We start from the raw sequence: 46,638 nt of genomic DNA on the forward strand, positions 1-46,638 counted from the left end.
ATGCAGAATAAACCCATAGGTTGTCTGGGGTTTCGTTACGGGCGCAGAATGGCGGATCGACCTTAGAGTCCGAACCAAGGGAACCGTATGAGCCTGTCCTTGCTAAGCCGTTACGCCTTCTTTGCCGTGTGCGTCATTTTCACCCTCGCCAGCCTCCCGTTTATCCAGCATGAATGGCTGTGGCCCATCACCGTGGTCACCGGCGTCCTCAGCCTGATCGGCATTTTCGACCTGCTGCAAAGCCCCCACGCGGTGCGCCGCAATTATCCGATCCTGGGCAATATCCGTTATCTGGTCGAAGCCATCCGCCCGGAAATCCGCCAATACCTGCTCGAATCCGACAGCGACGCCCTGCCCTTCTCCCGGGCCCAGCGTTCACTGGTGTACTCGCGCGCCAAGAACGAAACCGCTGACAAACCCTTCGGCACCCTGATCGACGTGTACCAGTCGGGCTTCGAATTTATCGGCCACTCCATGCGCCCTGCGCCGCTGAGCGACCCCAGCGCGTTTCGCGTGATGGTCGGGGGGCCGCAATGCACGCAGCCGTATTCGGCGTCGGTGTTCAATATCTCGGCGATGAGTTTTGGTTCGTTGAGCGCCAACGCAATCCGCGCGTTGAATCAAGGCGCCAAGCTCGGCAACTTTGCCCACGACACCGGCGAAGGCAGCATCAGCCCCTATCACCGCGAAAACGGCGGCGACCTGACCTGGGAACTGGGCAGCGGCTACTTCGGCTGCCGCACCAGCGATGGCCGCTTCGACCCGGAACGCTTCGCCGTGCAGGCGCAGAACCCGCAAGTGCGCATGATCGAAATCAAGATGAGCCAGGGTGCCAAACCCGGCCACGGCGGCATCCTGCCCAAGCACAAGGTCACCCAGGAAATCGCCGAGACCCGCGGCATCCAGATGGGCGAAGACTGCATCTCGCCGTCGCGCCACAGTGCGTTTTCCACGCCTATCGAATTGATGCAGTTCATCGCCCAACTGCGTGAACTGTCGGGCGGCAAGCCGGTGGGCTTCAAGTTCTGCCTGGGCCACCCGTGGGAATTCATGGGCATTGCCAAGGCCATGCTCGAAACCGGCATCCTCCCGGACTTTATCGTGGTCGACGGCAAGGAAGGCGGCACCGGCGCCGCGCCGGTGGAGTTCACCGACCACATCGGCGTGCCGCTGCGTGAAGGCCTGCTGTTTGTGCATAACACCCTGGTGGGCCTGAACCTGCGCGACAAGATCAAGCTCGGCGCCAGCGGCAAGATCGTCAGCGCGTTCGACATCGCCAGCGTCCTGGCCATCGGCGCCGACTGGGCCAACTCGGCACGCGGTTTTATGTTTGCCATCGGCTGCATCCAGTCGCAGTCGTGCCACACCAACAAATGCCCGACCGGTGTCGCCACGCAAGACCCGCTGCGCCAACGCGCACTGGTAGTGCCGGACAAGGCCCAGCGCGTGTTCAACTTCCACCGCAACACCCTCAAGGCGCTGGCCGAAATGCTCGCCGCCGCGGGCCTCGATCACCCCTCGCAACTGTCGGCCAAGCACCTCGTGCGACGCATGTCGGCGACCGAGATCAAGCTGTTCTCGCAACTGCATGTGTTCCTCAAGCCCGGCGAACTGCTCACTGGCGAAGTGAACGGCGAGTTCTATTCGCGCATGTGGCAGATGGCGCGGGCGGACAGTTTTGAACCCCATGAAGTGGTTGCCGCCTGAGGACGCACATTGTGTTGAAAGTCATCGCCGAAGATTTCATCAAACCCGAACACGTGGAAACAGTCCGTGGGTGGTACGCCGAACTGGTGGAAAAAACCCGTCAGGAACCGCTGTGCATCGCCTACGATCTGTTCATCGATCAAAAGGACCCCGGGCACTTTGTCTTTATCGAGCAATGGCCTGACCAGGCCGCGCTCGACATCCATTGCCAGACCGAACACTTCACCCGGCTGGTGCCACAGATCAATGCGTATCAGGCCAAGCCGTGCCGAGTGTTGTTGATGGACGCGTTTTAAACCCACACCTGCCCCCTGCTGAACCGGACCACCGACGGCATCGTTGAAACAAGGAGATTCACATGCCGTTACTGGACTTTTCTGCCATCGCGGAACAACTGCCCGCCCCTTGGAAATCCACGCGCCTGGGCCAGGTCGGCCCGGCGCGGATCAAGGTCTTGCGCATGGATCAGCAGGCGTATGAGCAAGAGACTCACGACTACAACGAAGGGTTGCTGGTGATCGATGGCTGCTTGCGACTGGCGATTACCGGCGAGGAAGTCGAGGTCGGGCCAGGCCAGATGTACCTGGTGGACGCCTATGTCGCTCATGGGGTACTGGAAGGAAGCCACGGTACGCTGGTGATTATTGACCTGTAGCTCAGTCCCTATGTCCAATCACCTCTGGCGGCGTTTGAAGCTCCCCATCAACAGGCGCCACCGGCGTACTCAAGCCCGCGACGTACGGCAATATTGAGACATTCAGTAATACCCGACCTTTGCAATTGCTTACAAATACCGCCAACCTGCCCGCCCGACGTGCGGCGCATGACGTTGCCCACGTCCACCTGTCCTTATTAAACCTATTGTTCAAGAGCCCGTAGCCATGCCTAACGGACGCGACCCGCGCATCGATTTCTTTCGGGGCCTGGCGTTGATCTTCATTTTCTGGGATCACGTCCCCCACAATCCTCTCGGCCAGATCACCCTGCGCAACTTCGGCTTCAGCGATGCCGCAGAAGTGTTTGTATTCCTCGCCGGTTTTGCCGCCGTGCTCGCCTACGGCAAGATCATGCAGCGCGACGGCTACTGGATGGCTTGCCTGAAGATCCTGCGCCGGGCGTGGGTGCTGTACGTGGTGCATATCTTCCTGCTGGCCCTGTTGATGGGCATCGTGTTCTTCGCCAACAGCCATGTGGAAACCCGCGACCTGGTCTCGGAGATGGGCCTGACGCACTTCGTCACGCACCCGCAACAAGCCCTCACCGATGAACTGCTGCTGCGCTTCAAGCCCAATCTGATGGACCCGTTGCCGTTGTACATCGTGCTGCTGGCCGGCCTGCCGCTGGTGTTGCCGATGCTGGTGCGCAAGCCCTCCGTGGTGGTCGCCGTATCGCTGACGATCTACCTGCTGGCACCGTGGATGGGCTGGAACCTGCGGGCGATTGCCGATGGCGTGTGGTACTTCAACCCGGTCACCTGGCAACTGTTGTTTGTGCTCGGTGGCGCGGCGGCGATACACAGCCAGCGACCAAGACCCGTCGAGACGCGCCCACTGTTGCGTCAGCCGCTGTTCGTCAGCGCGGCGCTCTACGTATTGCTCGCGGGGATACTCACCCTGTCGTGGCGCTGGCCCGAGGTGCACGATGCGTGGATGCCGTCGCGCCTGAGTGACCTGCTCTACCCCATCAGCAAGACCGATCTGTCGCCGCTGCGCCTGGTGCACTTCCTGGCGTTGGCCTACGTCACGGCCAAGCTGCTGCCCGGCGCAGGCTGGACGCAAAACCGCCTGGCGGGCGAGGTCTGCCGCATGGGCCGCTACTCCCTGGAAGTGTTTTGCCTGGGGGTGGTGCTGGCGCCCTTGGCGGACATGGTCAACGCCATGGCCAACGATGCGCTGGCCGTGCAACTGGCCACGGCCATCGTCGGCGCGTTGCTGATGGCGGGGCTGGCCGCGTGGTTGGAATTCAACAAGCGCCTGGATCAACGCAAAGTCGCGCTACATAGCTAGCGCCCGGCACCCATAGGTGGGTGCTTCCATTTGCCTTCCACTCAACCCGTGAAAGGAAATGGCCCATGCCTACCCACCAACTGCTCAACGGCTTGTCGGGCAACCTGCAATCCAGCGAATCCTGGGCTCGCCAACAAGCTCTGGAGCTGATCCGCGAAACCCTGGCGCGAACGATGGGCAGCCTGACGCTGGCGCAACAGCGCGACTACGTCAGGCTGCAACGCGAAGCCCACCAGGCCCTGAAAGCGGTGGACCGCGAAAACACCGCGATCATCCAGGCCTTCAAGACCCAAGGGCTGGCCCAACTGAGCAGCAGGCTAGGCGGCCTGGACCCGCAAGCCATCCACCTGCACACCCGCTACCTGCAAGAGCTGCAACCACCGCTGCCGTGGGAACCCAGGTCCAGCCAGCCGCTGTCACGCCAGCGTCGCTTTCGCCGCGCCTACGATGAATGGAAATACCGCGCCCACGTCTCCACGCTGTCGCTCTGGGATGCGGCCTGCCTCAATTTTGACTTCGCCACCGCTGAGCGTCAGGCATCAGGGCACAGTTTTGTCGACGCGTCCTACCTCAGCGGCGCCGAAGGCCTGAAGCTGAGCGTCAGCGAGTTCATCACGATTGCCCGTGAGCTGGACTTCGGCGGCCAGTTGGCGCAGCGCCTGCAACGGGCACTGGGCCCCGGCGGCGATCTGTACGCCACGCTGCAGGCCAGCGCCAAGGCCTGCCTGCGTTTCGAAGCCCTGGAGGCCTATCGCAATCGCGCCATCACCGGCGTGACCCGCGAGCACTATGACAGCCTGAGCGCCGCCATCGACGGTAGCGGCCCGGCATTGAAATTCGACACCCTGGGCATGAGCACCGGCATCACCGTGTTGCCCGCCGTCCCCTTCGTACCGTCAGGGCAAACCGTCCCGGTGCCCCTGCTGGTGATTCATGTGGGCAGTCGCGCGGTGCTGTCGTATTTCCCGTTCCGCCCCGGCGGTGCCCTGCGCTACCACACCGATACCCGTCAGGCGGCGGATGACTTCCTGCAACAGCTCAAGGACAGCCACGCCCAGGGCGACCTGGGCTGGTTCGCCCGGCAACTGCCGATGACCGAAATGCACGGGTTCAAGCGATTGCTCAAGGAGGCATCACGCCCCGTGGGCCTGAGCCCGACCGCCGGGTTCCTGTACGACACGTTTCACTGTCTGTTCCCACCGCACACCCTCGATAGCCTGCGCTTTACACCAGACCCCAAACATGGCCGCGAAGAAACCCTGGTACAGGCCTGCACATACCGCGAAGTGCAACGCTATCAAGCCAACCTGTCGACCCTCGCCACCCGTCGCTCGGAACGCGACCTGCAGGCCTTGATCGACGGCGCGGCCGCCATCGCCCAGGAAGTCCTCGAACTGTTGCTCACCCCCGTGCCCGGCGGTGTAACGGGCCTGAACCGGGTCATGCAGGTGGCAGTGTTCGGCAGCCTGGCCTACAGCATGATCGTGGGGATCAACGAAGCCGCGAGGGGGGAAGCCAATGAATTCGCGTCGGCCCTGGCCGACACCGCCGACCTGGCCATCAATGGCCTGTTGATCACCACCGCCGGCCGCGTGCATCGCCAGCGTATCGAGAGTTTGCTGCACCGGCTGGGCAACCCGCGAAAAATGCTCAAGGCCGACGGTACGCATGTGCTCTGGAAGCCGGACATCGGCCCCTACGCAATTCTCGACCAGCACCTGCTCGACGGCCAGGTCGCCAACCCCCAAGGCGTCTTCCCGGTCCACGGCAAGCAGTACGCCTGGCTGCAACAAAACGGCCAGCGCCGTGTGGTGGAGGTCAGTTACGACGCCAAGCTGATGCGCTTCGTGCTCAAGCAGGAAAACGACAGGCAGTTTGCCCCACCGATTCTGTTCAACCCCGCGCAACAGGCCTGGACCCTGGACCTGCACAACGCCCATACCCTCTCGGACATCCAACTGGCCGAGCGCATGCTGCCCAACGGCTCCACCGCCGTACCCCGGGTCGACATGGAAACAATGCTGCGCAGCACCGCCACCGACCGCGCAACCCTCGATAGTGTATGGAGTGGCCAGCCCGCACCGATCAACCTCACCGAAGGCGTAAGGCGCCTGCAGGCCGACCAGATCATCGAGCAGTTGATCAAGGACTTCCACCTTCGCGGCCACATGCCGCCCCACGCCGACGCTGCCGTATTGAGCCTGTTGACCCAGGTGCCCGGCTGGCCTGCCGACGTCAGCATCAACGTGCACGACCGGCAAGGCACCCTGCTCGAAAGCTATGCCGCCAACGACAACGGGCTTTCCCACACCATCGACCTGATGCGCCGCGATGATGGCACCTACGGCCTGCTGGCGGACCCCGCGACCAGCGTGCCCACCCGCGAGCAACTGTTCGAACTGATCCTCACCCAACAACCAGCCCATTCACGCTTGGGCAAGGAAGGCAGCCCGCACCTGACGCTGGCCCAGCGCATTGCCCGGGTGCGCCTGCAAATCAGCCAGCTGGCACAGGCACACCGCATGACGCTTTTCGAGGCCATGACGCGCTATGACGGCTATGCCCGCGCTGAGTTGGCCGCCGATGAAAGCGCCCGGCAATTCTTGCCGATCAAGGTCGCTCCGCCCTTGGTGGAAGTGACCCCCGTGCTGAAAAAACTGCGCCGACTCTACCCACCCCTGACCTCGGCCAACCTGCAACAGTTACTGCTGATCACGCCCTTGAGCAGCCGCGAGCAAGCGCAATTCCTGCACGATGCAAGCCTGCCCGCCTCGGTGCGGGAACACCTTGAACACCATCGCACCGCCCTGCGTATCGACGCCGTGATAGACGGCCTCTACCATCGCCGCGCCTTCAACCCCGACACCGACCAATGGGCCCGCGAGTTCACCGCGAGCCTGTTGCTCAATACCTTCGAGCGCCACTTCGTGGTCACCGACATGAGCCGCGGCACACCGTCCAATCGCTACGTTTCAAGCGGGCCCGACGACACCACTGTCGAGCTGTTGCACTACGGCCAGGGCCGCTACGAGGCCTACGACATGCGCAACGCCGGGCCGATTCCGGTGACACCCGGGGTCGACAGTTTCTACCTGGCCGTCGCCTCGGTGATGCAACCGGGTGAACGCCTGCAACTGGGGATGAAGAGCGCCAGTGATGCCCAGGGCCTGCGCAAAACCCTCGGTGATCTCATGAGCGCCCAGCGCAGCCCTGGAGGCCAGGTCAGCCTGCTGGATCAGTCCCTGGGCCAATACGAACAACGCGTCGTGCTGCCCCATGACCTCAAGCCCGACGCTGAAGGCATCTACGAATGGAACGGCCAGCAACTGCTGCCGCTCTATGGCTCGCTGTACCCGATTTTTTTCGACAAACGCCTGCGCAAATGGCGGCTCAGGCATCCGGAAAAAGTCGGGGTCGATACCCCCCGCCTGGAGCACAACCGCCGGGGCGCCTGGCGATTGTCGAATGAAAACCCGATGACATGGGATGACCACCGTCTGTTCTACCGCCTGGGGGCGAGCAACTTTCATGTCGACCAGGCCACCGCTGCGCGGATCATGCGCGTCACCGACACCCCAGCGCGGGCCTTGCGCGAAGTGCACAGCGCCGGCCTGCCGCCGCCACCGTTGCTGCAAGACACCAGCAAGCGGTTTCGCATCGAGCGGGAAATCCTGCAGTTCATCAATGCCATGACCGTCTACTCGGCCACCCGCAATGCGCGGCCGTCCCTGCAATTGCTGCTGGTCACCAGCTTACCGGCGTGGCCCGCCAGCCATGCGCTGCAGATCGTGGATGAGCAGGGTCAGGTAATCCGTCGCTATCCGGCCAGAAGCTCACCCGAAGCCAAGGCCATCCGCCTCACCGAAGCCGAAAGCCGTGGTCTGGAACCGCTGAATAACATTGCGCTGAACGATGACGTCAGCCGTGCGCTGCTGGGTACCTTGCCCGCCACCCAGGAGGAGCGTCTGTTCAAGCTGTCCAAACGCATCGCCGACCACGCGTGGCGCGAACGCGCGCAATTGTTCGACATCCTCTACGCCCAGAGCGAGCATGCCACGACACTGATCGAACGGCGCCTGCACGCCCACTTCCCGCACCTGCCTACCAGCGCGATCACCGCGATACTTGAACAAGCCACGCCCAAGGAACTCAAGCACTTGCAACAGCAGGACCAGGTCGGCCTGCGCCTGGCGGAACAGGCGCGGCTCACCGCCGACGATATGCGCCTTAACCGGGCGTACGAAGGCCTGTTCCTGGACACCCTGGCCAACCCCGACAGTGACAGAATCATCCTGCACGTGCTCAAGGATTTGCCCGGCTGGCCCCTGAGCCTGCGCGTGGACGTACGCCAAGCCAGCCTCTCCGGCCCGTTGCTAGGCAGTGGCGGGCATGCCAGCGCTGTCGACCGCCGCACGCTGGTCAAGATCGATGGCACCTACCAGGCCTATGGCCGCGAGGGACAACTGCTCAACGACCCCAGCGACAGCAGTGGCCTGATCAATAGCGTGGCCTCGCTGCTGACCGACACCGAACGCAGCAACCTGGGCCTGGACGACAGCGGTGACACAGCGCCGCTGCGCGAACGCATCGCCGACTTGGCCCTGGGCCAGCGCGTGGCAATCAAATCGCTGCTGGGCCTGGCGCATATCCCGCCGTGGTTGCAACCGCCGATGCCGGTGCACAGCACATTCCTGGCCTACCCGTTTTCCCTGCGCAGCCTCTGGCCTTTCAGCGGCCGCCAGCCAGTGGACCTGGTCAGCAAGGTCAAGGAACTCTACCCCAGCTTCAGCACGGCGGCGGCCAACGAATTGATTGACGGCCTGGGCATCAGCGAACCGGCGGCGCTGATTGAGCTGGAGCGGCGCAAAGCCGAGTACCAGACCCTGGAGTTCGAGCTCAACCGCTGGATCGAAACGCCCCAGGCCATCGACGACCCCGAGACCGACCCGCTGGGTTGGAACTATGGCCTACGCCGCAGCCTGGCCGAACGGATATTGCGCGCCTGGCGCCGGGAAACCCGCTCGGCCTATGACAATGAATCGGGCCTTTTCGACAAACACCAACTGGTGTTGCGCCTCGACGGCAACGACCTGCCCGACCCGGCCTTCATCCTGAGCAACCGCGCATTCGAACACATTGAATACCTCAGGATCGACGGTGACATGCTCCCCACCATCGGGAACGCATTCCTCAGCAAGTTCACCGGCCTTACCCACCTGAAACTCGATTGCCTGCTCGGTGAACTTCCCCCCGCACTCGCCCAGATGACCCAACTGCAACAGTTGGATCTGAGCGACAACATGATTGCACTGACGGTTGAGTCCCGCCAGCACCTGGCCGGGCTCACACGCCTGGACGGGCTGTTCCTGGATGGCAACCCCCTGGGCCTGACGCCCGATGTCAGCCGGATGACCCGCCTGCGGGTGCTGTCTCTGCGCCAGACCAACATCGACCAGTGGCCCATCGGGGCCGAGAGCCGCAGCAGCCTGCGTAGCCTGCTGCTTCAGGAAAACCGCATCACCACTATTCCCGACGCGGTGTTTTCCGATGTGCGCATGGGCCCCACCAACCGCAACACCATCCTGCATGACAATCCATTGAGCGATGCCACGCTCGACAGGCTACGCAGCTACCGCAACCGAACCGGCATCGTGCTGGGCGGCGCGCTGCCGGGCGTCCTGCATCAACAGGCGCAGGCCATTGACGTCAACCGATGGCTGACCGGCGTGCCCAGCGCCCAACACGCGCAACGTCAAACCCTGTGGCAACAGTTGCGCCAGCATGAAGATGCCAACCCGGACGACACCTTCCGGGTCCTGCGGGACCTCACGCAGTCGTATGCTTATCGGCGCAACCAGGCCACCCAGCAAGCACTCACCCGCCGTGTGTGGAACCTGCTCGACGCCATGGGCCAATCCACCGACCTGCGCAACCGGGTATTTCTCAATACCTACGTGGCCGGCACCTGCGGCGACGGCGCCATACTGGCGTTTATCAATATGGAAATTGAGCACCTGGTGCACCAGGCACGCAACCAGGCCGGCAGTGAGCAGGCCGACCGCCAATTGCTGGGCCTGGCCAGGAGCCTGTTCTACCTGCGTCGGGTGGACCAGTTGGCCGAGGCGCATATCGAGCGCCTGCGTGCAGCGGGGGTGGACCCGGACGATGCCGAGATCAAGCTCTACTACCGGCTCAAGTTGCGCGATGCGTTCGACCTGCCGATCAGACGTGAAGAGATGCTCTACGCGGTCGAAGAATGGGTGAGCGAAGACGACGTGATCCAGGCCCGGCAAACCCTGGAGGCACTCGGTCGGACCCAGGCGGCGCAGGAGTCGTTATTGATGGAGGACTTCTGGATCGAGTACCTGGCCCGCAGCTACCCGGAGCCCTTCTCGACCATCGACAATGTGGTGCGCCACCAGCTCAATGCGCTGAACCAGGAGATCAGCGACCGGCGTTCGGACGCGTACCTGGACCGACGCCAATCCCTGGTGGAGCTGGAAATTGCCGAGCGCAATCGCCTGGTGCGCCAGTTGACCGAAGCGGCGCAACTGGCACAAAAGGCGCACTGAAGCTTACGCCGAGCGCGGGGCGGCTTGGACGTTGGCGACCGGCTGCAACTTGAACACGTAGAACAGCACGGTCAGCAACACCAGAAACGCCGGCCCCACGTACAGCGCCACGCGGGTATCCGGGAAGTACGCCATCAGGCCCACCACCAGTACCAGGAAAGCCAGGGCCAGGTACGAACTGACCGGGTACAGCCACATGCGGTACTTGAGCCCTGCCTGCTCGGCCGGGCTCAGGCCTTTGCGGAACTTGAGCTGGGCCAGCAGGATCATCAGCCAGGTCCAGATCGCGCCGAAGGTGGCGATGGAGGTCACCCACACGAACACCTGGTCCGGCACCAGGTAGTTGAGCAACACGCCCAGCAGCAAGGCAAAGATCGACAACAGCAAGGCCTTGCGCGGCACACCGTTGCTGGAAGTCGTGCCGAACGTGGCCGGTGCCTGGCCGTTCTGCGCCAGGCTGTAGAGCATGCGCCCGGTACTGAAGATGCCGCCGTTGCAGGAGGACAGCGCGGCGGTGATCACCACAAAGTTGATGATGCCCGCCGCGGTCTTGATGCCCAACCGCTCGAACGTCATCACGAACGGGCTGCCCTGGGTACCGATTTCATTCCACGGGTAGATCGACAGGATCACGAACAATGCACCGACGTAGAACAGCAGGATGCGCCAGAACACCGAGCCGATGGCGCTGGGAATCGTCTTCTGCGGGTTGCGGGCTTCGCCGGCGGTGAGGCCGATCATCTCTACGCCCAGGTAGGCGAACATCACCATTTGCAGGGACATCAGTACGCCCTGCACGCCGTTGGGCATGAAGCCGCCGTGGGCCCACAGGTTGGAAATGCCCAGCGCCACGCCGTCGTTGCCAAAGCCGAAGGCGATGATGCCAACACCGCCGATCACCATGGCGATGATCGTGACGATCTTGATCAGGGCGAACCAGAACTCGAATTCACCGAACGCCTTCACGGCGATCAGGTTGATCGTGCCCATGCTGATCAAGGCGGCCAGGGCCCAGATCCAGCGTGGCGTGTCAGGAAACCACACGCCCATGTACACCGCCACGGCGGTGATCTCGGCAACGCACGTCACCAGCCACAGGAACCAGTAGTTCCAACCTGTGAGAAAGCCCGCCAGCGGACCGAGATAATCTTGCGCGTAACGGCTGAACGAGCCGGCGACGGGGTTGTGCACGGCCATCTCGCCGAGGGCGCGCATGATCACCAGGATCGCCAGGCCGCCGATGATGTACGACAGCATGATCGCCGGGCCGGCCATTTCAATGGCCTTGGCCGAGCCTAGGAACAGGCCGACGCCGATGCAGGCACCGAGGGCCATCAGGCGAATGTGTCGTTCACCGAGTTCGCGTTTGAGCGGGCCGCCTTGAGCGGTCTCGCCATGGGGCAGTGGGTTGCCGACGGGCATAGGGGTACAACCTCATCTTGTTATTGGAGTGCCCGCCGTGGAGCGATCGCAGCGGGGCGTGCAGTATAAAAAGCCAGGGTTAGGGTCTTTCACTATAAAAACCGCTCAATTTAGTTAAAGAACCCGCAAAAATGTAACTTTACAGGAGCATCTAACCTACCCGCAGCGACCAAACGTCGCAGCGCTCGCACAGAAACTTCCGACAAACAAAGCACAATTCCCTCACAACAAGCCCCCAGCGACTAAGCTTCCAGCAAGTCCGATCAATCTGCGTGCAGGATCAATCGACTATGGGCGCACTGTGGCAAACCGACTCGACCAAGGCTGCGAAAGTACACGGCAGTTCGGACCCAGCGCCTTCATCAAAAACCAGACCCAGGCCGCGCTACGCTTGGCGTTTGTTCTGGCTGATCGTACTGATGGGCTTGATTGCCCTGGGCGTGGCCGCCACCAAGGAGATGCGTACCTCGCGCCTGCAAGCCCAGGAACTCAGCCGCCTGGCGCGCAACCTCACCTATCAGGTCGAGCCCGGCGCCAGCGATGCCATCGACTACCCGGGTGCCGGGCCATTCGACCGGCGCCTGGGCTACAGTGACCTCGACACCTTCCTGCCGCGCCTGCTCAAGCGCGGCTACGTGATCCAGGCGCAGTCGCGTTTTTCCCCGGCGTTGATGGACTACAGCGCCAAGGGCCTGTTCGTGCCCTACGCGGAAAAAATCCAGGCAGGGCTGTCGATCACCGACTGTCGCGGCGCGCCGCTGTACACCTACAACTACCCGCAGCAGCTCTACGCCAGTTTCGCCGCGATCCCTGCGCTGGTGACCAACAGCCTGCTGTTTATCGAAAACCGTGACCTGCTCGACCCCGCCCAACCCCTGGCCAACCCCGCCGTGGACTGGCCGCGTTTCGCCAAGGCCGCGTGGTCGCAGGTCGCCAAGCTGCTGCACCTGCCAGGCCAAAGTGCCGGCGGCAGTACATTGGCGACCCAGCTGGAAAAATACCGCCACTCGCCGGATGGCCTGACGGTATCCGGCGGCGAAAAACTGCGGCAGATGTTTTCCGCCGCCGTACGCGCCTACCACGATGGGCCCGAGACCCTGGCGGCGCGGCAGAACATCCTGCGCGACTACCTCAACAGCGTGCCGCTGTCGGCGGTGCCGGGACACGGTGAAGTGCACGGCATGGCCGAGGGTTTGCGGGTGTGGTACGGCGCCGACTTCAACCAGGTCAACCAGGCGCTGTGGGGCCCGGTGAATGCCGAGCAAGGCCTGGCGCTGCGCGAGGTGCTGTCATTGATCATCGCCCAGCGTCGGCCATCTCATTACTTGACCAAGGGCCGTGACGAACTGGCGCAACTCACCGATAGCCACCTGCGCCTGCTGGCCCAGAGTGGCGTGATCGAACCGGCGCTGCTCAAAGCGGCACTGGCAAGCAAGGTCAGCTACCGCGACTGGGTGCAACAACCCACGGTACAACCGATCGAAACAGACAAGGGCATCAGCGTGGCGCGCAGCCGCCTCGCCGCCCTGCTCGACCGGCCGCTGTACGACCTGGACCGCCTGGACCTCTCGGCCACCAGCACCCTGCAAGCGCAATTGCAGGGCCAGGTCAGCGGCTACCTCAAGCACCTCGCCGACCCCGAGTTCGCACGCCAGATCGGTCTGCTCGGCGAGCGCTTGCTGACCGCCACCAGCACCGCCCAGGTGCGCTACAGCTTCACCCTGTTCGAACTGACCCCGGACGGCTCGCGGGTGCGCGTACAAACCGACAACACCGACCAACCCTTCGACATCAACGAAGGCAGCAAGCTGGAGCTGGGTTCCACCGCCAAGCTGCGGGTGCTCACCACCTACCTGCAAATCATCAGCGAGTTGCACGCCAAATACGCGGCCCAGGCCCCGGCCGAACTGAAAAAAGCCAATGTGGATGAACAGGACCGCCTGAGCCGCTGGGCCGTCGACTACCTGATCCAGGCGCCGGACAAATCCCTCGCCCGGATGCTCGACGCCGCCCTCGACCGCACCTACTCGGCCAACCCCGGCGAGCGCTTCTTCACCGGCGGCGGCCTGCACACCTTCCATAACTTCCGCAGCCAGGACAACGGCCGCACCCCGACCCTGCGCGACGCCCTGCGCGAGTCGATCAACCTGCCGTTCATTCGCCTGATGCGCGATGTGGTGCGCTACGTCACCTATTCCGGCGAGAACAACAGCGCCGAGTTGCTCAAGGACGACAACGACCCGCGCCGCCAGGAATACCTCGCCGGTTTCGCCGACCGCGAAGGCACCACCTTCCTGCTCAAGTTCTGGAAGAAGTATCAGAAGAAGGACACCCAGGCACGCCTCGACACCTTCCTCGACAGCCTGCACCCCACGCCGATCCGCCTGGCTGCCGTGCATCGCTACCTGCTGCCCAACGCCAGCCAGGAGAGCTTCAACCTGTTCGTGCGCTCACATATGTCGGGCGTCCAGAGCCCGCTCAAACTCACCGACGAACGCCTGGAAAAGCTCTACCAAGACTACGGCCCCGGCGCCTACGACCTGCCCGACCAAGGCTATATCGCCAAGGTCCATCCGCTGGACCTGTGGCTGCTGGGCTACCTGCTCAACCATCCCGACGCGACCTTCAGCGACGCCGTCAAGGCCAGCCAGTTCGAACGCCAGGAGGTCTACAGTTGGCTGTTCAAGAGCCGCCACCAAAGCGCGCGGGATAGCCGCATCCGCACCATGCTGGAGATCGAGGCGTTCCTGGATATTCATCAGCGCTGGAAAGCCGTGGGGTATCCCTTCGACCACCTGGTGCCGTCGCTGGCCACCGCCATCGGCAGCTCCGGCGACCGCCCGGCGGCGTTGGCGGAACTGATGGGCATCATCCTCAATGACGGCGTGCGCCCCAGAGTGCTACGCATCGACACCCTGCACTTCGCCGCCGGGACACCGTACGAAACCCAGGTGGTCAACGACCCGGCGCCCGGCAGGCAGGTGATCCCGGTGGAAGTGGCCAGGGCGTTGCGCGGCGCCTTGTCCCAGGTGGTGGACGCCGGCACCGCCAAGCGTGTCGCCGGCAGTTTCAAGCTGGCCGACGGCACGCCGCTGGCCATGGGCGGCAAGACCGGCACCGGCGACAACCGTATCGAGGCGATTGGTGCCGGTGGGCGCATCCTCAGTTCCAAATCCATCAACCGCACCGCGACCTTTGTGTTCTACCTGGGCGAGCACCACTTCGGCACGCTGACCGCGTTTGTGCCCGGCCAGTCCGCCGAGCACTTCACCTTCACGTCGGCGTTGCCGGTGCAGGTACTCAAGGGCATGGCGCCGATCCTGTTGCCGTATCTGCAACCTGACGGCCATACCCAGTGCGTGCCCTCAGTCGACGCTGAAAAACAACTGGCGAGCCAAGGCTAGCCCGATCTGCGCACGCCGGATCTCGAGGGTTTGCTGCACTCGCCCGGTCTGCCCGGTGCGCATGCGCGCGAAGGCCTCGGCTTCGACTGCGGCCTGTGCCTGGCGGCCCAGGCGTTCCTGTTCCGGACTCTTGAGGTGAGCAGCGGTGAAGTGATCATCCGGGCCTTCACTGCGCCCGTAGTGAAAGTGCGCGAAGCACAACGGCTTGCCGGTGTGGACATCATTCACGGCATACACCTGCAAAAAATCATCGCCCTTGAGCTTTACCCGGGCGCCTTGGCGATGAACGCGCACTTCGTTGTGGCTATGCAAAAAAGCCACGTCGGTTTGGGTCAGCGTTTTATTGCGCGTGGCGCGCAAGCGTGCGCTCAGCCCTGCCGCTTCGAGCTTTGCCACCGCTGCCCGCAAGCTCGCCTCGGCCGTCCGCGCATTGGCCTGCTGCACCGCCGCCAGCCGCGCGTTGTCCAGGCCGCGCAGTTTTCGGCCAATGGCCTCGGCCGCCCATGAACGGCTGCGGGCCTGAGCGTCCAGTAGTTCTTGCAGGGATGCCGCGTCATTGGCCTTGTCGACCATCGCTTCAACATGGGCGATGGCTTTATCGGTTTCTCCCAGCAACAGGTTGGCCTTTTTCAACAGGCTATTGAGTTCGGGATCGGGCCGCGCGGGTGGTGTGACGTTTTCCAGGTCCCAGACGCCGTCCTCGGCCTCGGTGAATGAACCGATGACGCTGCCGGCCGCATCCAGCATCTGAGCGGTATCTACGCCTGTGGGTTCTGGGCTCATACGCGCTACATACAGGTCGTGATTGCGGGTGCGGATGATCTTGTTGCGCCGTTTGCCCGAGGTTTCAGGTGGGGCTTTGAACACCTCTTGCGCCTGCGGCTGCAGCAACCCCGCCAGTTGTTGTTCCACGTTACGGTGCAGGGTGGCCAACAACTCTTGAAGCTGCTGCAGGTACGCGAGGTTGAACCTGTCCGGCTCCATGGCACGCCAGAATTCAATGCGATCATCGGTCTGCGCAAACACATGGTCGATGCTGTCGAGCAATTCAACGCGTTCAGCCTCGCTGCTGTGCACCTGCGACAACTCGGCCAGGGAGCGGCTGGCCCAGCGGGCACGGTCGACTGTGGTGCTCATGTTCTCGAAAAGATCATCTTCGAAGGGCAGGCCCGGCACGTCGATGGCCAGGCCCCATAACGTGGTGAGCTGCAAGGACTGCAGGTCGAGGACCGACGGGCGCACCGGCATCAATGCTGCCAGCGCCCGGGCCTTGTCGCGGCCGAGTCGGGGCACTTGGCGAAGCTCGTCGAGGTAGCGCTGTTCCAGGATGCGCCAACGAATCACCTTGTCGTGGATGACTGCCAGCTCACGCAGGCCCTGGTTCAGTTCGGCATGGGTCTGTTCGTCGCCGGCCTCCAGCAATGGTCGCAATTGCAGGTTGCGCAGATGCATGCGTGTGCGGCTGTCGGCATCCAACAACTGTATCGTCAGAATGATCGACTCCAGTATCTGACTCAGTTCCTCTTCGTAGCGCGGCCGCGGCCCGTGGTCGCGCAGGCGCCTGAGCAGCTGCAACTCGTCCTGGCAAAGCTCCAGTTTTTCTTCCAAGGCCTTGAAGTAGCGGGCCTGGGCCTGAGTGCGCTGTTGCTCGGTGACTTCATCGGCGGGCTTGTTGGCCAACGTGCGGGCGAGTTCCATGGCGCCCTGGGCGCGAGCGCGTTTCTGTGTGGCCTGACGGTATTGGTTTTCAAGAACCTGGCGGTTGTCGACAGGCTCGATAGCGCCATCTCCGGCGCCACCGAGCAGGCGCAATTGCAGGTCAACCTCCCAGCGCCCTTGCCCCACGGCTTTGAGCCACGGCCCCCGGTGCATGCCATCCGCACTGATCACCCGCACGCGTCCATGTTCCATGCGCACGCGGAATTTATGCCCTTGCACCAGTGCATGCCAACGCGGTGGAGTGCGGTGTGTGTCGCGCACCAGTCCTTGCCAGGGCCCGCTGGTTTCAGCGCCTTCCAAGGCCACGGGCCAGGGCGCTGGAAAGCTGTGCAGGCTGAACCGTTGCAGGCGTGCCCACATCTCTGGCGTGAGGGTGTCGCGGGCATTGGCCCAGCCCGACGGCGTGAGGAACTGCGCAGGGGGCGCGATCCGTACAGGCGGCAGGGGCGTCGGTTCCGCAAGGGCCAACGGCGCAAATACCGGGTGCTCTACCTCCAGGTGGCGCCGCGCGTCATGGGGTGTGGCCTGGTGCGCCACGACCACCATCAGGTTGGCCAGCAGATCGATCAGTGCGGCATTTTTGGCCTGCTCGTCGGTGCCCTGCAAGGCGACGATGTCCTGCCGGGCGCTGTCGACCAACTGCACCAGCCACCCCACCAGCATCAGCGGCCCGGTGAGCAGGGGTTGCAGGGTGCCGAACAACAACCAGCCGACCTGCTTGAGGCTGGCCCAGCGCTGTTCGGCGTTCGACACCGTCTGACGCTCAGCCAGGCTTGCCAAGGCTTGAGCCATGGCCGTGAACAGGTGATCAGTGGGGTCGCCGACAAGCACTGACTTGCTCAGCTGTGCCGGTGCCGGTTGTTCATAACGCGTGAACTCATCGCCCTGCAGAAAATGCTGAGTGCGCGGCTCGTCAAACCCACCATTGGCGTAGACCGCCTGACGCAGGGGCGCCAGCCAGGTCAGCACGCTGTCTTGCAGCGCACCGGGTTGCCGGATCGCCTCGAACAAGGCATTCAGCGATGGGAACTCCTGTAGCGGCGGCTCGAACAAAGGCCGATAGAGCAAGTGGGGGCCGGCCTCGCCTTGCCGAGGGCCAATGATGAACATATTGGCCACTTCATCCGCCGTCGCCCCGGCGACGGCCTTGAACGCCAAGGGCCAGAATGCGTCGGACGTCGCACTGGGTTGCAGCGCAGCCCGCAAGCGGCGAAAACCTGCCTGGGTCAGCCCATGCTCACCCTTGATTTGCCATTCCAGGGCCTGCATCGGCAGCTGCACGCGCAATTGCAGGCTGAACAATTGACGTCGATTGGGGTTACCAATCAATTGCTGTTTGAGCAATGCCGGATACCGCTGTCCGATGTCGGCCTCGGTCACGCAACGCTGGAGCAGCTCATAGCTCAACCAGGCGGGCGCAGGCTCGCCCTTGAGGCGAATCGCTTTGACGGTGTGGGCAAAGCCCACCAGGTTCTCGAGGGCCCACTCCGTCAGGCTGACGTGGAAGCGCTCCACCTGCCCGGCGATAAAACCTCCCGGCACCGGCACTGCGGCGGCAATCACCCGCTCAAAGGTCAAGCGAATATCGGCGGGGCTCAGCGCCGTGGCGCGTGCGTCCTTTCGCAAACAGGCTTGCAAGCGCTCGTTGGCATAGCCCTGCAACGAGGGGATACCGTTGAGAAAATGCCGCGCACCGCTGTGCTGGCGGGCGAGCACCAACGCTTGCAGCAATTGCGCGTAGGCGATGCACTGATCGGGCGTGGCATGGACCAGCCATAACGGCAGTTGCTCGCGCAACGTCTGCTGACGCGGACTGAGGGCCGCTACAAACCAGCGGCGGCTGTCGGTGATCATGCCCAGTAGCGCCTGATAATCCTCGACGGAGCGCGGCACCCGCGGGTCAAGCAACGCAATCTCTTGCAACTGCAACGCCAGGTAACTGGCCGCCAGCGCGTCGAAGGGATCGCCCTGCACCTCGACGGCGAACCATTGCCCGCCCGCGCCTGCAAGCAACGGGCTGGCGTAGGCCGGCAACAGCGCTGGCAGGCTGTCCGGAGTGTCCAGGCGCTGCACACCGCAGGCCGGGCTGAACAAGAACGTCTGCGTGGCAGTTTGCAGCAGGAGCAGCGCCAGCATCTGCACCGACGCCCCGCGGCGCAGGTGCAGCGTTTGTACCCTCAGTGCCGGGCCATGGGCCGACCACTCCCGATTGGGACGGCGGCCATGCAACGCCGACCTGGGAAAGACCCGGGCGAAGCACTCCGCGCTCATGCCCGGCGGCGGGGGCGAGTCGTAGAGCAACGCCAGCAACTCATCGGCCAGGTGGCCCCAACGCGTCATGTGCAACGGCAGCGGCTCGTTCCACCACGCTTGCAGACGCCGTGAAAAAAACCCCAGCAGGCGCGCCCCGCAGCGGTTGATCAGGCCTTCCAGCTCCGCCAGGCTTGGGCCGCCCGGCGCATAGGTTTCCCGGACTCGCTGCACCACATGCTGGTAGCCCTCGGCCAACAACGTGGGCCGCGCGGCTGCCAGACGCGCCATCACCAAGTCGGGCAAGGAACGATACGGGCCGTCGGGTGTGGCCAGGTAAATCAAACGCGCAGAATAATTGCGTCCCGCACAGTACTGGTCCAGGTAGGCCTGGGCACAGTCTGCGGCGACGGTTGTCAACGAGGGAGGGTCGTCGAACAGGTTCAGCACCTGTTCGATATGCACCTGGCGCATGGCCGCCGGGGGTGTCGAAGTGAGAGTCATCGGGGTTTCTCTATCGAGGGTAAACGCCAGACCCTACTCGCGCGCGCACTGCGACTCGCACTACACAAATACCGCCCCGTCGCCTGTCGCTCAAGCCGTTAATACCCAAACAACGACTTGCTCTCCAGGTATTCTTCAAACCCCCACTCACCCCATTCCCGGCCATTACCCGACTGCTTGTAGCCGCCAAACGGCGCGGCCTGGTCGGCCCGGGCACCATTGAGATGGACCATGCCGGTGCGCAGTTGCCGCGCAACCCTGCGGCTGCGTTCGAGGCTGGTCGAAGTGACGTAACCTGACAAGCCATAAGGGCTGTCGTTCGCGATGGCTATCGCCTCGGCTTCGCTGTCGTACGGCATGATCGCCAGGACCGGGCCGAAGATTTCTTCACGCGCCACGAGCATGTCCGGGGTGACGTCGGCAAATACCGTAGGTTGCACGTAGTACCCGCGCTCAATCCCCCGTGGTCGTCCCAGCCCTCCGGCGATCAATCGCGAACCCTCGGCGATGGCCTGAACGATCATGGCCTGAACCCGCTCAAACTGCAGGGCGTTCGCCACAGGGCCGATGGCGCAGGTCGGCTGGCTGTCGTCGAAACACACCTGCGCCAGCACTTCCTGGACGATATCAATCACGGCCTGTTGCTGCGCGCGCGGTACTAGCAGGCGCGTCGGCGCATTGCACGACTGGCCACTGTTACGGATGCACGCCTGTAACCCGTGACGCACCGCGCTAGGCAGATAGGCGTCGTCGAGCAGAATATTCGCGGATTTGCCGCCCAGCTCCTGGGACACACGCTTGACTGTATCGGCCGCCGCCTTTGCCACTGCGATGCCGGCGCGGGTCGAGCCGGTAAACGACACCATATCCACCTCGGCATGGCTGGCCAGCGCAGCGCCAACCACCGGCCCATTACCGTTGACCAGGTTGAACACCCCCTTCGGCACCCCGGCCTCATGCAGGATTTGCGCGACGATATGGGCCGACAACGGCGCACACTCACTTGGCTTGAGTACGACGGTGCAGCCCACCGCCAGGGCGGGTGCGAGCTTGCAGGTGAGTTGATTGAGTGGCCAGTTCCAGGGGGTGATCAGGGCGCACACGCCGATAGGCTCACGCACCACTAGCGTCTGGCCCACGCGGCGTTCGAAGCGATAATCGCGTAGCACTTCCAGCGCCTGCACCAGATGGCCCAGGCCTGCCGGCACATGCGCACTGCGGGCCAGGGACAGCGGCGCTCCCATTTCCAGGTGAACCGCTTCGACCAGCGCTTCGCTGTGGAGTTTGTAGGCCTGGATAATGCGTTGCAGCAGGTCGACACGCGCCTCAAGCGAACTTGCTGCGAACCCGGCAAACGCTTGCCTGGCCGCGCCGACTGCGCGGTCCACATCGTGGCTGTCGCCAAGGCTGATGCGCGCAACCACCTGCTCGGTGGACGGATTTACCACGGGCTCAATGGCCGTACCGTGAGGCTTGACCCAGGCACCGTCAATGTAGAACTCAAACAGATCCGACATACCTTGGACTCCCTTCAGGCGACGTGTTTAAGGGCACTGGCCAGGGTGTCGAACACCTGGGCGATCTCCTGCGGGCTGATCACCAGCGGCGGCGAAATCACAATGGTGTCGCCCGAGCCGCGTACCAGCACGCCGTTGTCGAAGCACCACTGCGCAACCTCGCTGCCACGCGCACCGGGGAAACCAGGGCGCGGCTCGAGTTCGACCGCGCAGAGCAAACCGATCGCGCGTACGTCCAGCACCGGGCCGATGCCCTGCAGCGCGAGTGCGGTCGACTGCCACAGCCCACTCACCGCGCTGACGTGCTGGTTGATGCCCAGTTCACGATGCACCTCGAGGGTGGCCAACCCGGCCGCACACGCCAGTGGATGGGCTGAATAGGTGTAGCCGTGCATCAGTTCGATGACATTCTGCGGCCCGGCCATGAACGCTTCATACACCGCTCCACTGACCAGCACGCCGCCCATGGGCACGGCGCCGTTGGTCAGGCCCTTGGCGGTGGTGATCAGGTCCGGCAGTACGCCGAAGGCTTGCGCGGCAAAGGGAGCGCCGACGCGGCCAAAGCCCGTGATGACCTCGTCGAAAATCAACAGCACGCCGTGCCGTGTGCAAATCTCGCGCAAGCGTTGCAGGTAGCCTTGGGGCGGCGGATAAACCCCACCGGAGCCGGTCACCGGCTCGACAATCACCGCGGCCACGGTGCTCGGGTCCTGGATGTCCAGCAGTTGTGTCAGCGCATCAGCGTAACTGGCGCCCTGCTGCGGCTGCCCGACGCTGAAACGCATGCCCGCGTCATACGGCAATGGCAGGTGCGAGACCTCCCCCAGCAGTGGGCCAAAGTCACGTTTCTGGCGGCCGATACCGGATACCGACAGCCCACCGAAACCCATGCCATGGTAGCCCTTGGCACGCCCGATAAACTTGGTACGGCGGCAATCACCACGCGCTTGGTGATACGCCCGCGCGATCTTCAGCGCGGTATCCACCGCTTCAGAGCCGGAGTTGGTGAAGAACACCTGCTCCATACCAGCGGGGCTGACGTCGATCAAGCGCTCGGCCATTTCCAGGGCCTGGGGGTGGCTCATCTTGAACGACGAGACAAAGTCCAGGCGCCCCGCCGCTTCGCGAATGGCTTCGACGATTTTCGGCTGGCCATGCCCGGCATTCACGCACCATAGCCCCGCCATTGCGTCGAGTACGCGGCGCCCATCGGTGGTGGTGTAGTGCATACCCTCGGCGCTGGCGAACATCATCGGTTGTTGCTGGAACTGGCGCATCGGCGTAAATGGCGCCCAGAACGCGCCCCGCGCGGAAACTGAAGGGTTGGAAAGATCGGTCATGGCGACTCCTGCAAAGCGATGGTTGGATGGCCGGTCAGCGTCGGGCGCTGCAATGGGCCTGCGTTTACGTTGACGCTGCGGTCCACGTACAAGGTGCCGTGTTCGAGACGGCAGGTGACCCGATCACAAAACGCCGTCTCGACAAACTGCCAGGTCATGCTCAACACCCCGTCTTCGGTCCAGCGCGCCTGCGCCACCACCGGGGTGAGTTGCGGCTGGTATTGGTGATGCAGATAGTGGCCGGTCATGCTGGTCTGGGTTTCGATGCCGGCGCTCAGCCCGGCACGGATGCAATGGGTGCCACGGGGGTCGGTGAGGTAAAAGTCACAATGCTCGGGCCCGAACTCCAGGCGCACTTGGCTGACCTGGTCTTCGTTGGCCTGCATGACAAACGTACCGCTGAATTGAGCCTGGCGCGGCGAGCTCGCGGCGCCAGACATGACCGGCCGCTGTTGACGCGCCAGCAGCGCCGCCAGCCCGGCATCCAACGAGCCTTCGCTGGGTACGTCCAGCGCGGGCAAAAGATGCTCCCAGAGCAAGCTGTGCAAGCGCCGCTCGCCCAGGGCAAGCCCCGCGGTAAACGCAATCACCGTGTTATGGCGAGGTAACACAATGCACTGCTGGCCAAACACGCCGGAGGCGTAATACCCACCGTGCAGGGTCATCCACCACTGGAAGCCGTAGCCTTCGCGGCGCGTGACAGAGGCGTCGCTGGACTCGTCGCGGCTCAGGTAGCGCTTGCCATCGAAGGCGCCCATCCATACATCATCGACGTGCCCACGGGTCGCTTGGGCCACCCATTCCCGGGACAACAATTGCTGCCCCTGCCAATGGCCGTGTTGCAAGTGCAATACGCCGAACTTGAGCAAGTCTTCGGTGCGGCAACTGAGGCCATTGCCACCGGTGTTGAAACCGTCAGGTGCCAGGTCCCACTCGATGGGGCCCATGCCCATGGGTTGGAAAATACGTGCGTTGCACAGCTCGAACGCCGTCTGACCACTGACCACGCTGACAATCGCCGAGAGCATGAAGCTCGACGCACTGCTATAGATAAACCGGTGCCCTGGCGGGTCTTCGACCGGCTCGTTGAGGAACAACCGCACCCAACTGTCACTGCGCCCACGCCAGGCGCCACCCGAGATGCCCTGGCGATGGCCGGTGCGCATTGTCAGCAAATCCCGCACGGTCATGGCCGCCAGGTTGGCGCTGATGGATGCCGGGCAATCGGCGGCAAAAAAATCCACCACCTTGGCATCCAACGACAGCGCGCCGTCATCCACCAGCAGCCCGACGGCCATGGACACCCAGCTTTTGGTCGCCGAATGCTGGACGTGCAGGCGTGCGGCGCAATAAGGCGCCCAAAACGCTTCAGCTACCACCGCGCCATCGCGGTACAGCATGAAGCTGTGCAACTCCAGGTCCGCAGCGTTCACCGCTTCGATGAAATCACTTACGCCACGCGCCGATACGCGTTGTTGACTGGGCGATGCCCGCCGCAACGGCAAACTCGTCATCTGATCTATCCCCTCATTTCCACTGCTTGTGCGTGCAACAGGCTGTGCCTGTTGCACGCCATTCCCGCTACCAGAGCGCCACGGTGTAGCCCAGGATCACTCTGTTTTCGTTGGTGTCACGGGCGAAGTTGCTCGTGGCGCTGGCGTTCTGCCAACGCAGCGAGACATCCTTGAACGTGCCGCTCTGCACCACATAGCCGAGGCTCACGTCCCTCTCCCATTCGCGTCCTTCGCCGTTAAAGCCAATGACCTTGGCGTTGTCGCCCTTGGCATACCGCGTCGAGAACAGCAGGCCCGGAATGCCCAGCGAGGCGAAGTCATAGTCATAGCGGGCATGCCACACGCGCTCGCCGGTCTGGGAGAAGTTGGCCAGTTGATACTCGGTGAACAGGTAGGTGTTGGTGCCGTCCACATAGGTGAACGGCGTCGAACCGTACTGTTCCTGGTAACCGCCGCTGAGGTTGTGGCCGTAGAGGCCATAGCCGATGCGCGTGCTCAACGCCCGGTTATCCACCTTGCCGGCCAGGGCCGCAGCGTCTTCACTGGCGCTGAAGTAGCGGACATCGGTCTTGAACGTGCCCGGGCCCCACTTGAAGCTGTTTTTCAAGCCCAGGTAATGCTGTTGGTACAGGCTTTCCAGTTGCGCGAACTGGTAGGTCACGACGGTCGTTGGCGTGAGTGCGTACTCGCCACCGGCGTAGCGAAATTCATCGCTTTTCGCGCTGCTTTTGTAAGCGCCGTACTGGCTGGTAAGCCCCATATCTTCGTAATGGGTTGAGTCGCGCTGCTTGACCTGGTCCAGTTGGCCGGCGGTCAGTGTCAGCTTGTCGATGTCCTTGGAGGTCAGTGCAGTACCGCTGAAGCTCTGCGGGAACAGGCGGCTCAGGTTCGGCTGCAGCGTCGGCAGGTCAGGCACCATGTAACCCACGCGCAACTCGCTTTTGCCCAGGCGCGCCTTGCCGGTGAGGCCCAGTTTTGAGTAGTTGTCATGGGCTCGGCGGGCGTAGCTGGGGGAGCCTGGCTCGGCCGTGCTGGAGCGTGCCAGCAGCCCGGTACCGGAGTTGTCAGGGCTGGAATCGAGCTTGATACCCAACATACCCACAGCGTCCAGGCCAAAGCCCACGGTACCGTCGGTAAAGCCCGACTCGAGCTTGAGGATAAAACCCTGCGCCCACTCGGCACGCTTGTTCTGCCCGCTGGACTCGCGGTAGTCGCGGTTGAAGTAGTAGTTCTTCAACTCCAGCGCCGCTTTGCTGTCGGCGACGAAGTCGGCCTGGGCAAACAAGGGCATGAAACCGGCGCCCATGACGCTGGCACTGGCGACAACTTTGTTGATGCGGTTATTCATGTGTAGGTTCCTGGCAGACAGGTTGAATGGGGTTGTTTTTGTTTTCTTCAGCCATGGCTTCGCCCGCTTCGCAAATCGTCGATTTGCGAAGGGTTGGGTTTCAATGCCGTGGCCTGGGGTGCAGCAGTACCTAAATCACACTGGCACGGAGGCGGTAACTGCCGTCCGCACGTTTCTCCAAGGGGCTGGCCGCGGCGAGTAGCCGACGGGTGTAAGGGTGTTGTGGGGCGTCGAAAATCGTGTCACGCGGGCCCATTTCGACCACTTCGCCCTGGTTCATCACCGCGACACGGTGGGCGATGCGTTCCACCGCCGAGAGATCGTGGGAAATGAACAGGCAGGCAAAGCCGTATTGGCGCTGCAAGCGCTCGAACAGTTCGAGGATCTGCTTCTGGATGGTCATGTCCAGTGCCGAGATCGGCTCGTCGGCAATCACCAGTTTGGGCCGGCGCACCAACGCCCGGCCAATCGCCACGCGCTGGCGCTGGCCACCGGAGAGCTGATGGGCAAAGCGCTCGCGAAACTGTTCGGGCAAGCCCACATCAACCAGCGTGTCGGTGACCCGCTGACGCTTTTGCGCGGCCGTCAGGGCTGGTTCATGGCGCAGCGGCTCGGCGAGGATCTGCCCGACGGTCATGCGCGGGTCGAGGGACGAATACGGATCCTGGAAGATCATCTGGCATTGCAGGCGATGTGCCCGGTTGGCGGCTTTGAGGATGTCCACTCCCTGGAACAGGATCGCCCCGGCACACGGGTTGACCAACCCGACGACCGCGCGCCCGAGGGTGGTCTTGCCCGAACCGCTGCCACCAACCAGGGCCAGGGTCTCGCCCGGCGCGATACTCAGGTTCACCGAGTGCACCACGCGCTTGGGCACGCTGCGGCCCCAGAAACTGCGCGGCCCCGGGTGTTCGATACACACATCCCGGACCTGCAACAACGCGTTGTCGGCCGCCGGCACTGGCACCAGTTCCCCGCGCCGTGGCAGCGCTTCAAGCAGTTGCCGGGTGTATTCGGCCTTGGGGGCAAAGAGGATGTCTTCGATACGACCCTGCTCTACTGCCTTGCCCGAGCGCATCACCACGACTTTGTGGGCGTAACGCGCCACCAGGGACAGGTCGTGACTGATAAACAGAATTGCGGTGCCCTGCTCGCGGGTCAGTTCCAGCATCAACTCGATCACGTCCAGTTGCGCCAGGCAATCCAGGGCCGTGGTGGGTTCGTCGGCAATCAGCAGTGCCGGGCGCAGCAGCATCACCGAGGCCAGCATGATCCGTTGGCGCATGCCACCGGAGAACTGGTGCGGATAGGATGCCAGGCACTTTTCGGCGTCCTTGATGCCGATGCGTTGCAGCATGGCGATGCAGCGCTCATGGATCGTCGCCGCATCCAGCGTGGTATGCAGTTTGAGTGCCTCGCTCATCTGCCGGCCGATGGTCAGCGCGGGGTTGAGCGAGACCATCGGTTCCTGGAACACCATGCCGATGCGTGCACCCCGCACTTTACGCATGGCCTTGGCATTGCTGCTGTCCAGCGCCTGCCCCTGGAAGATGATGCGCCCACCGCACACCTGCATCGGTGCTGGCAGCAAGCCAATGGCAGCTCGCGCGGCCATGGTCTTGCCGCTGCCCGACTCGCCCACCAGTGCGACGATTTCGCCGGGGGCCATGGTGAAGCTGAAGTCATCAACGGCCAGCGGACCGTCCACGCCGACGCGAATCTGTAGATTTTCAACGGCCAGTAAAGGCACTGGAACGCTCATGCTCATTTCCTCATGCGCGGGTCGAGACGATCACGCAAGGCATCGCCGAACAGATTGATAGCCAGCAGCGTCAGGCTGATAAAGATGCCCGGGAAGATCCCCAGCCAAGGCGCCGTCGAGATATAAGTGCGGCTTGCCGAGAGCATGCTGCCCCAGGTCGCGGCCGGCGGTGGAACCCCAAGGCCGAGGAAACTCAGCGCACTCTCCGAGAGCAGCGCCCAGCCAAACATGCTGGTGGCCAACACACACAGCGGCGCCAGACAGTTGGGGGTGATGTGACGGAACATGGTGTACAGCTCGGAGTTGCCGATCACCCGCGAAGCCTCGATGAACTCCAACTCACGCAGCGACAGCACGCTGCCACGTACCACCCGCACCACCGAAGGGGTGTAGGCGATACCCAGGGCGAGCACGATGCCGTACTGGCTGGCGCCGACAATGGCCATGATGCCCAGGGCCATAAGGATGCCGGGGAATGCCAGCAACGCATCGTTGAGCATCATCAGCAGCCGGTCGGTCCAGCCGCGCAGGTAACCGGCGAGCATGCCGATCAGCGTGCCGCAGATCACCGCCACGCTGACCGAGAGCAGGCTGATCCACAGGCTGGTGCGCGCACCGATGATCAGCCGGCTGAACACATCGCGGCCAAATTCGTCGGTGCCCAGCCAATGCAAGGCGCTCGGTGCGTGCAGGCGTGAGAGCAGGTCCAATTTGAGCGGGTCGTAAGGTGTCCACACCACGCCGAGCAATGCCAGCAACACCAGTGCCGCGAGCAGGCTGCCGCCGATCAGGGCGTTCAGCGGCGGGTAACGCCGGCGCCGCCGAGGCGTGATCGCCGCCACGGGGGGCAAGGCAGGAGTCTTGAGGTTCATAGCTTCACCCTTGGATCGAACAGCGGATACAGCAGATCCACCAGCAGGTTGACCAACACGTAGATACAGGTGACCAGCAGCAGGCAACCCTGCAACACCGGGTAGTCGCGGGAGAAAATCGCATCGACCATCAACCGGCCGATACCTGGCAGGGTGAACACCGTTTCCAGCACCGCAATGCCGCCGAGCAAGTTGCCAAGGATCAGGCCAATCAGGGTCCAGGTCGGCGCAAACGCGTTGCGCAAGGCGTGCCTGCACAGCACCGCACCTTCCGACAACCCCTTGGCCCTGGCATGGGCGATGTACTCCAGGCGCAGCACCTCAATGGTGCTGGCCCGTGCCATCCGGGCAATGGCCCCGAACTCCACCAGCGTCAGGGTGACGATCGGCAGCACCACATAGGTCAGCGCTTTCATCGGGTCAGTGGCAAAGCCGACGTACCCGATCACCGGCAACCAGCCCAATTGAATGCCGAAGACATACAGCAGCAACAACCCCAACCAGAAGCTGGGTACCGACAGCAACAACGTTGCCGTGGCCACCAGGCCCAGGTCCATCGCACTGTTTTGCTTCCAGGCGGCGAGCAAGCCCACCGGGACTGCGAGCACAGTCGCCAGCAATACCGCCACCAGCACCACGGTCGCACTCACGCTGAAGCGCTCGAGCAGCAACTCCAGCACCGGCTGGCGGCTGCTGATGGATACACCGAGGTCACCACTGAGTACCGATTTAATCCAGATCAGGTACTGGGTCACCACCGAGTGATCAAGCCCCAGGCTGCTGCGCATATCGGCAAGACTTTGCGGGTCGGCCATGTCGCCCAGCATCAGTAGCGCCGGGTCGCCGGGGATCAGACGGATCAAGGCAAACACAATCACCGAGATCAGCAACAGGGTCGGCACCGCCATGCCGAGCCTATGCAATATGAATCGAAACATAGCGCTACGCCTTACTTGGAAGTGTCGAGCAGCGTCACGCCCCACAGGCGCGGCTTGGCAACAGGCCAGGAACGATACCCTTCGACGCGCTTGCCCATGGCGCCGATGGCAGTGCCGTTGTAGATAACCACCATGGGCACATCCTTGAGCATCAGCGTGTGCAGCCTGTCGAACAATGAACGGCGTTTGGTTGGGTCAACTTCACGCTGGGCCTCGCGCAATATGGCCAGGGCTTCGGGGTTGTCCCAGACCTTGCGCGGCTCCTTGTCCTTGTCGCCGATCACTGATTCGTAGCTTTGCGCCGCATCGAAACGTCCCGAGTAGGAGAACGACATCATCTGGTAGCTACCCGTCTGGTAACGCTCCAACTGGGTGCCCCACTCTAGGGTTTCCATCTCGATGTTCAACCCTGCCGCTTGGGTCATGGCCTGGCTGAGCAAACCCATGTCAAACATCTGCGGATAGCGCTTGTTGACCAGCATTCGGATCTTTTCACCGCCGTAGCCGGCTTCCTTCAACAGGCGCCGGGCCTCGTCGAGGTTATAGGTATAACCCTTGTGTGCGGTGGCGTCGTAGTACGGGCTCGCCGTGGGAATGATTGAATTGTTGACCACCGACAAACCATCGGACAACGCCGCAACCATCTGCGCGTAATCCAGCGACAATGCCACTGCACGACGGATGCGCACGTCCTTGAGCAACGGGTCGCGAGTCTGGAACAACAGCCCGCTGATGGTCATGATCGGGCTGACCTGGATCTGCAGGTTCTTGACCTGCTTGAGTTGCGCAGCATCCATTGCGGTCACGTCGGGCAGCAGGTCCACGCCACCCGACAGCAGCGCCGCCTTGGCCGAGGCCGAATCGGGGATAACCTCGAACCGCACCGTGTCGACAAACGCCTGCTTGTTGCCGGTGTAACCGTCCGCCTTGTCTTCGGCACGCGGGGTGTATTGCTTGAAGCGATCCAGTTCGACGTATTGGCCCTTCTGCCATCTGCCCAGCGTGAACGGCCCTGTGCCAATCGGTGCGCGCCAACTGCCATCCGCGGCCAGGGAGTCTGGATGCAGGATGCCGCTGCCCGCACAATCCGGGCGCGCCATGGCAGCCAGGAACAAGCCATTGGCCTGATCCAGGGTGAATACCACGGTCTTGGGGTCGGGGCTGGCGATATCAACGATCTTGGCCGCACCGCGCCCATCGAACTCTGCCAGGCAACGCCACTGAGTCTTGGGGGCCAGGTAGCGCTGCCAAGTCCATTGCACATCCTTGGCCGTCAATAGCTGGCCGTTGTGGAAGTGCACGCCGTCACGCAGGGTAAAGGTGTAGCGCAGGCCATCCGCCGAAACGTCAACCGCGCTCGCCAGCATCGGGGCGATGCTGGTGTCTTCACGGTACGCCACCAACCCTTCGACGATATGCATCATCACCGCGTCGGTGTTGTCATCGCGGTTGACGCCTGGGTCGGTGCTACGGATATCACCGTTGAGCCCAACGCTGATGACCTTGTCCTGTGCAACGGCTATGGAAAAGGTGCACGCCGACATTACGACAGCCAATGCCGTCTTTACGTAACTATTCACGGGAGAAAGACTCCTTGAAGGAATGTTCCGGTCAGTGGCGGGAGCCAAGGCAGGACCGGCATCAGAATGAGTGAATCCTTGGTTATTTTTATACGGTCTGTTCTGAGTGCATCACCTGCGGTGTATCAGCCCAGGCTGCGCTTGTGGCGCAACACCTTGGCGAAGAAATCCTGGGCAGCCGGCATCGCCTTGACGCCCTGGTGCGCGACGTTGGGCAGCAGGTCAAAGTGCACTTGCACACCGGCGGCCTCGAAGCTGGCCTTCAAGGTAGCCAGACGTTCCGGTCGCGTACGCCCGGCAGCGTTGGCACCGGCCATGAAGTGTTTGCCGCCTTCACGGTGGGTGATTTCCCAGGTTTCGAGGTCTGAATCCCCCACCACCATATGCACGGGCAATCGCTGCAAGGCTGGCAGGTTCAACGGTTTGCCAAAGCGCGTGGCAAAGTCCCGCACACCGACCCACCAGTCCTGATCGGCATCGAGCAGGGTCACCGAACCGGGCGCGCCGATGGACGCCGCCCAGAGTTTTTCGGGGTGCAGATAGCAGAAGCGATGGGTGAATTGCCCACCACCGGAATAGCCGAACAGTGCAAAGGTATCGAAGCTGCGACCGTAGCGTTTGCCAACGCTGGCGATCATGTCGAGTAGTACTTGGTCGTAACGGATATCGCCCTCGACCATCTGCTTGTAGCCATCACCATTGCCGTCGCCCAGCACACCGACCGGGAACAGCGGCGACAGGATCACACAATCGTTCCAGCGGCCAAACTCCGCGAAGCCATTGCGGTAAACCTCCATCGCACGGGTGGAGCCGTGCAGCGAGACCACCAGATCTACCGGCCGGGTGGTGTCCTCGATGGCTTCAGGCACGTAGAGGGTGTAGGCAAACCGGCTGTCTTCATGGTGGGAGTACACCGTGGTTGCGCCGAGGTGATACACGTTTTTTGCCGCACGCAATGCTGCGTATTCAGGGCTGATATCTGGATTGCTCATTTGGAAAGTTCGCCGAGTCAGTTCGGACTTGAGTATTGGCAGAGCGCAATAAAAAGAAAAACTAATTTAACTTTATGCAGGGTAAACAAAACCTTTACGATGCAATCGCATCCATGAGCACGGGCCTCTCCATGAGCAACATTCGTTTCTTCAAGACGTTTATCGCCGTCGCCGAATACGGCAGTTTTGCCGCCGCCGCCGACCGTGTGGCCCTCACCAATGCTGCTGTCGGCCAGCAAATGCGAGCCCTCGAAGAAGAGATGCGCCGACCGCTGTTCGACCGTAGCCAGCGGCAGATCAAGCTGAGCCGCGATGGCGTGTTGTTGCTGCCCAAGGCCAAGCGCCTGTTGGCGGACTATGAGCAAATGATTGCCGAGGCCCCCGATGGCATGGCCATGGAGGGTGAAGTGTCCATCGGCGGCATTACCTCCGGCATGGGCCTGCTCGCCAATTGCCTGGTGCAACTGAAAAAGCTGCACCCTCGCATTTCGGTCAACCTGATGACCGCCCGCTCCGACGAAGTGGTCAATCTGGTACACGCCGCCAAGCTTGACGCGGCCTTACTGATCGAGACGACACGGCAGAACTTCGATGGATTGAGCTGGACCCTGCTCTACAACGAGCCCATCGTCATGCTCGCCAATGCTGCGCAAACCGCCGGCATCAACGACGCTGTGGAATTGCTCAGGACCCAGCCGTTCATTCGCTATGACCGTTCCACTGCCGTAGGCCGCAAGGTGCAGTCGATCATCAAGAGTGAATCGGTCGAACCGTTGGAAATCCTCGAACTGAACTCAATCATCGGCATCGCCGACCTGGTACGCCAGCAAGTCGGAGTGGCCATCGTGCCGCTGCTGAAAAATTTCGACTGGCACAAAGACCCAAGCCTGCGGGTACTGCCGTTGCCGGGAGACTTGGCGGTGCGCCGAGTGGGGATCTTGGAGCAAGGCACCAAAAGTGCAATTACCGGGGAAATTCGCAAGTTGCTGATGTCGGCCGTGGCAAAGTAATCCTGCCCTTGGCGCCGTTCATCAGTGCCGACCATTGGAAAAGTCCGTGATAACCTGATTCGCCAGATCGACGGCGCCTACACCCCCGGCATGATCGACCCGACGCTGACGTTCCTGGAAAAAAACGCTACACAATCACCGACGCCGGTCGTCTCTTCTCTAGCGAGCCTGCAGTGGCGCTGGAGCCCGCAAAAAATCGTTCGTGTCGCAGCGCTGCTCAATCGCACCGCTCAAACCATTGCCGACGGGAAAGCCCCATGAAGACTCAAGTAATCCACCGCGTTAGCCACGAAATCAAACGCCGTCGCCTGCAGGTGCTGCGGGTGGTCGACATCACCCCGCGCATGCGCCGCATCACCCTGGGCGGGCCTGAGCTGGCAGGGTTTGTCAGCCTGGGCAGCGACGACCATATCAAGCTGCTGTTCCCGCAGAACGCCGCCGAACAAGCCGCGCTGGAGAGCCCGAGTTTCAACATCAAGGGCGACGGCCCGCAACCGGCCATGCGCGACTACACGCCGCGCCGTTTCGACCTGAGCATGGGCGAGTTGGACATCGACTTCGTGCTGCACGGCGACGGCCCCGCGTCGACCTGGGCCGATCAGGCGCAAGTCGGCCAATACCTGTACATCGGCGGGCCACGGGGCTCGATGATCGTGCCGGACATCTTCGACAGCTATCTGCTGATCGGCGACGAAACCGCCCTGCCCGCGATTGCGCGACGCCTGGACGAATTGCCGGCCGGGCGCACGGTGCTGGCGGTGATTGAGATTGCCGATGCGGCGGAAAAGCAGACGCTGAACAGCGCGGCCGATGTAGAGGTGATCTGGGTGATTCGTGGCCAGGATGACCTGGTGGAAACCGTGCGCAAGCTGACACTGCCGAGTGGTTCGCTGTACAGCTTCGTGGCGACGGAAACCAAACTGTCGCGCCAGGTGCGGCGCGTGTTGTTGGATACGCACAAGGTCAACGAGGAATTCCTCAAGGCCGTCGGCTACTGGCGTGCCGAAGGCAGCGAAGAAGACTAAGACCGGACTCGGGCAAAGCTCCCACAGTTGGAGCTTTGCCCGCTTCAGGCGCGGGGGGATTTCAGCAGCTTGTCCAGCCCCACCACCGCCAACGCAACCGCAACAAACCCCGCCAGAATCCCTCCGGCATTCACAAATACTTGTGGATAACCGAGCGTGTCCACATCGATGAACGGGTACTGATACTGCCCAAGCAAATGCCCACGCAGCAGCACATAACCAAAGTAGATCAAGGGGTAGATCACCCACGCGCCGATGTGCTTGAGCCGCAACGTGCCCTTGGGCACACAGCGCCACCAATAGATGCAAAACAGCACCGGCATCACATCGTGCAGCAACTCGTCGGCAACCCATTGAAAGCCTTCCGGCTGCCACAGGTGCCGCAGCAGAAGGCTGTACGCCAGGCCCACCACGACGATGCTCACGGCGATGCCACTGCTGATCCTTGGCGCGAGGAAAAACCGCTTCGCCGCCGAATCGCGCCTGACCAGCGCATAGCTCAACACCACCACCGCCAAGGTGTTGGTCAGTACCGTGAAGAAACTGAAGAAGTTGATCAACCCGCCCAACAGGCTGGCGCCGCTGGACCAGCGCGAATAGAAGATCAGGTATTGCTGGATTGCCAGCCCCGCCCAGCCGGCCAGCGCCGCTGCGGCCACAAAGCGCTTCACCGGCTCAATCCAACGGGCGTTTGGTGCGCATCAGCTTGACGTACAACCCTTCGACTTTTTCCCGCGCCCATGGGGTCTTGCGCAGGAAGGTCAGGCTCGACTTGATGCTCGGATCACTCTTGAAGCAGCGAATATCAATGCGTTCGGCCAGGCCGGACCATTCGTAGTGTTCCACCAGGGTGGTGAGGACGTGTTGCAGGGTCACACCGTGGAGGGGGTCGTTGCTTGTCGCGGTCATGCCAGGCCTATGAAAAAAGTGCTCACGAAGGTGCACACCTTAGCACTGCACCTGCCAGTTATAAAAAGTTCCCGTTCCCAGCGAAAAAGAGATGTTATATTGTAACTATAGTTATCAAATCTTTTCGCCGTTTTGCCAAGGAATGTCCGATGTCCCTCTCTTCTCTGTGGCGCTTGACCCCGCTTGCCGCCGCCCTGTTGATCTGCTCACAAGCCCAGGCCCTTGAGCTGCAACCCCAAGTCATCACCGGCAACCCGCTGGGCAGCGAGCAACTCGCTTCGCCGACCACTGTGCTGGAAGGCGATGACCTGACCCTGCAACAAAAAGGCAGCCTCGGCGAAACCCTCAACAAGCAGCCAGGCGTGTCGTCCTCATACTTCGGCCCAGGTGCCAGCCGGCCGATCATCCGTGGCCAGGACGGCGACCGTATCCGCATCCTGCGCAACGGCGTCGGCGCACTGGATGCGTCGTCGTTGTCCTACGACCACGCGGTGCCGCTGGACCCGATCAATGTCGACCGCATTGAAATCGTGCGCGGCCCGGCGGCCTTGCTGTACGGCGGCAGCGCCATCGGCGGCGTGGTGAATACCTTCGACAACCGCATTCCCACCGAAGCCATCGAAGGCATCCACGGTGTCGGTGAATTGCGCTACGGCGGCGCCGACACCACCCGCAGCAGCGCGGGCAAGCTGGAAGCCGGCAACGGCACGTTCGCCTTGCACCTGGATGCCAACGCACGGGAATTCAACGACCTCAAGATCCCGGGCCAGGCCCGCAGCCGCCATGCACCCGAGACCGACGATGGCCCCGGCAAAAACGGGCGCCTGGGCAACAGCGACGGGCGCCAGGACGGCGGCGCCGTAGGCGGTTCCTACACCTGGGACGACGGTTACGCCGGGCTGTCCTACAGCAATTACGACGCTAACTACGGCTCCCCCGCCGAGCAGGACGTGCGTATCCGCATGAAGCAGGATCACTACGCCTTCGCCTCCGAAATCCGTAACCTGCAAGGGCCGTTTACCTCGGTCAAAGTCGACGCGGGCTACACCGATTACGAACACCGCGAGATCGAAGGCGGCGAAACCGGCACGATCTTCAAGAACAAGGGTTATGAAGCCCGCGTCGAAGCCCGTCACCAACCGATCGGCCCGTTCAACGGCGTGGTCGGCGCCCAAGTGACGCGCAACGAATTTTCGGCCCTGGGTGAAGAAGCCTTCGTACCGCAGACCGATACCAATGCCGGCGCGCTGTTTATCCTCGAAGAGATGCAGGCCACCGAACGCCTCAAGCTCAGCCTCGGCGGGCGCCTGGAACACACCAGTGTCGACCCGGACGCCAAGGGCAACGCCCGCTTTGCCGGCGCCGACAAATCCAATGATTTCACCGCCGGCAGCCTGTCCTCGGGCGCGGTCTATACCCTCACGCCGATCTGGTCGCTGGCCGCGACCCTGGGCTACACCGAGCGCGCCCCGACCTTCTACGAGCTGTACGCCAACGGCGCCCACGTCGCCACCGGCACCTACGAGTTGGGCGACGCCAACCTGAAGAAAGAGAAAGCCGTGTCCAGCGACCTGGCCCTGCGCTTTGACAATGGTACCCACAAGGGCAGCTTCGGCGTGTTCTACAGCCACTTCTCCAATTACATCGGCTTGTTGGGCAGTGGTCGTACGCTGAACGATGAAGGCGAAGAAGACGCAGATGGCATCCCCGAGTACAAATACTCCGGCGTACGCGCCCGTTTCGCAGGCTTTGAGGCCCAGGATCACTGGAAACTCGGCGAAGGCGCCTACGGCAAGTTCGCACTGGAGCTGTCGGGCGACTACACCCGCGCCACCAACCTCGACACCGGCGAAGCCTTGCCACGCATCGCCCCGCTGCGCTTGAACAGCGGCTTGCTGTGGGAACTGGAGCGTTGGCAAGCGCGCATCGACGTGGAACACGCCGCCGGCCAGGGCCGTGTGCCGGACAACGAAAGCGGCACCGATGGCTACACCACCCTGGGCGCGAGCGCGGGTTACCGCTTCAACGTCGGTGGCAGCGAGTGGCTGGCGTTTGTGAACGGTGAAAACCTCACCAACCAGACCGTGCGCTATGCCAGCTCGATCCTGCGGGACATCGCGCCGGCGCCGGGGCGTAGTGTGCAGTTCGGCGTTCGTACGACGTTCTAAGCGACACCGTAGATCCCCTGTGGGAGCGGGCTTGCTCGCGAATGCGGTGGATCAGTCACAGCTGCATTGACTGACACACCGCATTCGCGAGCAAGCCCGCTCCCACATTGATTTTGCAGCGACGATTCGTCACTGTTACCAATTCAGAAATGATGCATATCGCGATTCGCCCTTTCTCTCCAAGACAACTCCCTTTATCCTTCCCGGCAACAACCTGAAACGTTTCATTTCCCCGGTCGACCCCATCTTGCCGAAGCCTCCTGCTCGTAAAGACAGCGCTGTCTTACACCCCCCTGCGCCTGGGAATAAATCGCCCGCCTGTGGATAACCCTGCTTATCCACAGAAAAACCGACTATCGCTGAACCAAGCCCGCGCTGAATCGTCATCTACAGTGAAGCACGGGGTTACATAATTCCAACGTAACGGAGAAACACACTATGAGCACTGATGGTGCTTCAAGTCCGAGCCGCTTGCTGCCCAAGCTGCTAGGCGTCTTGCTGCTGATCATGGGCCTGGCCTTGCTGGCCGGCGGCGTCAAGCTGAGTATGCTCGGCGGGTCGCTGTACTACTTGCTGGCCGGTATCGGCGTCGGCCTGACCGGCATCCTGCTGCTGGCCAACCGCCGCGCCGCGCTGGGCCTGTACGCTCTGGTGCTGTTCGCCAGCACCGTATGGGCCCTGTGGGAAGTCGGCCTGGACTGGTGGCAATTGGTGCCGCGCCTGGCACTGCTGTTTGCCTTGGGCATCGTCATGCTGCTGCCGTGGGTCCGTCGCCCGCTGCTGAACGGCCAACCGGCGCCACTGGGCACCGGCGCGCTGAGCGTGGCCGTGGTGCTGGCGGGTGCTACTGCCCTGGCCAGCCAATTCACCAACCCGGGTGAACTGGTCAAAGGCCAGCTGGACCGCGACGCCGTGCCTGGCATGACCAACACCGCACCGCCCCAGCCCGATGGCGACTGGAATTCCTACGGCCGCTCGGCCTTTGGTGACCGTTACTCGCCGCTGGCGCAGATCACCCCGCAGAACGTCAGCAAGCTGGTTCCGGCGTGGACCTACCGCACCGGCGACCTGCCTGGCCCGAACGATCCAGGCGAGACCACCGCGGAAAACACCCCGCTGAAAGTCAACGGCATGCTCTACGTGTGCACCCCACACAGCCAAGTAATTGCCCTGGACCCGGACACCGGCAAGGAAATCTGGCGCTTCGATCCGAAGATCAGCAGCATGGGCGCCGAGAACTTCAAAGGCTGGGCCCACATGACCTGCCGTGGCGTGTCGTATCACGATGACGCCGTCTACGCCTCCGAACAGAGCCCGACCGGCAGCGCCAGCCCGGCCGCCGCGCCGAATGCCTGCCCGAAACGCATTTTCGTACCGACTGCCGACACCCGTCTGATCGCTCTGAACGCCGACACCGGCAAGATGTGCGAAGACTTCGGTGACAAAGGCCAGGTCGACCTGCGCGCCAACATCGGTGGTTTCGCCCCCGGCGGTTACTACTCCACTTCGCCACCGGCCGTGACCAAAAACCTGGTGGTGATCGGCGGTCACGTCACCGACAACGTCTCCACCGACGAGCCGAGCGGCGTGATCCGTGCGTTCGACGTGCACACCGGCAAGCTGGTGTGGAACTGGGACAGCGGCAACCCGGACGACACCACCCCGTTGGCCGAAGGCAAGACCTACACCCGTAACTCGCCGAACATGTGGTCCATGTTCTCGGTGGATGAAAAACTCGGCCTGCTCTACCTGCCGATGGGCAACCAGATGCCCGACCAATACGGCGGCGACCGTACCGACGAATCGGAAAAATACAGCGCCGGCCTGACCGCTCTGGACATCGATAGCGGTCACGTGAAATGGCACTTCCAGTTCACGCACCATGACCTCTGGGACATGGACGTGGGCGGCCAACCTTCGCTGGTCGACATCAAGACCGCTGACGGCGTCAAGCAAGCGGTGATGGCGTCGACCAAGCAAGGCAGCATCTACGTGCTGGACCGTGCGACCGGCCAACCTGTGGTGCCGATCAACGAAGTCCCTGTACCGCAAGGCGCAGTGGCCGGTGATCGCACCTCGCCGACCCAACCCAAGTCCGACCTGAACTTCATGCCGCCGCCGTTGAAAGAGCGCGACATGTGGGGCGTGACCCCGTTCGACCAACTGCTGTGCCGGATTGATTTCAAATCCATGCGCTACGACGGTCCGTTCACTCCGCCATCGCTGCAGGGTTCGATCGTTTACCCAGGTAACTTCGGCGTGTTCGACTGGGGTGGCATTTCTGTCGACCCAGTACGCCAACTGGCCTTCGTCAACCCAAGCTACATGGCGTTCAAGTCCAAGCTGATCCCGGCCGCCGACATCGCCAAGCAAGGCCCGCGCGTCAGCGAAACCGAAGGCGTGCAGCCGAACAAAGGCGCGCCGTACGGCGTGATCCTCGAAGCGCTGCTGTCGCCACTGGGCCTGCCGTGCCAGGCGCCGGCCTGGGGTTATGTGGCTGCGGTCGACCTGACCACCCACAAAACCATCTGGATGCACAAGAACGGCACCGTGCGTGATAGCGCGCCGGTACCAATCCCGCTGACCATGGGCGTGCCAAGCCTGGGCGGGACGTTCACCACCGCCGGTGGCGTCGCGTTCCTCAGCGGCACCCTGGACCAGTACCTGCGTGCCTATGACGTGAAAAACGGCAAGCAACTGTGGGAAGGCCGCCTGCCAGCAGGCGCGCAAACCACACCGATGACCTACACCGGCAAGGACGGCAAGCAGTACGTGCTGGTCGTGGCGGGCGGTCATGGTTCCCTGGGTACCAAGCAGGGTGACTATGTGATGGCGTTCAAACTGCCCGATTAAGCTTTACCGGCAGTAAAAAAGGCGGCGACCTGTTGAGGGTCGCCGCCTTTTTTCATGTTCATTGACACAAAACCAACTGTGGGAACGGGCTTGTGTGGGAGCAGGTTTGCTCCCACATTTTTTGACGGTGTTGTCTGCAAGCTCAGTGCTCGATCACTTCACCGCGCATCGGCGCCAACCGCGCTATCAGGCGATTCTGCACCGGCACCGAAATCCCTTGCTTGTCCATCGCCGCGATCAAATCCTCGACCAACGCATTGAAGTCACTGCGGCTCACATTCTGCCCCTTGTGACTCTCCGCCATGCTGTCCCCGGTATACACGCACGGTCCGCCCGCCTCTGCGCAAAACTGCTCGATCAGCTTATTACGCAAACGCTGGATGTCGATCCGCCGGAAGCGCTCGACGATGCGCTCATCACGGGCGATGTTGAGCAGCATGCCCTCGACGATCCGCGTGATGCCGGGCATGGCGCCAAGGTCACGGTACAGGCTGTCATCCTTCGGCGGTTGCTGGGCGCAGGCGCCGAGCAGCAGGACCAGGCATAGCGGTAGCCAGCGCATCAAAAACTCCCTTGCACAGACAGATAAGTGCCGTTCTGGTTATCCAGCGTGGCGATTTCGCCGAGGCGTGCGTAGGCCAATACAAACGACACATGCTTGTTCGGGAAGTAGCCGACAAACACATCCGCCCAGTCGCTTTCACCGGCAAACGACAGGTTGTCAGGCTTTTCGCGGTATTCCACGCCCACCGCCCAGCGCGGGTTGAACAGCAGCGCCACCGAGCCTTCCTTGAGCAGGCTGCGGCTGTCACGGCGGTCGCCGCCAAAACCGAGCAAGCCGGTTTCATTGGCGCGGCTGTAGCGCAGGCTGCCGTTGACCAGCACGTTGTAGCCAAAGGCTGCACCCATGAACAAACGGCTGGCGGCCAGGTAGCCTTCGACGTCGCTGTCGCGCTTGGCACCGACCAGGTTGGGAATGTCGAAGTTAGTCTGGTGCTTGTATTCCAGGCCCAGGGACACCTGGGGCAGGTTGTCGTAGATCACATCGCCAAACAGCCGCACCTTGAGGCCCAGTACGTCCTGGCCGAGGTTGTCTTCGGGCAGGTCCAGCTTGTGCACCAGGGTGCCCAGGTCGAAACGCTGGCGGGCGAAAGACAGCTCGACGCGGTTGTCATAGGCCAGCGCCAGCCCGGCCACGTCGAGCCGGTAGTCCGGCAGGTTGACCGTGGTGGCGAACGCCGTGGCGCCCCACTCGTGCTGTTCGCCGTAACCGGCCAGCACCGCCCACGGCGTGATCCCGCCGCCCGCCGTGCCTTCAATGCTGCTGGCGCCGCCGGTGGCAATCAGGCGGCCGTTGTCGGCCAGCGCCGTTTGCAGGGTCAGGGCGCCGAGGCAGCCGATCAGAACGGAACAACGCACGCGCATGTCACTCAATGAACCAGGGAAGTTTGCGCACTGAGGGGCAACGCCACCCAGGCTTCGAAAGCATCGGCACTCAACGGCCGGCTGATCAGATAACCCTGGGCCGTGTCGCATTGCCAGCGCTCCAGCAAGCGTAGGCTATGGGCGTACTCGACGCCCTCGGCGACGACCTTGAGACCCAGGTTGTGGCTCATCTCGATGGTGGAACGCACGATCACCGCGTCTTCACTGGTTTCATCAAGGTTGCGCACAAAGGATTGGTCGATCTTCAACTCTTGCACCGGCAGGCGCTTGAGGTGCGCCAGCGACGAATAGCCGGTGCCGAAGTCATCCACCGACAGGCTGATGCCACAGTCGCGCAGCAGGTGCAGGACTTTCAGGGCTTTTTCCGGCTCGCGCATCACCGCGCTTTCGGTGATCTCGAACAGCAGTTGTTCGGCCGGCAAGCCATAACGGCGCAGCAGCGCCGAGACGCGATGGGCCAGGTCATCACCGAGCAGATCATCCGCCGAGATGTTCAGCGACAGTTGCAGGGACAGGCCGCGCCGGTTCCATTCACACAGTTGGCGGATGCCCTCCTCGATCACCCAATGGGTCAGCAACTGGATACTGCCCGAGCGTTCGGCCAGGGGGATGAATTCCGCCGGCGAAACCATGCCGAACTGCGGATGCTGCCAGCGCAACAGGGCTTCGGCCTGGCGTACGTGGCCTTGGCGGATGTCGAGTTTGGGTTGGTAGTGCAAGAGCAACTGGCCCTGGCTGGGCGCGTGGCGCAGGTCGCGGATCAGGGTGACCTGGCGACGGTGCACAAGGTCGCGACCGTGTTCGTAGATCTGCAGGCGGCCGGGCATTTGCGCGGCGTCCTTCATTGCAATCGCCGCACGCTCGAGCAAGGTGTCGGCGCTTTCACCATCGTCCGGGTAGGCCGCAATGCCAAGGCGGCAATCCAGCGCCAGGTCGTGGCCGTTGATGCGGCGTGGGCGCAGCAGCAACTGTTGCAGCTTGTCGGCCAGGCCCACCGCTTCGTCGCTGCCGGCGCCTTCGAGCAGCAGCAGGAATTCGTCGGCGATCAAATGCGCCAGGGTATCGCCGGGGCGCAACGCGCCTTGCAGGCTGCGGCTCACGTCCAGCAACAACTGGTCGACTGCCTCAGGCCCGGCGGTTTCGCTGGCAGCGCGCAGGTTGTCGATGCCCAGGTAGATCAGCGCCATCGGCCGGTGCGTGGCAATGGCATTGCCCAGGCGTTCCATGGCCAATGCGCGGTTGGGCAAGCCGGTGAGGCGATCATGCAAGGCGTTGTGCGCCAGTTGCAGCTCGCGCTCGGCGATGCCGCTTTGCATCGAGTTGAACACGCTGGCCAAGCGCCCCAGTTCATCACTGCGCGCCAGCACCACGGGCGTCTGGTAATCGCCCTGGCCGATGCGTTCGGCGGCGAGCGCCAGGGCCTGCACCGGGCGCGAGACACCGCGTGCCAGCAGCAAGGCACCGATCAACGAGGCAATCAACGCGATCAAGGCAATCCCGAGGATTTTTTCGTCGAGCGGCGCAAACGCCTGCATCGCCGCATCCAAGGGGCTCTGCAACAGGGCCAGGACCTGGCCGTCGGCGTCGCTGGCCAACACCAGCGACTGGCTGAGAAAACTGTGTTCCAGGTGTTCGGTGGTGGCCACACCGTGATGCGTACCCTGCGCCAGCATCAGGTTGACGATACTGTCGCGCAGCACCTGGGGCTGGGTGCTGACCAACTCGCCCGGCTGCTGGCGGTCGAGGCTCAAGAACGACACTTCCAGGTTGCTCAACGAGCGCAGCTCTTCGGCGAACGCGCTGTCCATGCGCAGGCCCATCACTACCCGCGCAATCGGCAGCGGCGCGAGCACCGGCGCTTCCACCAGCAGGTGCGGCATGCCTTGCAGCGGCACCATCAGCATGGTCTGGCGATTGCGCCGCGCATCGCGCAGCGCCTGGTCATAACGAAAGGTCGAGCCTTCGGGCACCTCGTCGAGGGTGCTGGCGAGGACTTTGCCGTCCATGCCCAACAGGATCATGTCGCTGGCGTTGATGCGCTTGCCGTGGTTGAACAGTACCGAGCGCATGGTGGCCGAATCGCCACTGGCCACCGCATCGCGAAAACCGAAGTCGGACGCCAGCAACTGCACACCATCGGCCAGGCGCCGGCCGCGCACGTCGAGCAAGCGTTCGAAGACCCGCGCACCGACTTCCAATTGCGCCTTGGCCTGGCCGCGCACCGCCTCGCTGGTCGCGGCCTTGACGCTGAAATACAGCGCACCGACCACCACCAGCAACAGCAGGATCAGCACACTGGCGACACGCGCCTGGAAGCTACTGCGCAGTTTCATGGGCGGCTCGATTGAAGGCATCGCCAAACGCAGTCGGTGTGGGCGCTGGCGGCAGGTCGGCCGACGGCGGTTCAAGCTTGAGTTGCACGGCGTGGCTCAGGCCCGCGGCAGGCAGGCTCAGGGTGCCGCCGTCCTGCGGCTGCATGTCGAGCAATTGCGGGTGCCACAGGGTGACGTGGTAGGCACCGGCCGGCAGGTTGTCCAGGCGCACGCGGCCTTGGGCATCGCTGACGCCGAAGCGGGGGTCGTCGGTGACATAGATGTAGCCGAGCATCCAATCGTGGATATTGCAGCCGAGCACCACCACCCCGGGCTTGTCGAACAGCAACGGTTCGGTGGGCGTGCCTTCGTACAGGCGCAGTTCAAAGCGCTTGGCCGCGGAGAACGAATAGACCTGATGGCGGATGTTGTCGCTGTTGGGGAAGCGCACCTGGGTGCCGGTGTGCACCGCCAGCACATGGGGCGCGAACTTCTGGCCGCGTTGATCCATATCGGCCTTGAGCGTGCCGACGGGCGCACCGACCGGACCTTGCAAGGTGATCACGGCATCGCTGACCGGCGTCTGATCGGCCTGGCGCACCTGTACGTCCAGTGTCGCGGCACCGGCGTCGGTGTGGGCGGACAACAATACGGCCGCCAGGGAAAACTGTAGGAAAATCCGGTTCATCAAGGGTCCGCACGGCAGTGAAAAAAAGCGGCCTGCCTTGGCACATACGAGGGTTATGGCGCAGATGATGCCGCAAACAAGGCCAATTGCCATCATTGTTTCAGCGCAAAGCTTGACCGCCGGTCGGCAAAAAACTATGCAATCGGTCAGGACATGTAGAGGTCATCGGCGCAGCACGAAAAATCTGTAGCCGCTGCAACCGGGGTTTTCTAGAGCGGCACCCGCTCGCGGCGCATCCACATCTCGAACGCCATGGCATTCAATGGCCGGCTGATCAGGTAACCCTGGGCGGTGTCGCACTTCCACTGCTTGAGCAGCTTCAGGCTCGGCGCAAACTCCACGCCTTCGGCCACCACCTTGAGCCCCAGGTTGTGGCTCATCTCGATGGTGGAACGCACGATTACCCCGTCGCCGCTGGTGCTGTCGAGGTTGCGCACAAAGGACTGGTCGATCTTCAACTCCTGCACCGGCAAGCGCTGCAATTGCGCGAGGGACGAATAGCCGGTGCCGTAGTCGTCCACCGACAGACTGATGCCGCAACCGCGCAGTTGCTCCAACACGTTCAGTGCCTGTTGCGGGTTGTGCATGATCGCGCTTTCGGTGATCTCGAAGATCAGTTGCTCGGCCGCCACCGCGTAGTGCATCAGCAACGCGGTGACACGAATCGCCAGGTCATCATCGGCCAGGTCATCCACCGAAATATTCACCGACAGTTGGATATGCAGCCCGCGCTGCCCCCACTCGGCAATCTGGCGGATCGCTTCTTCGATCACCCACAGAGTCAGGCTGGCCATGCTGCCGGTGCGCTCGGCCAGGGGAATGAACTCGGCCGGCGACACCTGGCCCAGGGTCGGATGTTGCCAGCGCAGCAAGGCTTCGGCCTGGCGCACATAGCCCTGGCTGAGGTCGAGCTTGGGCTGGTAGCACAGGAACAGTTCGCCTTCGACCACCGCACGGCGCAGGTCGCGGATCAGGGTGATCTGGCGCTGGTGGGCCAACTCGCGGTGCTGCTGATAGATCTGCAAATGCCCGGGCAAGGTGGCCGCGTCGTGCCGGGCAATCGCGGCGCGGCTGATCAACTCTTCCACCTGCTGGCCGTCCCCGGGGTAGGCGGCGATGCCGATACTGACCTCGTGGCGCACTTCGTCATGGCCGATGCGCTGGGGTTCGGTGAGCAGCGCGTAGAGGCGGTCGGCGCGGGCGACGGCGCGGTCGATCTCGGTGTTTTCCAGCAGCACCAGGAATTCACTGCCAGCGATACGGGCGGCAGTGTCGCTGGCGAGCAGGCTCATGGACAGGCAACGGCTGGCTTCGCGGAGCATTTCCTCGACGCCCTGGGCGCCGAAACCCTCGTTGATCAGGCGGTAGTTTTCGATCCCCACATACAGCAACACCACTGGCCGACGCGCACTGATCGCGCTGCCCAGGCGCTCCATCGCCAGCGCACGGTTGGGCAGGCCGGTAAGAGAGTCATGCAGGGCGTTGTGCGCCAGTTGCCGCTCGCGCACGGCGATGCCGCTTTGCATGGCATTGAACGCCCGGGCCAACAGTCCGAATTCATCGTGGCTGCGCACACGCACCGGGGTGCGGTAATCGCCGGCACCGATACGGTCCGCGGCCTCCACCAACGCATTCAGCGGGCGCGATACCCGCCGCGCCAGGAACAACGCGCCGGCCAGCGACACCACCAGCACCGCCAGGGCTATCCCGAGGAACTGCCGGTCCAGCGGCGCAAAGGATTCCAGGGCGTGGTCCAGTGGGCTTTGCAGCAGCACCCGCACCTCATCGCTCTCGCCGGTGTTGGCCAGCGACAGCACCTGACTGAGCAAGCGCTGGCCGTGGAAGCGTTCGATGTAGGCCTCGGAGGTGGCCGGCACCCGGCGCAGCGTGGCGAGAATATCGGCGCGGACCGTGTCGGGCTGAGTGCTGAACAACGGGCCGGTGCGACCGTCCTGCCTGGCGAGGAACGACACTTCCAGGTTGCTCATGGAACGCAGTTCGTTGGCGAACTGGGCGTCCATCGCAAAGCCCATGACGACGCGTGCCACCGGCTGCGGGTTCAAGACGTCCTTTTGCACCAGCAGGTAGGGATGCCCGTCCATGGCCACGATCAACATTTGCAGACCGCTGCGCCGCGCATGGCGCAAGGCTGCGTCCTGGGGGAACAGCATGCCAGGGGTGAACAGCGGCAAGGTGCTGACCGTGACCCTACCGTCCAGGCCCAATACAAACACTTCGCTGGAACCGATACCGGTGCCGTGCCGGTACAACGCGGCCAGGATGGCTGCGGTCTTGCCTTCGCTCACGGCTTGCTTGAAAGGTTCGTCGGCGGTCAGCCAGTCCAGGCCGTATTGCAGGCGGCGACCGCGCAGGTCGAGCAGGCGCTCGAACACCTGGCTGCCGGTTTCCAGCTGGACCTCGGCCTGGTTCTCGACGGCCCGGGTGGTTGCGGCCTTGACGGCAAAGTAAGTGGCGGCGACGACCACCAACAGCAATAACGCGAGCACCCCGGCGATACGGGTCTGGAACGTATGGCGCCACCTCATTGCAGTGCCCTCTGGCAGCAACTGTGTCTTTCTGCCACTACGTCCCTGTGTCATACGCATCCCTGGCAACTGCTGACCTGGCGTCAAAAAAACATCCATTTCAATTGGATATTCGGTTTAAGCAGGTTAGCTGGGACCTGGGATATGTACACCCAATAGAACATGGAAAATCACTGCCAATTTATTGGCGACACTGGCTTGACCGAACGTCCATCTCCCCCGCGTTCGACACCT

The 46,638-nt window shown here is 62.8% G+C and carries 28 protein-coding genes and 1 pseudogene; 11 read left to right on the plus strand and 18 right to left on the minus strand.

Going from position 1 to position 46,638, the window contains the following annotated elements; translation table 11 throughout:
* The first annotated feature begins 87 nt into the window (after positions 1 to 87).
* The 5 genes from LIY36_RS13775 (at position 88) to LIY36_RS13795 (ending at position 10,285) form a co-directional block, all read left to right on the plus strand.
* The gene (locus LIY36_RS13775; RefSeq protein WP_226455968.1) at positions 88 to 1,707 is read left to right on the plus strand and encodes an FMN-binding glutamate synthase family protein; all 1,620 of its coding nucleotides are present in this window, start codon (positions 88 to 90) and stop codon (positions 1,705 to 1,707) included.
* Positions 1,708 to 1,718: 11 nt separating this feature from the next.
* The gene (locus tag LIY36_RS13780) at positions 1,719 to 2,003 is read left to right on the plus strand and encodes a putative quinol monooxygenase (protein ID WP_192297362.1); all 285 of its coding nucleotides are present in this window, start codon (positions 1,719 to 1,721) and stop codon (positions 2,001 to 2,003) included.
* Positions 2,004 to 2,065: 62 nt separating this feature from the next.
* Entirely contained in the window at positions 2,066 to 2,362 is a 297-nt protein-coding gene (locus LIY36_RS13785) for a cupin domain-containing protein (protein WP_226455969.1), read from the plus strand.
* Positions 2,363 to 2,588: 226 nt separating this feature from the next.
* Positions 2,589 to 3,713 (plus strand): OpgC family protein, encoded by a 1,125-nt coding sequence (locus LIY36_RS13790; protein ID WP_226455970.1) that lies wholly within the window; start codon positions 2,589 to 2,591, stop codon positions 3,711 to 3,713.
* A gap of 65 nt (positions 3,714 to 3,778) precedes the next feature.
* Complete coding sequence (locus LIY36_RS13795; protein ID WP_226455971.1) at positions 3,779 to 10,285, plus strand: NEL-type E3 ubiquitin ligase domain-containing protein; 6,507 nt, start codon at positions 3,779 to 3,781, stop codon at positions 10,283 to 10,285.
* 3 nt (positions 10,286 to 10,288) lie between these two features.
* On the opposite strand, the gene LIY36_RS13800 is transcribed toward LIY36_RS13795, so the two are convergent.
* The gene (locus LIY36_RS13800; RefSeq protein ID WP_226455972.1) at positions 10,289 to 11,707 is read right to left on the minus strand and encodes an amino acid permease; all 1,419 of its coding nucleotides are present in this window, start codon (positions 11,705 to 11,707) and stop codon (positions 10,289 to 10,291) included.
* A gap of 290 nt (positions 11,708 to 11,997) precedes the next feature.
* On the opposite strand from LIY36_RS13800, the gene LIY36_RS13805 reads away from it, so the two are divergent.
* On the plus strand, positions 11,998 to 15,111 hold the full coding sequence (locus LIY36_RS13805) for a transglycosylase domain-containing protein (protein ID WP_226455973.1): 3,114 nt from the start codon (positions 11,998 to 12,000) through the stop codon (positions 15,109 to 15,111).
* On the opposite strand, the gene LIY36_RS13810 is transcribed toward LIY36_RS13805, so the two are convergent.
* From LIY36_RS13810 to LIY36_RS13855, 10 genes are all read right to left on the minus strand, one after another.
* Positions 15,073 to 19,584 (minus strand): hypothetical protein, encoded by a 4,512-nt coding sequence (locus LIY36_RS13810; RefSeq protein ID WP_226455974.1) that lies wholly within the window; start codon positions 19,582 to 19,584, stop codon positions 15,073 to 15,075. The two genes, LIY36_RS13805 and LIY36_RS13810, sit on opposite strands and share 39 nt — an antisense overlap.
* 98 nt (positions 19,585 to 19,682) lie before the next feature.
* A complete protein-coding gene (locus LIY36_RS13815) occupies positions 19,683 to 21,101 on the minus strand; it encodes an aldehyde dehydrogenase family protein (RefSeq protein ID WP_226455975.1) in 1,419 nt (472 codons plus the stop codon).
* Positions 21,102 to 21,115: 14 nt separating this feature from the next.
* Positions 21,116 to 22,441 carry an aminotransferase class III-fold pyridoxal phosphate-dependent enzyme gene (locus LIY36_RS13820; protein ID WP_192297377.1) on the minus strand — a complete coding sequence of 442 codons (1,326 nt, stop codon included), beginning with the start codon at positions 22,439 to 22,441 and terminating at the stop codon, positions 21,116 to 21,118.
* Complete coding sequence (locus LIY36_RS13825; RefSeq protein WP_226455976.1) at positions 22,438 to 23,955, minus strand: serine hydrolase domain-containing protein; 1,518 nt, start codon at positions 23,953 to 23,955, stop codon at positions 22,438 to 22,440. The genes LIY36_RS13820 and LIY36_RS13825 overlap by 4 nt, the downstream gene beginning before the upstream one ends.
* 67 nt (positions 23,956 to 24,022) lie before the next feature.
* Positions 24,023 to 25,303 carry an OprD family porin gene (locus tag LIY36_RS13830; RefSeq protein ID WP_192297381.1) on the minus strand — a complete coding sequence of 427 codons (1,281 nt, stop codon included), beginning with the start codon at positions 25,301 to 25,303 and terminating at the stop codon, positions 24,023 to 24,025.
* A gap of 130 nt (positions 25,304 to 25,433) precedes the next feature.
* On the minus strand, positions 25,434 to 27,065 hold the full coding sequence (locus LIY36_RS13835; RefSeq protein ID WP_226455977.1) for an ABC transporter ATP-binding protein: 1,632 nt from the start codon (positions 27,063 to 27,065) through the stop codon (positions 25,434 to 25,436).
* Between the two features lie 2 nt (positions 27,066 to 27,067).
* The gene (locus LIY36_RS13840; RefSeq protein ID WP_192297384.1) at positions 27,068 to 27,937 is read right to left on the minus strand and encodes an ABC transporter permease; all 870 of its coding nucleotides are present in this window, start codon (positions 27,935 to 27,937) and stop codon (positions 27,068 to 27,070) included.
* Positions 27,934 to 28,875 (minus strand): ABC transporter permease, encoded by a 942-nt coding sequence (locus LIY36_RS13845; protein ID WP_192297386.1) that lies wholly within the window; start codon positions 28,873 to 28,875, stop codon positions 27,934 to 27,936. Before LIY36_RS13845 ends, LIY36_RS13840 begins: the two co-directional genes overlap by 4 nt.
* 11 nt (positions 28,876 to 28,886) lie before the next feature.
* A complete protein-coding gene (locus LIY36_RS13850) occupies positions 28,887 to 30,455 on the minus strand; it encodes an ABC transporter substrate-binding protein (protein WP_226455978.1) in 1,569 nt (522 codons plus the stop codon).
* 125 nt (positions 30,456 to 30,580) lie between these two features.
* Complete coding sequence (locus LIY36_RS13855; protein WP_226455979.1) at positions 30,581 to 31,447, minus strand: alpha/beta hydrolase; 867 nt, start codon at positions 31,445 to 31,447, stop codon at positions 30,581 to 30,583.
* A 131-nt stretch (positions 31,448 to 31,578) separates the two neighbouring features.
* Here LIY36_RS13855 and LIY36_RS13860 point away from each other — a divergent pair, with 131 nt between their 5' ends.
* From LIY36_RS13860 to LIY36_RS13870, 3 genes and pseudogenes are all read left to right on the plus strand, one after another.
* Positions 31,579 to 32,457, plus strand: a complete 879-nt coding sequence (locus LIY36_RS13860) for a LysR family transcriptional regulator (protein WP_226455980.1) — start codon at positions 31,579 to 31,581, stop codon at positions 32,455 to 32,457.
* Between the two features lie 51 nt (positions 32,458 to 32,508).
* Positions 32,509 to 32,718 (plus strand): annotated as a pseudogene (locus tag LIY36_RS13865) (PadR family transcriptional regulator); the annotation flags it as partial.
* Positions 32,715 to 33,482 (plus strand): siderophore-interacting protein, encoded by a 768-nt coding sequence (locus tag LIY36_RS13870; protein ID WP_226455981.1) that lies wholly within the window; start codon positions 32,715 to 32,717, stop codon positions 33,480 to 33,482. The pseudogene LIY36_RS13865 and the gene LIY36_RS13870, both read left to right, overlap by 4 nt.
* A gap of 44 nt (positions 33,483 to 33,526) precedes the next feature.
* Here LIY36_RS13870 and LIY36_RS13875 read toward each other — a convergent pair whose 3' ends face one another.
* The gene (locus LIY36_RS13875; RefSeq protein WP_226455982.1) at positions 33,527 to 34,153 is read right to left on the minus strand and encodes a Pr6Pr family membrane protein; all 627 of its coding nucleotides are present in this window, start codon (positions 34,151 to 34,153) and stop codon (positions 33,527 to 33,529) included.
* Between the two features lie 4 nt (positions 34,154 to 34,157).
* A complete protein-coding gene (locus LIY36_RS13880) occupies positions 34,158 to 34,391 on the minus strand; it encodes a VF530 family DNA-binding protein (protein ID WP_003188882.1) in 234 nt (77 codons plus the stop codon).
* A 149-nt stretch (positions 34,392 to 34,540) separates the two neighbouring features.
* On the opposite strand from LIY36_RS13880, the gene LIY36_RS13885 reads away from it, so the two are divergent.
* Together LIY36_RS13885 and LIY36_RS13890 are read left to right on the plus strand one after the other, a co-directional pair.
* Positions 34,541 to 36,559 carry a TonB-dependent receptor gene (locus LIY36_RS13885; protein WP_226455983.1) on the plus strand — a complete coding sequence of 673 codons (2,019 nt, stop codon included), beginning with the start codon at positions 34,541 to 34,543 and terminating at the stop codon, positions 36,557 to 36,559.
* 438 nt (positions 36,560 to 36,997) lie between these two features.
* On the plus strand, positions 36,998 to 39,412 hold the full coding sequence (locus LIY36_RS13890; RefSeq protein WP_192297400.1) for a glucose/quinate/shikimate family membrane-bound PQQ-dependent dehydrogenase: 2,415 nt from the start codon (positions 36,998 to 37,000) through the stop codon (positions 39,410 to 39,412).
* 142 nt (positions 39,413 to 39,554) lie between these two features.
* Here the strand turns inward: LIY36_RS13890 and LIY36_RS13895 are convergent, their stop codons facing one another.
* From LIY36_RS13895 to LIY36_RS13915, 5 genes are all read right to left on the minus strand, one after another.
* Positions 39,555 to 39,974 (minus strand): group I truncated hemoglobin, encoded by a 420-nt coding sequence (locus tag LIY36_RS13895; protein ID WP_192297402.1) that lies wholly within the window; start codon positions 39,972 to 39,974, stop codon positions 39,555 to 39,557.
* Positions 39,974 to 40,837 (minus strand): DUF3034 family protein, encoded by an 864-nt coding sequence (locus LIY36_RS13900; protein ID WP_226455984.1) that lies wholly within the window; start codon positions 40,835 to 40,837, stop codon positions 39,974 to 39,976. The genes LIY36_RS13895 and LIY36_RS13900 overlap by 1 nt, the downstream gene beginning before the upstream one ends.
* A gap of 5 nt (positions 40,838 to 40,842) precedes the next feature.
* The gene (locus LIY36_RS13905) at positions 40,843 to 43,191 is read right to left on the minus strand and encodes a bifunctional diguanylate cyclase/phosphodiesterase (protein ID WP_226455985.1); all 2,349 of its coding nucleotides are present in this window, start codon (positions 43,189 to 43,191) and stop codon (positions 40,843 to 40,845) included.
* Positions 43,175 to 43,858 carry a methylamine utilization protein gene (locus tag LIY36_RS13910; protein ID WP_226455986.1) on the minus strand — a complete coding sequence of 228 codons (684 nt, stop codon included), beginning with the start codon at positions 43,856 to 43,858 and terminating at the stop codon, positions 43,175 to 43,177. The genes LIY36_RS13905 and LIY36_RS13910 overlap by 17 nt, the downstream gene beginning before the upstream one ends.
* A 209-nt stretch (positions 43,859 to 44,067) precedes the next feature.
* The gene (locus LIY36_RS13915; RefSeq protein WP_226455987.1) at positions 44,068 to 46,404 is read right to left on the minus strand and encodes a putative bifunctional diguanylate cyclase/phosphodiesterase; all 2,337 of its coding nucleotides are present in this window, start codon (positions 46,402 to 46,404) and stop codon (positions 44,068 to 44,070) included.
* Positions 46,405 to 46,638 lie beyond the last annotated feature (234 nt).

The sequence above is a fragment of the Pseudomonas sp. AF03-9 genome (genome assembly GCF_020515815.1).
Lineage (GTDB): Bacteria > Pseudomonadota > Gammaproteobacteria > Pseudomonadales > Pseudomonadaceae > Aquipseudomonas.

Excerpts from the sequence above, each read along its gene's own strand:
- LIY36_RS13800 (WP_226455972.1), bottom strand. The coding sequence starts at position 11,707 with ATGCCCGTCGGCAACCCACTGCCCCATGGCGAGACCGCTCAAGGCGGC.
- LIY36_RS13900 (WP_226455984.1), bottom strand. The coding sequence starts at position 40,837 with ATGCGCGTGCGTTGTTCCGTTCTGATCGGCTGCCTCGGCGCCCTGACC.
- LIY36_RS13890 (WP_192297400.1), top strand. The coding sequence starts at position 36,998 with ATGAGCACTGATGGTGCTTCAAGTCCGAGCCGCTTGCTGCCCAAGCTG.
- LIY36_RS13915 (WP_226455987.1), bottom strand. The coding sequence starts at position 46,404 with ATGAGGTGGCGCCATACGTTCCAGACCCGTATCGCCGGGGTGCTCGCG.
- LIY36_RS13795 (WP_226455971.1), top strand. The coding sequence starts at position 3,779 with ATGCCTACCCACCAACTGCTCAACGGCTTGTCGGGCAACCTGCAATCC.
- LIY36_RS13880 (WP_003188882.1), bottom strand. The coding sequence starts at position 34,391 with ATGACCGCGACAAGCAACGACCCCCTCCACGGTGTGACCCTGCAACAC.
- LIY36_RS13905 (WP_226455985.1), bottom strand. The coding sequence starts at position 43,191 with ATGAAACTGCGCAGTAGCTTCCAGGCGCGTGTCGCCAGTGTGCTGATC.
- LIY36_RS13820 (WP_192297377.1), bottom strand. The coding sequence starts at position 22,441 with ATGACCGATCTTTCCAACCCTTCAGTTTCCGCGCGGGGCGCGTTCTGG.
- LIY36_RS13815 (WP_226455975.1), bottom strand. The coding sequence starts at position 21,101 with ATGTCGGATCTGTTTGAGTTCTACATTGACGGTGCCTGGGTCAAGCCT.
- LIY36_RS13870 (WP_226455981.1), top strand. The coding sequence starts at position 32,715 with ATGAAGACTCAAGTAATCCACCGCGTTAGCCACGAAATCAAACGCCGT.
- LIY36_RS13810 (WP_226455974.1), bottom strand. The coding sequence starts at position 19,584 with ATGACTCTCACTTCGACACCCCCGGCGGCCATGCGCCAGGTGCATATC.
- LIY36_RS13860 (WP_226455980.1), top strand. The coding sequence starts at position 31,579 with ATGAGCAACATTCGTTTCTTCAAGACGTTTATCGCCGTCGCCGAATAC.
- LIY36_RS13855 (WP_226455979.1), bottom strand. The coding sequence starts at position 31,447 with ATGAGCAATCCAGATATCAGCCCTGAATACGCAGCATTGCGTGCGGCA.
- LIY36_RS13910 (WP_226455986.1), bottom strand. The coding sequence starts at position 43,858 with ATGAACCGGATTTTCCTACAGTTTTCCCTGGCGGCCGTATTGTTGTCC.
- LIY36_RS13835 (WP_226455977.1), bottom strand. The coding sequence starts at position 27,065 with ATGAGCGTTCCAGTGCCTTTACTGGCCGTTGAAAATCTACAGATTCGC.
- LIY36_RS13895 (WP_192297402.1), bottom strand. The coding sequence starts at position 39,974 with ATGCGCTGGCTACCGCTATGCCTGGTCCTGCTGCTCGGCGCCTGCGCC.
- LIY36_RS13775 (WP_226455968.1), top strand. The coding sequence starts at position 88 with ATGAGCCTGTCCTTGCTAAGCCGTTACGCCTTCTTTGCCGTGTGCGTC.
- LIY36_RS13785 (WP_226455969.1), top strand. The coding sequence starts at position 2,066 with ATGCCGTTACTGGACTTTTCTGCCATCGCGGAACAACTGCCCGCCCCT.
- LIY36_RS13830 (WP_192297381.1), bottom strand. The coding sequence starts at position 25,303 with ATGAATAACCGCATCAACAAAGTTGTCGCCAGTGCCAGCGTCATGGGC.
- LIY36_RS13805 (WP_226455973.1), top strand. The coding sequence starts at position 11,998 with ATGGGCGCACTGTGGCAAACCGACTCGACCAAGGCTGCGAAAGTACAC.
- LIY36_RS13885 (WP_226455983.1), top strand. The coding sequence starts at position 34,541 with ATGTCCCTCTCTTCTCTGTGGCGCTTGACCCCGCTTGCCGCCGCCCTG.
- LIY36_RS13840 (WP_192297384.1), bottom strand. The coding sequence starts at position 27,937 with ATGAACCTCAAGACTCCTGCCTTGCCCCCCGTGGCGGCGATCACGCCT.
- LIY36_RS13790 (WP_226455970.1), top strand. The coding sequence starts at position 2,589 with ATGCCTAACGGACGCGACCCGCGCATCGATTTCTTTCGGGGCCTGGCG.
- LIY36_RS13845 (WP_192297386.1), bottom strand. The coding sequence starts at position 28,875 with ATGTTTCGATTCATATTGCATAGGCTCGGCATGGCGGTGCCGACCCTG.
- LIY36_RS13825 (WP_226455976.1), bottom strand. The coding sequence starts at position 23,955 with ATGACGAGTTTGCCGTTGCGGCGGGCATCGCCCAGTCAACAACGCGTA.